Below are 57,671 nucleotides of genomic sequence, written 5' to 3'. Positions count from 1 at the left end.
AATGCGCTAAGCATTTGCAGAAGTTTGGCTTGAATTGGGCTAGTTGTTGGACTAGTTGAAGCTGCAGGCAGCCCGCTTTGAATCGGCATTTCTGTTTTATTGTCCGAGACTACTTCCTTGGATTTCTCCGCTTTCTCCACTTTTGTCGAAGCTTTTGCAGCTGCAGGCTTGGCTCGTTCTGCTCGGTTGTTTTGAAAGACGGACCAAGTTTCTACCAGATCATGACCTGTTTTATAGAGAAGCTTCCCTTTAGTGCTTTCTGAAATATCTTTATCTTTGAACATTCGAGCAATCTTTTTGACATCACTGACAGGCATTTCATCTCTGGCAATAATCAAAGCTAGCGGATCACGGTGTTCGATCGGTAAATCTTTGATAGGCAGCAGCTGATCCTCGGTCAGCTTGTCTTTGCGAATTTCTGTACCGCTTACGATCAGCTTCTTAACTGAATTTCCAAACTTTAACAAATCACATTTGTTTTTGATGTATGTTTCTGGCTTGCCCAGTTTGCTAGAAAGGTATTTAATAGAGGAACTGAATTTGGAATCATTCATAAGTTTGTGGAAGGCCTCGGCTTCTTCAATGGGTGAAAAGCCTTCCCTTGTCAGATTCTCCGCAATCTGTTCCAAATAAATCTCCAACTCATCTGTTACTGTTGATACAATACAGGACATGGTGGGGCGTCCCAGCATTTTGCTAGCTTTGTATCTCCGATTCCCGTAAATAATTTTGTACCGGTTGTCAGCCGTTGTCCTCACTTTAATTGGAGAGAGTAAGCCAATCTCCTCGATGCTTTTCATTAATTCTTGGAGCGCCTCTTCATCGAATTGATATCTGGGCTGATCCGTATCCTCGTCAATTAAATGCATGGGAATTTCATGTATATCCATATTCATTTCTCCATTCGTTCAGGTTGTCTTTGCATTATTATATAACAAGGAACAAAATCGTGGAAATGCCAATCATAGTGCAAGATCGGAGGTCAATCATGTTTACATGTAAAATAAGTGATGAACTCGAATTAAAGATACTAGAAGTTAGGCATGCAGATGCCTTATTCCATTTGGTCAATCAGAATCGTGCTTATTTAGCGAAATGGCTTCCATGGGTTGATAAAACAACTAAAGTAGAAGACACAAGGGCTTTTATAGAATCAGAACTTAGCCGCTTTGCAAAAAACAATGGCATTAATTGCGGTATTTTTTATCAGAATGAGATCGTAGGTTGTATTAGCCTTCACGAAATTGATTGGGGCAATCAGATAACATCGATTGGATATTGGCTTGCAGAGGGGTATCAGGGGAAAGGGATCATGACGGATTCTTGTAGATGTATGGTGAGCTACTCCTTGAAAGAGTTGAAATTAAACCGGATCGAAATAAGAGCTCGTACGGATAACTTCAAGAGCCGCGCAGTTCCAGTGAGGCTGAAATTCAAACATGAAGGAACAATTAGACAGGCCGGGTTCAGTTATAACACCTTTCATGATCATGAGGTTTATGGGATTTTGGCAGAGGAATGGGAGTTAATAAAGTGAGAACTTTAGCAAAACGCACCAAACTGCATTACGGCTGAATTGTCGTCTTGGTGACCTTCTTTACCTTGATTGTATCGGCGGGTATACGCTCGGTGCCTAGCATTTTCATGCTTCCCTTTGAAAAAGAGTTCGGGTGAGGGCCGCGCGGATGTATCCTCCGTTGTCTCAATTCATATTTTCTTGTATGGGTTGATGGGACCTTTCTCAGCTGCATTAATGGAGCGTTGTAAAATCGGAAAACAAGAAGGGACCCAGCCAATCTAGGCTAGGTCCTTCTTGTTATTTCTCATTCATTTTTGCGAAGTAATACCAACTTCAATAAAAAGATTGCATCAGAAGGTTTAGAGATGAAATAATAGAGTCTGATGATGTCGAATTGTGACATAAAACTTTTATATGACTTAGGAGTAGAGTAGCATGAAAATGATTCAAAACACGATAATAGCTCTAATTTTCGTCATATTAGTTTCATCGTCAGAGTTTGTTCTTAATAAGTATAAGGACTCCTTACTCCATGAGCTTGAAATTACGGAACAGTCCCAATTATCCTCAAGAGCATTGGCTTTACAATCCGTTATTGACCGTAATTTTAATATGATGGTAAGCTTGGAAGCTTATGTGGATGCGAGTTACTTGCAAAACAAAGACGATAAAGAAGTCATGGCATACATGGCATCTCTTTATCATGGGGCTCAGGGATCAACGTTTAATTTAATTATTGCGCCTAAAGGAGTTATGAAGTTCGTATATCCGATTCAGGGCAACGAAAGTATATATAATTGGGATTTGCTGCAGGATCCTCGTGCCAATATTCAACAGCAAGTTTTAAGAGCTTTGCAGACTAAAAAAATGACAATGAATGGCCCATTTCAATTACTACAAGGCATTTATGGTTTAGTCGCTCGAAAGCCAATCTATCAAGATGGTGTTTTTTGGGGGTTCGTATCTGTTGGTGTAAATCTGGACCATCTGCTTGTCGAAGCAGGAATTAAGAATGTAGATACAGGGGATTTACAGATTTCCATCCGCAATCCTGGAGAGACAGCGTTCTTTGGTGACGATTCTGTTTTTCAAGAAAATCCAATGATAGCCACCATTGAACATACGGATACGAAATGGGAGCTTGCTGCGCTGCCGCAAGCAAGTGCTGTTCAGAGTATTAAGCATCAAATCATATTAATACGCAGCTCTTTTATACTTGTTCTGCTAATTGGTCTCATCTTTATCCTGTATAGCGTTAGACAGCGGGATAAGTTATATCGAGCGGTAAATGAGCGCACACAAGAGTTACAGTTTGCAAATGAGGATTTGACTTCTGCGAATGAAGAACTTCTGGCAGGACAGCAAGAATTATACGATTCAACCAAACGCTTGCGGGAATCCGAACAAATGCTATCGTACATGGCTTATCATGATGTTCTGACAGGCATACATAATCGAGCCCATTTTCAGATGATCTTAAAAGAACAAATTGTACACAACGAAATTAATCATACATCCCTTGCTATGCTTTTCTTTGATCTGGATAACTTCAAGATGGTTAATGATTCGCATGGTCATCATATGGGCGATCTTATGCTGCAGGAAGTTGCTAATCGTATTGGACAATCTAATCTTTCCTATCATACGTTTGCCAGATTTGGTGGGGACGAGTTTGCCATCCTGCTAGAAGATTGTCCAAGTGAGAAGGAGATTCAGCTCTTCTGTGAACAATTAATAGATATCTTAAAGCCGCCTTGTTTGTTATCGAATCGCTCTTTTTTCATTAGCGCCAGTATTGGTATCGTGCAGTATCCGTATGGGGGTGTAACTTGGGAAGCATTGCTCAAAAATGCGGATATTGCCATGTACATAGCCAAAAAAGAGAGCGGCAGCTCATACAGCTTCTTTAATCAGCAGATGGCAATGAATTCCCTAACAAAGCTGGAGATGGGAAATCATCTGCGCCAGTCACTTGAGCGGAATGAACTCGAAATCGTGTATCAACCGCAGGTAGATTGTTTATTGGGTAAAATTATTGGTGTGGAAGCACTCCTACGTTGGAATCATACGACCAAAGGTTATATTTCTCCAGCTGACTTCATTCCTCTAGCAGAAGAAATTGGTACAATTGCTAGTATTGGTGAGTGGGTTTTGAGAGGTGCTTGCAAGCAGATGAAGGCTTGGCACAGCATGACGAATGAACCTTTAGTGATTTCGGTCAATCTATCGGTCAAACAGCTGAATGATGAACGTTTTGTTGATAAAGTGATACAAATTTTAGATCAGACAGGCCTGGAAGCCAAGTATTTGGAGATGGAAATAACCGAGAATTTCGCGATGCAGGATGAACAGCTAGATGCACTTAGCAAGCTTCGAGGGCTGGGCATTGCGATATCCGTTGACGATTTCGGTACACATTACTCCTCTCTAAGTTATTTGAAAAGGTTCCCAGTCACCAAAATCAAATTGGACCAATCGTTTGTCCGCGGCGTACAGACGGATGATAAGGATCGAGCAATGATTAAAGCAATTATTTCTGTAGCCAATTCGTTTCAACTGCAAATTATTGCGGAAGGTGTTGAAACAGAAGAACAGGCGGGCTTCTTAGTCGCTAATGGCTGCAGTCAAATTCAAGGCTATTACTTCTTCCGGCCAATGACTGCCGAGCAAGCTCTGCCTGTGTTACAGCAATGTTTACAGCATAAGCTTGCTTTTCTTGAATCAAACCCATCTGGCCATATTGAATAGAGAACAGAAAAAATCTCCCCCGCTGAAAGCAGCGAAGGAGATTTTTTCTGTTTTAAAGTTGAACGATTTGTTTTTGTTTATTTTTGAAATAGACCCAATGGTTGAAGCCAATCTCTTTTAACGTCTTGCTAACTTCTTCCCAATCATCAGCAACTCGGCTTGGCAGATGAGCATCTGAGCCGAAGGTCACTTCAACACCATAATGCAGCGCTTGCTCCAATATTTCATTGGAAGGGTACCAGCCGCCTACGTCCTTCGTCTTTCCTGAAGTATTGATTTCAATCGCTACACCAGCTTCTCCAATGATTTTCAACGTTTCATTAACCAAAGGTGTAGCGATATCAGAGAAGGCAGGATAGAAGCCTTTCATTGCATCGATATGCCCGAGAATTTGGAACATGCCGGAACGTGCTGATTCCGCAATAAGGTTATAATACTCTTCTTTATGCTGGATCTTCTGCTCTTCATTTAGTTTTTTCCACCTGTTGCGGTTGAAGATACTGACACCGCCTGATAGATGAACAGAGCCAATAATATAATCGAACGGGTATTTTGCATACTCTTGACGGTAGATCTCGACATGATCTGGGAAGTAATCGGATTCAACACCTAGAAGCACATCAATTTTACCTTCATATTCTTTTTTTAGTTGCAGAACTTCCTCGATATAACGGGGGAATTCACTCTTAGCCATAGCGATTAAAGGTTGAGCCTGATCATCTGGGCTCCCAAAATAAGGGGAATGGTCAGAAATCCCGATGACTTGCAATCCGCCGGCAATAGCGGCTTCGATATAGTCGCGAATTTTATCTTTAGCGTGTCCACATCGGTCATGATGGGTATGTAGGTCGAATTTCATCGTAAATAACCTCCTTAGAGTTTTGCTTTAGCAAAACTGGCATCGCAAGCAGTCATATTTTATTCTGAGCCGAGAAACTGGGTTTCCGGCATTCCTTTTAGATCACGAAGGAACTGCTGCATCGCAGAATTCAAGTAGCGTCCTGACTTATATACTACACCTACAGGGTGCGTAATATCCAATTCGTTCACTTTGACCATTTTCAAAGTTCCATGTCGCAGTTCATCTGCGACAGAAAGCTTGGAGATGATAGCGACCCCGAGATTTAGCTCCACCATGCGCTTCACTTCTTCGCTGCTGGAGAGCTCCATCACAATATGTGGGGAGACATCATAAGCTTTGAAGATTTGATCAACGAATCGTCGGCCGGCTGTTTCCGGAGAAAGCATAATGAATGGAATGTTGCGCAGCTTCTCAATAGATAAATGGGCAAATCGGCTAAGTGGATGCTGTGTGGAAACAATCAGCTCGAAAGTATCATAATAAAGCACCGAAGTTTCTAAGGCTTGATTTTTTTCGAACAAATACGTAATGCCAATATCAATTTGGCTATTCTCCACCGAAGTCATAATTTGGGAAGAGGTCATCGAGTGAATGGTCGTCTTGATCAGTGGGAACTGGTCTTGGAAATAGGACAGCACCCTCGGTAAAATCTGCATGGCAATTGACGTTGTCGTGCCAATATGGATATGACCTTGAGGTATATGATGTAAGTCAGACAACCGCTGCTTGAGATCACTGGCGATCCGCAGCATTTTTTCTGCATGCTCCAAGAACAGCTTGCCACTATCGGTTAATGTAACGGGCTGATTGCGATCAATGAGAATTGTGCCGAATTCGTCTTCAAGGCTCTTTATTTGCGCGGAAACGGCAGGTTGGGTCAAGTTAAGAATTTCGCCAGCTTTTCGAAAGCTCATTGTTTTGGATATGGTGAGCAATGTTTCTAACTGGTTCATATTCATGAGCATACCTCCTGCTTTTTATAGTAAAGATACAAATAAAATTTATCGGAATTGTAAAGGACATAAAAACCTTTTGTAACCCTATTATATGATAGGAAGACCGGAATCGGCAACATTTCAGGATAAAGTTGGACAACCAAGCACATTCTAGCGAGGAAGTTCGGACGAACACAACCAATTTCCGTTGCTAAATACTCAAATTTGATTATAATACTTTATATATATGAAATAAAGGATGAAGGAGATTCACTTTATGTCGTTAACCCGTAAGTCAAATACAACGTGGACCGTTGTGGCGTTGATGATGGGACTCTTACTGGCTTCGCTGGATCAGACCATTGTTTCAACAGCGATGCCAACGATCGTGTCCAAACTAGGCGGTTTCAGCCAATTCGTCTGGGTTTTTTCTGCGTATTTAATTGCGAATGTGGCTGCCATGCCTATTTTCGGTAAACTATCCGATATGTATGGCCGAAAACTATTTTTTATTATCGGTATCATTGTATTTATGATTGGCTCAGCCTTATGTGGAACGGCGGGATCGATGACTGAGCTCATCATCTACCGCGCCATTCAAGGTATCGGGGGCGGTGCCCTTATGCCGATAACTTTCGCGATTATTTTTGATATTTTCCCGCCAGAGAAACGGGGTAAAATGCAAGGGTTGTTCGGGGCTGTATTCGGACTATCCAGCGTACTGGGGCCGATCATTGGTGCGTACTTCACCGATCATGTGACTTGGGAATGGATTTTCTTTATAAATCTCCCCCTCGGCATTGTGTCCTTACTATTAATCATTTTCTCTTATCACGAATCCGTCGAACACAGCAAGGCGAAGATCGATTGGGGCGGTACTATTTTTCTAACAGCGTCGATTATCTCCCTCATGTTCGCGTTGGAACTTGGAGGTAAAGAATATGCTTGGGATTCCTTACAAATCATTGGGTTGTTTGCAGGTTTTGCTGTTCTCTTAGGTACATTTATTATGATTGAAAAATATGCAGCAGAACCGATTATCCCGCTTGATTTGTTCAAAAATCGCCTATTCACCGCTAGCATGGGTGTCAGCTTCGCTTATGGTGCAGTTTTGATCTCAGCCGGCACATACATACCTTTATTCATTCAAGGTGTATTTGAAGGCTCTGCTACAAGTGCAGGTTCTACTTTAACCCCAATGATGCTGGGTGTCGTTGTCAGCAGTGCACTCGGCGGGCGCTTCATCGGTAAGTTCTCTTATCGCAATGTCATGCTTGTTTCCATCGTGTTACTGCTGCTGGCAACTTCGCTTTTAGGCGGACTCTCCATCGATTCCAAGCGCTGGCTAATTACAACCTATATGATTCTCCTTGGTCTTGGGCTCGGAGCTTGCTTCCCGATTACATCGATGTCTGCGCTCCATAAAATAGACTTTCGCCTCAGAGGCACAGTGACTTCACTGGTTGGTTTCTTCCGTTCCGTAGGTTCAGCCATCGGGGTGGCGGTGTTTGGCAGCATTCAAGTCAACTCGCTAAGAGATAACATCACAACATCCCTTCAGGATCCAGCTATGGCTGAGAAGTTCCAAGATGCGCGAATTCTGCTTCAGCCGGAGGTTCGAGCAAACATTCCAGCCGAAGTTCTACACAAGCTCCTTACAGCGTTGGCTGACTCCATTGCCGTTGTTTTCCAAACGACCATCGTTCTGGCTGTAATCGGTCTTGTGTTCATCTTATTCATGGGTAATGCTAAACTTGAAGTGGGAAGTGCTCCGGTCAAAGAAAGCGCTCCTATAGGACACTAACTAGGAGGTTAACATCATGTCGATGAAGCTCGTCATTCTCGGGCTGCTGATGGAAGCTAACCGGCATACCTATGAAATTCGGCAGACGATGAAAGAAAGAGGCATGAACAATTACATGAAGCTGCAAGACGGCTCGCTGTATTATGCGATGGATCAACTCCATAAGGATGAACTCGTAGAAGCACATGAGGTTGTACGGGACACGAATCGTCCGGAGAAAACGATCTATCAAATTACCGCAGCCGGGAAATTAAAATTTCAAGAACTATTAGTGGAACAATTGCATGAAGAAATCAAGCACTACCATCCGCTTTATGTCGCTCTGCCTTTCTCCGTGCATGGGGATCAGGCGAAGATTGCCGACATTCTTGAAAATAAGATTTTGGCCCAAAAAATCATTATGAACAAGATGAAAAGCTTGTATGAAGAACACATTTCCATTGTTCCAAGAGTTGTCTTACAGATGTTAATAGGAACCTATAAACGGGCATTTAGCGAGTTAAAATGGCTGGAGCAGCTGCAGAAGGATGCGAGAGAGGGCCGCTTGCAAGAGAAGAATTCCCCGCTGGAAGTTGACTGGGACCGTATTGAATAGAAGAAAGCCGCAACTGCTCTTGTTGAGTACAGTTGCGGCTTTTTATTTGCAAGTGGCGATCTTCTATTTCACAAGTAGCTATTTCACTCGATTATCCCACTCCTAGTTGGATGTGAATGTTCACATTATATGCTGCCACTTCCGTTTAACTGCTCGATGAAGTGCTGCAAATCATCGCAGATCAAGTCCGGCGTCAAGCCCGCCGACGCCAGCTGCACTTGCACGTTATCCGCCGTGGCGACACCGGTCAACACAAGCGCCGTGCGGCATCCCGCCAACCTGCCTCCGCGGATGTCGGTATGCACGTTATCGCCGATGACCCAGACATCGGCGGCAGGCAGCCCGAGCCGCTCGATGGCGTAAGCCATGATGATCGGCGAAGGCTTGCCGATCACCACGGGCTCCACGCCCGAGGCGGCGGTGATCGAAGCTGCCAGGGAGCCAGCTCCTGGCATAAGCCCACCATCCGACGGCAGCATGCGGTCGGGATTGGTTAACACATAGGTCGCGCCATGCTTCAGATGGCGGACCGCTTCGGTCAGCTTCTCGTAGGAGAAGCTGCGGTCAATGCCTTGGACGACGTAATCCGGCGTCGTCTCAGTACTTACGGCGAAGCCGGACGCCTCCAAGGCGATCCGTAGTCCGGCTTCGCCGACCATATGCACGCGGTGACCTCCGCGCTGCTCGGTCAGGTACTGAGCGGCCGCCTGTGAGGAAGTATAGACGGCCGCCGCTGGAACCTTTATGCCGAGCTCTTGCAGATGCTCGGCAACCTGTTCAGGCGTGCGAGACGAATTGTTCGTCACGAGTAGATAGGGCAATTGGTGCTGGTGCAGCCAATCAATGAATGCCGCCGCATGGGGAATCGGTTCATGCCCCCGGTACAGTGTACCGTCTAAATCAATGAGAAAACCTTTCATCTTGCTAATACTCCCTTTCATGTGTTTATTGCGTGGAAGGAAGTGTGATCTCTACCGTCGTTCCTTCTTCTAATTTACTACGAATTTCCATAAAGCCGCCGTGTGCTTCGATAATTCGATAACAGACCATAAGACCTAGTCCTGTTCCTTTTTCCTTCGTACTATAAAATGGTTCTCCAAGCTTGGGCAGCCGCTCGGGTGATATACCGCACCCCTGATCGATGAAACGTATGATTATGCTGCTTCGGTTATTGTCCAGTAGAGCTTGAATACGCATTGTACCACCTTGCGGCATAGCTTCCAACGCATTTTTCATAATATTGATGAAAACCTGCTTAAGCTGATGCTCATCACAGGAGACAGGCGGCAGATCTGACGTAAGTTCTGCTTCAATCTGAATATTTCCAAGCAGTGCTTGAGGTTGAAGAAGTTCAATTGTGCTTGTGACAATGGAATCTAAGGTCTGAGTTACGAAATGTGTCGCCTGCGGCTTGGATACAAGCAAGAACTCATTCACAATAAATTCAATACGCTTCAGTTCATTTTGCATGATTTCTATGTAATATTTCTCTTTGGCATCATTCGTCTTGAGCAACTGCAAGAATCCCTTCAATGCCGTTAACGGATTCCGGATTTCATGCGCAACGCCAGCAGCCAACTGCCCAACAGCAGACAGCTTGTCTGATTTAATTAGCAGCTCCTGCGTCTTTTTCAACTCGGTAATATCTCTGAAAGTAATAACCGTACCTAGGAGTTCACCTTTGCCCTCCAGCATAGGACTAGACATGTACATGACGGGGAAGGTGGTTTCATCTTTTCTCCAGAACATATCCTCTTTCATGTCAGAAATTTCGTGATTCAGAATCGTATTCAAAATAGGGCTTTCCTCAGGTGAATAAAGCGTACCATCGCTCTTAACGGGTCGAATAAGATTATGAATTTGCCGGCCCAGCATTTCATCTACTTTCCACCCGGTTATCGCCTCAGCGGCCTTATTCCAGAAAATGGTGCGACCACTCCTATCAATCCCGTAAATACCTTCTGAAACGGAATTGAGAATGAGTTGATTTTGTTTATAGAGCTTATCGATGACCTTCTTCTGTTCCTTGACTTCAGTCAAATCTTTAAGAATGGCGAAAACTCCTACAATACTGCCATCTACCATCGTCGGGACGAACGTTACATTGGATTGGATAGGGTAACCTTTCTGATGAACAAAGGCAGCCTCGAAATTTTGCGGCATCCCGGCTGAAGCCACTTGGAAATGATGCAATGCCTTGAGAAGATCCGGGGGATTGATCATAGGAATGAAGGAAGTTAACATCGAGGTCTCGCGAGCTAGTCCTAGAAGACTTTCCAATCCATGATTAGCGGACAATACCTCGCCGTCCAAGCTAAACGAGATAATAGAATCAGGATGATTATCGTAAAGTGATTTATATCGTTTCGCGGTTTCGTTAATGGTCAATACTCTTTTATTAACTAGTTTAATGCCAAATAAAGCTAATCCGAAAATCGAGCCAAATAGGATGACATCGATAAATAGGCCTATCAAACGGTTATCTTGCATATAAGCAAGAGGATGTATAAAGTAGAAATTTACCCCGATCAAAAATAGGGCAATAATATGATAAACTAGCGCAAATTGATATAAACTCCAATTTCGAGCAGTAATATGCTGTTTTATCATACAGACTTCCAACGCTCCTTTAAGGAATTTTCTCCCATAAGCTTATCAGGATTCGACACGAATATATATAATCTTCCATATTCATGTTGCATTTTCCTTTTTGCATGAACAAAGCATCGTTGTTCGACAATATAAGTATGAAGGTAGGATGAGATTGTGTATCTGAGTAGAAGGAACTATTTTATCGAAAAAGACAGTATACTTGTCCTAATTTTTTAGGTATAATGTTGAAAAAGGTCGTTTTTCTGCGGAACTTATTCACAAATGAGATCGGAGCGGAGCTATGAAGGCTGAGTACATTAATCCCTTTTTGGAGTCGGCTAGAATTGTCATCGAGCAAGTTGCTAACATTCGCCCAACAACGGGGCAGCTCGGCGTCAAAGACGTCAAATTTGTGGAAAAGTATATCTGGATCCAAATCGGGATGACCGGGCAGATGGAAGGCGATATTGTTTTCGGCTTAGCTGAGGATGTTGCTTTGAAAATGGTTTCTGCCATGATGGGTGGATTTGTTATTACAGAAATGGACGAAATGGGTAAGAGCGCCATCTCTGAGCTTGGTAATATGATTAGTGGGAATGCAAGCACAATGCTTTTCAATCAAGGGGTAAGGGTGGATATTACACCGCCGAAAATTGTTCAATCTGCAACAGCTGCTGGATTTGTGCCGAAGAGAGCATTGACCATACCTTTGATCATGGATAACATTGGCGAGCTGGACATTCAAGTATTAATCACGTAAGAGACCTATTATAGATACATATGTTAAAATGAACTGGAGTGCTGCTTAAGCGGTATCTCCATTTTTTTGTAAACTGCGCAATAAGGAGAAGGTAAGCTTGAACATTGCGAACAAAATCGTCTTAATTACAGGAGCTTCGAGCGGCATTGGGGCCGTTATGGCACAGCAATTTGCAGCCAAAGGAGCCATTCCTATATTAACTGCACGCAGTACAAAAAAACTTGAAGAAATTGCTTCGGGCTTGCAAGGTCAGCATGCCTTTTACGAGATGGATGTAACGAATACAAAGCAGGTTCATGATGTTGTAGGACAAATTATAGCCAAATTTGGTCGTATCGATATTTTGATTAATAACGCGGGTTATGGGATATTTGAGTCGTTTGCGGAAGCGCCGCTTGCTCATTTTGAAGAAATGATGAATGTAAATTACATGGGCATAGTCCGATGTACCCAAGCTGTATTGCCTCATATGCTGAAGGCCGGGAGCGGTCATATTGTGAACGTGGCTTCTATGGCGGGTAAGATTGGTTCGGCCAAATCCACGGGTTATTCCGCGACTAAGCACGCAGTGTTAGGTTTCACGAACAGCTTGCGGCAGGAGCTTATAAGATCTGGGATTTCTATAACAGCGATTAACCCGGGCCCTATCTCAACACCTTTCTTTGATAAAGCAGATCCGAGCGGTAACTATGTTAAAAATGTGGCTTGGTTTATGCTTAAACCGGAGAAAGTCGTTAAAGAACTCATGCATGCGATAGAAAGAAATATTCCTGAGAAAGATCTTCCTTTTGTGGCTGGAATGGGGATCAAAATATTTCATCTATTCCCGCGAATGTTCGATCGCTTGGCATCTGGTATTTTAAATAAAAAATAAGCGGCTCCCAGTTATAGATTGGGATTCCGCTTTTTTTCTTTCATGGATGGATGATTAAGTCTGTTCCGGATTTTTCGCTTGTAAGGCCTGGTTCAAATCTCGAATTTCTTCGAAAATGCGACGCACTTCGGCTTTGCCTTCTGGATGCGTTTGATTCCAGTGGGAGGTTAGAGCCGGCAGCGACTTATGAACATGATTAAAAAATGCCCAAATCTTAATTTTCTCAAGCATTTCAGGGGAAGTATCGCCCGTGATGAGTTCAGCAGTTTTGAACACTAAGGAATTAAATTCGTTCTCAAAATCTGTATTCATAGTTTCATCCCTTCGGATGGAAAATAGGTGGAGTACATTTAGTTTATATGATGATAAGACAGCTGTCAAAATAGGGGGAACCCATGTCCATAGAACTAGACGATATCCGAGATGGTCAACTAGTAAGAAAAGAGCAAATTCGCTGTTTCGTGAAGCATATATCTCTTTATATCCTTACTTATATTAGTCAAGGCCTAAAAGTGAAAGGTCTTTTAGCTGTTCCTGATGGAACAAGTCCACGACCTGCTGTCATTTACTGCCGCGGAGGCATTAAACGTGTTGGGATGGTTCGCAAACGAAGAATTATATCGATGGCTAAACGCGGTTACGTCGTCTTTGCTCCTTATTATCGGGGGAATGAAGGTGGGGAAGGACGTGAGGATTTTGGCGGGGAAGACCGGTTCGATTTGTTTCATGCTATTCCAGTGGTGCAATCTTTAGAGGAAGTATTGCCAGGTCCCATACCATTGATTGGATTTTCCAGAGGTGCTGTTATGGCCATGCGTGCAGCCCGAGAGTGCAGCGGGGTTGGTCCTGTTGTCGTTTGGGGAGGTGTAAGTGACATGTTGGATACCTATGAGCAGCGTGTGGATTTGCGGCGGATGCTCAAACGGGTTGTCGGACATCCGAAGAAACAAGTCGAGGCTTACATCGATCGGTCGCCAGCATGTTGGGTAAATGAAATCAACACGCCTATCTATATTATTCATGGTACGAATGATTCGCAAGTGGACATAGGACATGCAAGAAAATTGGCTAACTCTCTGGATCAAGCTGGAAAAGATTATACGATGGCTTTATATACAGGACTTGAACATCGGTTTCCTCGGAAAGAAGATGAAAAGGCTCTGGATGACATATTTACATGGCTCAATGAGAAGCTTGAACGAAGTAAGCAGGAAGTTTTTTCCACCTAAATTAATTATTATTATTGTTTACTCCCGTTTTATGACCTAAAATAAGGTAGGAACACAATACGTTGGTTCTACCTGGTAGGCTAGGGGGCGTTTAATTCGAAGTCTCTGAGACTGATATTCAGCAGTGATTTTTATACATTAGATAAGAGCGAGCAGGAGCAGATATACCAGGAGTTCTATCTCCTCGTTTATCCCATGATTTACTTCATATTAAGGGATCATGCGGCTGTCGAAGACATTATTCAGGAGTCATTTCTTAGGGCTGTTCGCAAAGCGCCTTTATTGACTGAAATTGATAAATATGAAAGCTGGGTTAAGAAGTTAACTCGGAATGTGACACTCAATCATCTTCGTAAGCACAAGCGTAACCGGGATGAGCTGGAAGCTGAACTCATGCTCTGTATCAAAGAAGCGGCACCAACATCTGAATACCCGGTTCCACTGGATCAAGAAGTAGAGCTGAAGCTAATGCGCGAGGCTATAATCACCTACATCAATCAGCTTAGCCCTTCCTACAGACAAATTATTGCGATGAAATGGATCCATAATTTATCTTACAAAGATATGGCTAATGAGCTTGGTGTAACGGAGGGAGTCGTTCGACAACGCTTGTTCCGGGCACGTGATGTGATTAAGCAGAGACTGCTTGAAGAGTGGGGATCTGGCGGATAAGAGTCCTTATGGACTCTTATTTCTGCTTTCAGTGGTTGGCGATTTGTATCGTTTTACGGCGTGGCATATAATAAGGACATTAGATTGGATGAGAAAAGGGGTTTTCGTAAATTGAGTACAAGCTTTGAACAACTGCAGATCGCGCAGTCCTATTTAGATAAATTGCAAGAATTAGGGATTGGTGAGCCAACACCGATTCAAGCCGAAGGTATTCCTGTGTTAAATCAAGGGAAAGATGCCATCATTCAGTCTCAAACGGGTACGGGCAAAACATTAGCCTATTTGCTTCCAGCATTGGAGCGAATCGATTCTACGCAAAAACAATTGCAGGTGCTTGTAGTCGTTCCTACCAGAGAACTTGGTATGCAAATCATGCAGGAAATTGAGAAGTTCACGGACGGAGGACCGATTCGTTCTCAATCTCTTATCGGTGGAGCGGCCATTGTTAGACAAGTAGAAAAGCTTCGCCTACACCCTCATATTGTTGTTGGTACGCCGGGTCGTTTGCTTGAACTTATGAAAATAAAGAAGCTTACTTTACATCATGTGAAAATGGGAATTGTTGATGAAGTGGACCAAGTGTTCGAGCTAGGTTCCATGCAGGATGTTGAAGCCGTCCTTAAAGGAATGCTTAAGTCCAGTCAGATGGTGTTTGTTTCCGCGACGATTCCGCAAAGCACTGAGCAAGCTGCGGGGAGATGGCTCAAAGATCCTGTGATTATCAAAATCAATCCGAATCAGCGTACAGCCGAAACATTGGAACACATGTATGTGGTGTGTCAGGAACGTGAAAAGATTGATACGTTGAGAAGACTTGTACGTCTGATTAAGCCTACATCCGCTATCGTGTTTATCAACGTCACGGACGATATTGCCCAAGTGGTGGCCAAACTCCAATACGTTGGTCTATCTGTTGAAGCCTTGTACGGAGAAGCCAGCAAACAAGACCGGGCCAGAGTAATGGGGAATTTCCGGGATGGGAAATTTCAATTGCTGCTCGCAACGGACGTTGCCGCAAGAGGACTTGATATTGAAGGCGTAACCCACGTCTTCCACTTGGATCCTGCGACCAACGCGGAGTATTATCTCCACCGCGTAGGCAGGACCGGTCGGATGGGCCGCGAGGGTACGACCATCTCTATCGTGACGCCGAAGGAGCAGTTCATTCTCGACAAATTCGAGAAGCAGCTCGGCATCACGATCGCGCCGAAGGCGATGTTCGAAGGCCGGCTCGTCGACCCGGCCCAGGACCGCAGTGCGGCGACGATGCGCAGCCGCCGCGAAGCTGCCCGCCCGAGCGGCGCAGCACCTACGCGCAGCTCCGCCGGCGCGCAGGATGCTGCCGCGCCAGCGGGCGCGGTGCGCACTAGCGCCGCGGCGACTGACGCGCGCGGCCAGAGCAGCGCTGCCCCGGCGAAGCCGGCGGCGCAGGCGAACACGGCCGCTGGTGGCAAGACCGTGAGTAAAGCCCAGCGCGAGCGAGATCGCAAGAGCAAGGGCGCTCCTCGCTGGCTCAAAGAAAAGCAGCAGAACAAAGAGTAGCCCTATCTACGAGGGCAACAACAAATTGTTATCTGCGGGGTGTGAGACGTGCTGAGAAAACTTTTTATTTTCGCCATAGCTGTGGGCTTCATCCTTACGGCGCTACTTGCGATCGCCGTTCGGCATGTTAAACCAACCGAAGATTTAAACCTGGATTATAATGAAATCACGATCAGCAGTAAGATCACAGACATCGTCAAGAACCGGAAGCTTGAGGTACAGCTAACCGAACAAGACCTTAATGAAGTGGTAAAGAAGCAGTTAGCTGCACATCAGGTTCTCCCTAATGATTTTCGAATTGAAGGGGCGAAGCTTACACTACAAGGTTCGAACCTTGTGGCTGACGTAAATGTTAGGTGGCGGGAGAAGATACCCATCGGTGCCCAAATGATGTTCACCCTTGCTTGGAACCCGCCGAATTTAGTCGTACAACATAGAAATACGAGTATTAAAGGCATGCAAGTACCAAGTGAATGGGTTCAACTTTCGCCTTTTAAACTCCCTATTGAAGATCACTTGCCAAAACTGATTGGTGTAAAGAATGTACTGTTCGAGGAAAAAGCTATCATCATCCAATTAAAGCCGTTGCGATAACATAGAAAAAGCTGAATCCACTAAGGGTTTCAGCTTTTTTTTAACTTTATACAGACTTTGTGGTTTGAACGTTCCATCTCCGAGAGTATAAAATGATGCCTAACACGACACACATACCAATCAGTACAAACCAAATCGACACGCCAACATGAAAACGGTCCATCCCCCAACCGACACCTAAGGGCAGAATAGAACCTCCTAATCCCCCTGCTGCGATTAGCGTACTCGTTGTTTGCTCTGTACGCCCCGGAAGCAGTTGATTCGCATAAATGAGAGCTACAGCGAACATACCGGACATGAATAATCCAAGTAATAGTACAACTGCGAAGCTGCTCCATAGGTTCGTGCTAAACACCCATATCAGAACTGTAAGCAGACTACCTGCAAAGGAGATAGCTAAGTAACGGAAATAAGTCATTTTCTCGGCTACCACACCGGCGAAAATACGGCCTATCACCATCGCTAGCCAAAAGGCAGTTACAGCGAGAGAGGAAACGGAGCTGGAAGCATGTAATTGATCGGTAAAGATGGAAGGCAAGAAATTAACGATGGTATTTTCCATTCCTACATATAAGAAGAAAACGATCATGAGTAGAAGAAGAAACGTCAAGGAGCTCTTCGTCAGTGCAGGGAGTTTCTCTGTTCGCTGCATGCGATCCGCTTTATGAGCTAATAACGTATCATGCTCGCCTAAGGAAAGCTTTGACCAGACGATACCCGTAGCTAATGCACTTAAACCTAAAAGCAGGAATCCATATTTCCATAAGCCGCCGGCAATAAGGATACTTGATATAATTGGCATAAATAACGCCCCAAGTCCGAAGAAAACCTCGAGCTTGTTGAAAGCAATCGCTTGATTATCCTTTGCTGCCATTAATACAAAGGTGCTAATGCAGGATTCGACGAGTCCGAAAGCGACACCGGCTATGAAAGAGAGACAAACCGTAATCGGCCATGGAGGCAGTAGGACAATGGCGATCATGGCGAAAAAGAGAAGACCAAAAGCCGCTGTAATGGTACTTCTGCGACTGATGCGACGAATAAGACTAGGCATGCAGAGTACACCTAGAAGGAAACCACCGAATTCTAGGAAGACTAGCATTCCGCCGTCACTGTAACTACGATCGTAATGAGCAAGTAATTCAGGCAAAACAGCGCCAAATATAACGTGGGTACAGCCTGTTAATAGGTAGGACAAGCACCCCATAATAAGTAGTCTTTTCATAAGGCAGTGCTTCCTTTTTGTTCTAATGCATATTTCTCGTTATAAGCAAATACATGACCAATGGCTTCTGCAACAGAATCAACATGGTACGATGCCTTTTGTTTGACTTCTGGATGAGCACCTTTCATAGCAAAACTATGAGGAGTGATGCCGAACATCGATACATCGTTGAAAGAATCCCCGAAGCAGGCGATCTCTTCTGGCTGCAATCCCAATTTTTCAATAAGGACAAGCAGAGAGCTGCCCTTTGAAACAGCGAGAGGCATAATGTCAAGACAATCTTTGTCAGAAATGAACATTTCAAGCTGATCCCCAAGCTTATCCTCCATAAGAGCCTTAAGCTCCAAGAGAGTTTCTATTTTTCCAAACATCGAGAACTTACAAACAGCAAAGTCCCCTTTCAAAGACTGCTCCACATCTTCTTTGACAATAAAAGGTTGGAATGTTCGGGATTGCACCTCATCGGAAGCAGGAGTCAAATTCGTGATATAATTTGCTTCGCCCGAGCAAACGAGCTTGACGAGATCAAAATCCTTAAGAAGCTGGTAAACTTGATAAGCCAAATCAGGTTGAAAAAGCTGGGATTTCATGAACGTACCGTCCTCTAAGTGGATGAATGCACCATTTTGCGATATGGAATAGGCGCGATGACCAATTTCCGCCAATACCTGCTGCATTTCAATGTTCATTCTTCCTGATGCCAAACAAAGTCTAATACCAGCTTCTTTGACTTTCAATAGTGCAGCTAATTCTCTAGAACTGACTTTCTTATTGTGATCGAGTAATGTGCCGTCCAAATCACTTACGATAAGTTTAATCATGTTGGTCTTCTCCTCCTGCTAATACGATTTCCACATCACATGCAAGTAATTTCTCTTTCATTTCAGTGCTTAATGCCTGATCCGTTACAAGGATGTCAATACTCTCGAATCCCACTACGCGATGAAATAATCGCTTTCCGAATTTGGAATGATCCGCTAATACGATAACTTGGTCCGCATGCTGCATCATGGCTCTCACCAGATAACAATCCTCTTCGTTGGGAGCAGACAGCCCTTCTTCTGTAATTCCGCAAGTACCGATGAGCAGTTTATCGACATGATAGTCATTTAACATCTCGATCGCTTTCGCTCCGTATACACTATGGTGCTTGTTATCCAGTACACCGCCAAGAATATGGATGATCGTTTCATCTTTACGAGTGAGAATAGCAGCAATTTCAATTGAGCTTGTCACGACGACATTCTGCTTGGAGCTTAGTGCAGTGGCAGCATGTAGGACTGTGGTTGAGGCATCCATCATGATATAATCACCGTCTTGAATGAGTGCCGCAGCTGTCTTGCCAATCGTTAGCTTCGAGGAAGACTCGGCTTGCAATCGTTGATCATAATCTCCAACTTCTTTGGAAAGGGTAGGGAGTATGGCACCGCCGCGCGTTCGAACAATAGTCCCTTGCTCTTCGAGCTTAACCATGTCACGTCTAGCTGTGTCCCGCGAAACATCGTAGAGCTCACAAATAAGATCGACAGTAATTCGTTTATTTGATTTTAAGTATTCGACGATTGAAATAAGTCTTTCTTCCTGAAACAAGGGGGATTAACTCCTTTCGCTTAAGTGATTATAAGTAATAATAAGTATATGGCTTATTATAATGCTGAACATGCATGATTTCAACTATTTTGTTGCGAGAAATCTAACGATTTTTTGCAAAAAAAGACCGTGTACTCGTTCGAGGAACGAATGCACGGTTTTCTGATCATTTATCTGATTATTTACTCGCAGGATTTTTTCTGGTTTTAATATAGCTAGGATATATAATTTCTCCGGAGTCGAGCTTTCTAATTTCTTCTTCGTTCCAACCGGTAATTTTATTCGTACCTACTACACCCGTAACCTTGATTTGATAGTGGTGAGCTAAGTACTGCTGGAGTTTGGCCATTTCATCAGGTTTTATTTCCCTCAGCTTTTGCTTACCATGCAGTTGACCTAAAATAACTCCGATAGACTCTGCAGCTAGACTAGTATTCGGTTGAATCCTTGTGCTTCCGTAGGCGATAGCCGATGAACCTACATTTTTTCCGGCCGCGATGACATTCTCATAATTTTTCAGCAAAAAGCTGCGCAGTGGCATACCGTATTTATCCGGACGCCCCATTTCAATACCCCACTTGTTAGCGCTTGTGCCCTGCAAATCAAGCGGATATCCACCAATGCTGACATTATCCCAAAACATCGTGCCTGAAAGGAGATCAGATGGTTTTAAAACATAGTCCATTTCATAGTGATTATATTCTCGGACATAGGGATACGTAGGAAATTCGCCTAATTCAGCATGTTCCCAACCCGGTAACGTTTTACGGAAGTGATTGAGAATCAGAGCAGTTTCTTTATTACCCAAATTAACAGCCTCTTGGATGGACTCTGGTTTTGAAGGATCAACGGTATAAACAAGAAGGGCGTTAATGAGTACTTCCCCATCCCGTTGATGTACCGCATTTAAACCTCTTAGAAAGACTCGATCATTGGAAGGATGATAGGCTTTAGTCATTCCGCTTAGCCCAATAGCGAAGCTATCACTTACGTAACCGCCACCGAATTGTTTCGATTTTTCTTCCTGCTTTAATAGATTAAATGCGGTGTTAAACTTTTTCCAGTCGACATTTTTGAACTTCATCATCATGCCAGCACTCATATACTCGATCTCTTTTTGACCATAGAACTTCTCAAGACCTGGCAATCGCTTGACGTCCAATCGACTGATTAACGCGGCATAATCGCTGTTGTCCACCCAATAGGTGGCTGTGATTTTCTTCTTTTCCTTCTTTTCTGTACTGTAAACGATAGAAGCGATTTTGTGCATTTGATCAGAAGTATTCGTTTGTTCAATCTCATTAATGACAATGCCAGATTCCAAAGGAATATCTCTAATTAGTTTATTCATATATGTAGAGAACTCAGGAAGCTTACGAATTTTGGCATTTCTGAAACCGTCGAATAATTCTTTGGCACGGCCTTGTACAAGTAAATGTCCTTGATCGTCGCGGGTTTCATCGAGAAAGAGCATTTGACTTTGGAGAATCTGACCTCCAAAAGCTTTATGAGGATCCAATACTTTAACCTTCAAGCCTTCATCTGCTGCAGCTCTGGCAAGGTAAAGACCTTCAAGCTCACTGCCGATTACAACGACATCGATGTGTTCAGTAGGATACGTATTAACGCTCTCATTATTTGTTGCGACAACAGGTGCTGTGGGGGCAACGCTTACGATTGGAGTGTCTGGATGCGTGATGGCTGGCTCAGAAACAGCTTCTGGCTCGATATTCCCTTGTTTAAGCCAAACCTTGCTATACGAAATTGCGGACAAAACAATAAGCAGAACGGCTAAAGCGATAATAAGTTGAACTCGAGGATTCCGTAGACGCATGTGTAAACTCCTTTTGCGATAGTCTGATATGGCTTAAGTTTAGCAGTTTGATAGTGGATTTAATAGACTCAGAAATTAAGATGATATAAAAGATTTTGATGTACACCCCCAAAAAGATAATCGGATGGGCGAATTCTTGTAGCATAACACAGGAACCCTTCGCGAAGGCTCCATCATATGAATAAGGGAGAGAGAATTTGACAATGAAGAAGAACTTAATGAAAAAAGCAGTAGCAACAGGTCTTGTACTTACAATGGTAATGGGGGGCGGAGCTGCAGCGTTCGCTAAAGGCAATGATCATGACCGTGATGATAAGAAAGATTTTAAATATGAAAACAAAAGCAACAACCATAATAAAGTTAATACGAACATCAACATTAATCTGAACTTCAACGATATGGAAGGCGCGAAATGGGCATTGCGTTACATAGCAAGTTTATCTTCCAAACGCGTATTTGAAGGATTTGAAGATGGATCATTTAAGCCTGACATTGCGGTTCCGCGCATTCAAGCAATTGTAGCAGCCGTTCGTAATATGGGATTACGTGAACAAGCAGAATCTGCTGCTGAAATGCAAACGAAGCTGAACTTTAAAGATGCGAATCAAATTCCTGCATGGGCTGTAGGTTATGTAGCTGTAGCTCTTGAAAATGATTTGTTCTCTGAAAGTGAAGATTCCGTTAAACCGAATCAACCTGCAGATCGTCTGTGGGCGACTACACTCTTGGTCAAATCTTTGAAATTGGAAGCTGAAGCAAAAGCGAAAATGAATACAACACTTCAATTTAAAGATGCAAACAAAATCCCGGCCGGTTCTGTAGGTTATGTAGCTGTAGCGATCGAAAAAGGTCTGATTGACGGGTTTGAGGATAACACATTTAAACCAACTCAAAACGTAACACGCGCTCAATTGGCTGCTTTATTGGATCGTGCAGGCAACCAACTGCCTGACGAAGATCAAAGCATCAGCACTGGAACTGTGAACGCCGTAGTTGCTAATAACGTTCTTACGCTTACTAAAAATGGCGTATCAACTCCGTACACCCTTCACCCAAATGTATTCATACTACGTGGTGGTGTACAAGTAAGCCCTGCTCAACTGCAAGTAGGCGATGAAATTAAAGTTGATGGTTTTAATAATATTGTTAATTATATTGAAGTAACGAAAATGGCTCAACAAAATAACGTCACAAGCGGGACGATTAGTGCTGCAGTTTACAACAACAATAATGTGTTGACTTTGACGAATTCAGCAGGAACAACAACTCCATACACAATTAGCTCTAATGTAGTTATTTATCGTGGTGGTGTACAGGTACCTGCTGCCTTGCTTCAAGTTGGCGATGTAGTCAATATCACAACTTCCGGTAACCAAGTTACTATACAAGTGACGAAGTTGGCTCAAGATAATCAAGCAATTGATGTAATTGGCCTATTTAACTATTCGACACCAGACGCACAAGGTAAGATCGCAACAGTTTCATTAACGCAAAATAACACAGCAACAATCTACAACGTATCTCCGAATGTAGTAATAACTGGCGACCGTACTCAACTAGTGCAAAATCATCCGGTTCAGTTAAAAGGATATAATCAAGTTATTACTTCAATTGAAGTCAAATAATTTTCCCCTACAGAAAAAATGAAAAAGGCATGAATCATGCGAAAAGCTCCTTGCTGCCAGACAGCGGGAGCTTTTGCTTTTATATGCTGCATATTTTTCCTTTCCTGGAGGCAAACTGACTCCTATCTTGAAAGGAGAGAGTTGACAGATGGACGAAACACTCATTCAAACGTTTAAACGATATTATGCAGATTATCGGGCTGCTGCTGATGTTGACCAAAGCTTTGCCGATGCGTATCAAGCAATTGCTTATCATGTGATTGAGCTTACAGGACGATTGGCCCAAGAGGGGAAACTGACAGACATTCAAAATTTGGTTGGAGAATTTAAAGAGATACAACTTTCTATTAGTCAAAGCAACGATTCGCTTAAAGAGCATTTTGAGCAAGAGCTTGTTGAAACGATGTTGGATCGTGTAAGAACTTGAAGTTGGTAAAAATAGGCGGTTGCATGATTGATCTCAGCATGATATATTCATTTTCCGGCCAAAATGGAGCTGAATTTTTTATCGAAAAAAGTAAAAAAAGCTTGCATTTGGTTAGGCGACTATGCTATATTATAAATCCGGCCGAGAGAGTAGGGCGGAAGAACGAAAGAAATTGATCTTTGAAAACTGAACAACGAGTGAGTAAGCACGAACGAGAAATCGTTCAAAAAAGAGATTGTAAAATCTCGCTAGCAAGTCAATGAGCATTTCAGCTTTTCTATTATGGAGAGTTTGATCCTGGCTCAGGACGAACGCTGGCGGCGTGCCTAATACATGCAAGTCGAGCGGACTTATCCTTCGGGATAAGTTAGCGGCGGACGGGTGAGTAACACGTAGGTAACCTGCCTATAAGATCGGGATAACTATCGGAAACGATAGCTAAGACCGGATAACTGGTTTTCTCGCATGAGAGAATTATGAAACACGGAGCAATCTGTGGCTTATAGATGGGCCTGCGGCGCATTAGCTAGTTGGTAGGGTAACGGCCTACCAAGGCGACGATGCGTAGCCGACCTGAGAGGGTGAACGGCCACACTGGGACTGAGACACGGCCCAGACTCCTACGGGAGGCAGCAGTAGGGAATCTTCCGCAATGGACGCAAGTCTGACGGAGCAACGCCGCGTGAGTGATGAAGGTTTTCGGATCGTAAAGCTCTGTTGCCCTAGACGAACAGCAAGGAGAGTAACTGCTCTTTGTGTGACGGTATAGGAGAAGAAAGCCCCGGCTAACTACGTGCCAGCAGCCGCGGTAATACGTAGGGGGCAAGCGTTGTCCGGAATTATTGGGCGTAAAGCGCGCGCAGGCGGTCAATTAAGTTGGGTGTTTAAGCCCGGGGCTCAACCCCGGTTCGCATCCAAAACTGGTTGACTTGAGTGTAGGAGAGGAAAGTGGAATTCCACGTGTAGCGGTGAAATGCGTAGAGATGTGGAGGAACACCAGTGGCGAAGGCGACTTTCTGGCCTATAACTGACGCTGAGGCGCGAAAGCGTGGGGAGCAAACAGGATTAGATACCCTGGTAGTCCACGCCGTAAACGATGCATACTAGGTGTTGGGGATTCGATTCCTCGGTGCCGAAGTTAACACAGTAAGTATGCCGCCTGGGGAGTACGCTCGCAAGAGTGAAACTCAAAGGAATTGACGGGGACCCGCACAAGCAGTGGAGTATGTGGTTTAATTCGAAGCAACGCGAAGAACCTTACCAGGTCTTGACATCCCGATGTAACACCTAGAGATAGGTGCCCTCTTCGGAGCATTGGAGACAGGTGGTGCATGGTTGTCGTCAGCTCGTGTCGTGAGATGTTGGGTTAAGTCCCGCAACGAGCGCAACCCTTGATCTTAGTTGCCAGCACTTTGGGTGGGCACTCTAAGATGACTGCCGGTGACAAACCGGAGGAAGGTGGGGATGACGTCAAATCATCATGCCCCTTATGACCTGGGCTACACACGTACTACAATGGTCGGTACAACGGGAAGCGAAGCCGCGAGGTGGAGCCAATCCTTATAAGCCGATCTCAGTTCGGATTGCAGGCTGCAACTCGCCTGCATGAAGTCGGAATTGCTAGTAATCGCGGATCAGCATGCCGCGGTGAATACGTTCCCGGGTCTTGTACACACCGCCCGTCACACCACGAGAGTTTACAACACCCGAAGTCGGTGGGGTAACCCGCAAGGGAGCCAGCCGCCGAAGGTGGGGTAGATGATTGGGGTGAAGTCGTAACAAGGTAGCCGTATCGGAAGGTGCGGCTGGATCACCTCCTTTCTATGGAGACTCGGATCTGATAGATCCAGTCAAGTATCTAATATAGGGATCTTTGATCGTAGATCAAAGTCTCTCAGTATAGGATACAAATCGCTTACTCACTCGTGTTCAGTTTTGAAAGAGCAATCTTTCAAAAGCATTACAGTTGTTCCTTGAAAACTAGATAACGAAACAAAACGTAAAGTAAGAACTTAGGTTGCTTGATTCTAACGAATCTTGCAAAAATCTTTAAAGTTTTTTCAGCTTAGGAGAGACTTTAGCTAACGCTAAAGGTCCCTATAAATGGTTAAGCTAGAAAGAGCACACGGAGGATGCCTAGGCACTAGGAGCCGAAGAAGGACGTGGCGAACGACGAAATGCCTCGGGGAGCCGTAAGCAGGCTTTGATCCGGGGATGTCCGAATGGGGGAACCCAGCTGTGGTAATGCGCAGTTACTCTATTGTGAATACATAGCAATAGTAGAGGCATACCCAGGGAACTGAAACATCTAAGTACCTGGAGGAAAAGAAAACAAAAGTGATTCCGTCAGTAGCGGCGAGCGAAAGCGGAATAGCCCAAACCAAGGAGCTTGCTCCTTGGGGTTGTAGGACCTCGTTGTGGGGTTAGTTCGGTAGGCGAAGTGATCTGGAAAGGTCCGGCATAGAGGGTAAAAGCCCCGTAGCCAAAATCGAACGAAACCCCTAGAGGTATCCTGAGTACGGCGGGTCACGTGAAACCCCGTCGGAATCCGGCAGGACCATCTGCCAAGGCTAAATACTCCCTAGTGACCGATAGTGAAGCAGTACCGTGAGGGAAAGGTGAAAAGCACCGCGGAAGCGGAGTGAAAAAGAACCTGAAACCGTGTGCTTACAAGAAGTCAGAGCCCTCTATATGGGTGATGGCGTGCCTTTTGTAGAATGAACCGGCGAGTTACGTTCCCGTGCGAGGTTAAGCTGAAGAGGCGGAGCCGCAGCGAAAGCGAGTCTGAATAGGGCGCTTTAGTACGTGGACGTAGACCCGAAACCGTGTGATCTACCCCTGTCCAGGGTGAAGGTGAGGTAACACTCACTGGAGGCCCGAACCCACGCATGTTGAAAAATGCGGGGATGAGGTGGGGGTAGCGGAGAAATTCCAATCGAACTCGGAGATAGCTGGTTCTCCCCGAAATAGCTTTAGGGCTAGCCTCGGATGTTGAGTTGTGGAGGTAAAGCACTGATTGGGTGCGGGGCCCGCCAAGGGTTACTAAGTCCAGTCAAACTCTGAATGCCACAAACTTAAATCCGGGAGTCAGACAGTGAGTGCTAAGATCCATTGTCAAAAGGGAAACAGCCCAGACCATCAGCTAAGGTCCCCAAGTGTGTGTTAAGTGGGAAAGGATGTGGAGTTGCACAGACAACCAGGATGTTGGCTTAGAAGCAGCCACCATTGAAAGAGTGCGTAATAGCTCACTGGTCGAGTGACTCTGCGCCGAAAATGTAACGGGGCTAAACACGCCACCGAAGCTATGGCTTGCACTTTAGTGCATGGGTAGGGGAGCGTTGTATGTACGTAGAATTCTGACCGTAAGGACAGGTGGAGCGCATACAAGTGAGAATGCCGGTATAAGTAACGAAAAGATCAGTGAGAATCTGATCCGCCGAAAACCTAAGGGTTCCTGAGGAAGGCTCGTCCGCTCAGGGTAAGTCGGGACCTAAGGCGAGGCCGAAAGGCGTAGTCGATGGACAACAGGTGGAAATTCCTGTACCACCGTAGCCGTTATGAGCAATGGAGTGACGCAGAAGGATAGTGACGCGAGCTGATGGATGCTCGTCCAAGCAGTGAGGCTGATGTGTAGGCAAATCCGCACATCGTTAAGGCTGGGCTGTGATGGGGAGGGAAATTTAAGTACCGAAGGTCATGAGTTCACACTGCCAAGAAAAGCTTCTAGCCAGGCGAAGGTGCCCGTACCGCAAACCGACACAGGTGGGTGAGAAGAGAATTCTAAGGCGCGCGGAAGAACTCTCGTTAAGGAACTCGGCAAAATGACCCCGTAACTTCGGGAGAAGGGGTGCCTCGGTAGGGTGAATAGCCCGAGGGGGCCGCAGTGAAAAGGCCCAAGCGACTGTTTAGCAAAAACACAGGTCTGTGCGAAGCCGCAAGGCGAAGTATACGGGCTGACGCCTGCCCGGTGCTGGAAGGTTAAGAGGAGTGGTTAGGGCGCAAGCCCGAAGCTATGAATTGAAGCCCCAGTAAACGGCGGCCGTAACTATAACGGTCCTAAGGTAGCGAAATTCCTTGTCAGGTAAATTCTGACCCGCACGAATGGCGTAACGACTTGGGCGCTGTCTCAACGAGAGATCCGGTGAAATTTTAATACCTGTGAAGATGCAGGTTACCCGCGACAAGACGGAAAGACCCCATGGAGCTTTACTGCAGCTTGATATTGGACTTTGGTACGATCTGTACAGGATAGGTGGGAGCCTTTGAAGCCTGAGCGCCAGCTTGGGTGGAGGCATCGTTGGGATACCACCCTGATCGTATCGGAGTTCTAACCTGGTACCGTGATCCGGTATGGGGACAGTGTCAGGTGGGCAGTTTGACTGGGGCGGTCGCCTCCTAAAATGTAACGGAGGCGTTTAAAGGTTCCCTCAGAATGGTTGGAAATCATTCGCAGAGTGCAAAGGCATAAGGGAGCTTGACTGCGAGACCTACAAGTCGAGCAGGGACGAAAGTCGGACTTAGTGATCCGGTGGTACCGAATGGAAGGGCCATCGCTCAACGGATAAAAGCTACCCTGGGGATAACAGGCTTATCTCCCCCAAGAGTCCACATCGACGGGGAGGTTTGGCACCTCGATGTCGGCTCATCGCATCCTGGGGCTGAAGTAGGTCCCAAGGGTTGGGCTGTTCGCCCATTAAAGCGGTACGCGAGCTGGGTTCAGAACGTCGTGAGACAGTTCGGTCCCTATCTGTCGCGGGCGTAGGAAATTTGAGAGGAGCTGTCCTTAGTACGAGAGGACCGGGATGGACGTACCGCTGGTGTACCAGTTGTCTCGCCAGAGGCATCGCTGGGTAGCTATGTACGGAGGGGATAAGCGCTGAAAGCATCTAAGCGCGAAGCCCCCCTCAAGATGAGATTTCCCAGTATGTAAGACCCCTTGTAGACGACGAGGTTGATAGGTTCGAGGTGGAAGTGCAGCAATGCATGCAGCTGACGAATACTAATCGGTCGAGGGCTTAACCAAAAAGCTGACTAAGCAGCTAGCACCTACGTCTAACGTAGCCATGCACATGATTACTTTACGCAAGTTTCGTATCTAGTCTTCAGGGAATAAATCCCTACTGTGGCGATCGTGGCGAAGGGGTTAACGCACTGGTTTGTGGATCCAGCATTCGTGGGTTCAAGTCCCATCGGTCGCCCTTTTCCCTTCAATAATGGGGATTAGCCAAGCGGTAAGGCAACGGACTTTGACTCCGTCATGCCTAGGTTCAAATCCTAGATCCCCAGTTTTCTAATTTTCATAAGCGGTCGTGGTGGAACGGCAGACACACCATCTTGAGGGGGTGGCGCTCACAAGGCGTGAGGGTTCAAATCCCTCCGACCGCATCCCAATTTTAAGCAAGAAACCCTTACTAGTTAAGGGTTTTTTTGTGTTATTATGCTAGGTTCTCCAATTATCAATATAGCTAAATGAAGGTCCATTTTATTGCCAACATTTCGGTTCCACCGATAAATTCTCTTAGAGTGGCCTAAATATGTAGTCTGTTTTACTATTTTGGCTTTTTGCATACACCAAATTCTCTTTCTTCGATTATTAATAGAATAGTATTACTTTTCTACTGAGGAAGAAAGGAGGAATGATAGTATGCTTCAGTACCAAGCCCTTAATGAATACAGAGCATTGAATTACGCCCGAAAGTTAAGAAACATGTTTATGACAAATGCACAGCTGGTTTGCCAAGAGATTGGCGATGGAAATTTAAATCTCGTCTTTCGTATTACAGACAAAAGTTCAGGAAAAAGCATCATAATGAAGCAGGCGCTTCCGTATGCGCGGGTGGTTGGGGAATCTTGGCCATTGACCCTCGACCGGGCACGACTTGAAAGTCAGGCATTGATTGTTCAACATTCTATTTGCCCAGGTAGTGTGCCTAATGTCTATCATTATGATAGTACGATGGCATTAACTGTGATGGAAGATTTGTCGAACTATCTGAATATGCGTAAAGGATTGGTTACCCGTGAACGCTATCCTCATTTTGCATGTCATATGGGCACTTTTCTAGGACGGACTTTGTATTTGACGTCCGATTTTGCATTACCATCTCAAGTGAAAAAAGAAAAAGTGGTTCAGTTCTCAAATCCGGAAATGTGTAAGATATCCGAAAATCTCATTTTTACAGATCCTTATTACGCTTCAGAAACTAATCAATTTAATCCATTGATAGCAGATAAGGTGGTTGAAATATGGGAGAATAACCAACTGAAACTTGAGGTCGCAAAATTAAAGGAAGGTTTCCTTACTCATGCCCAGGCACTCATCCATGGGGACCTTCATACCGGCAGCATCATGGTAACGAAAGAGGATACTAAGGTGATTGATCCGGAATTTGCTTTTTATGGACCTATTGGATTTGATATCGGCGCTGTGATAGGAAATCTATTACTTAGCTTTGCCTCCCACGAAGGACACACTCCGGACTCGCAGGAACGAATGGATTATCAAGCGTATCTTCTTACGATGATTGAACAAATATGGTCATATTTTGAAAAAGAATTTAGGGATTTATGGGAAAAGGAATCTAAAGAAAGAATGGCGGTAATTCCGGGATACGTAGATCATTACTTACTCCAAATACTTGAGGATGCTGCGGGCTATGCGGGTTGTAAAATGATTCGTAGAATCATAGGTCTATCACATGTATGGGACATGGAAAGTATAAATGATCCTAGTTTGCGGGCAAAAGCTGAAAAGTTAGCGCTCTCAATCGGACAAGAATTGGTACTAGAAAGACGGCAAGTGCAAAGAATCAGCGACATTACATCCCGCGTTAGACAGATAGCAGGGTGGGGGGAGTTATAAAAGAGGATTATTAGTTGGGAGGTCATGTATATGACGATTAAAAAAAGAAACCATCTCTTTACTTCTGAATCGGTGACTGAAGGCCATCCTGATAAACTTTGTGACCAAATTTCTGATGGTATACTAGATGCAATATACGAGATAGACCCGTATGCACGCGTTGGTTGTGAATGTTGTGTGGGTCGGGGGTTTGTTCTTGTAACCGGCGAGATTACAGCGAATGCGGTTATTGATTATCAAAAAGTTGTTCGAAAAACACTTAGTAACATTGGATATACACGAGCTGAATTCGGTTTCGATGCCAATTCATGTGCAGTCTTAATCGCCATCAATGAACAATCTCCTGATATTGCAATGGGGGTCAACCAAGCCTTAGAAATCCGCGATGGCATATTGAATGAAGGAGATATGGAAGAAACGGGTGCCGGTGATCAAGGGTTGATTTTCGGATATGCTTGTAGTGAAACCAAGGAATTGATGCCAATGCCAATAGCTCTATCCCATAAACTGGCGTATCAATTGGCTCAAGTACGCAAGAATGGTACAGTACCTTATCTACGTCCTGACGGGAAGGTACAGGTCAGCGTAGAATATGAAGGCGATCGCCCCATCCGTATCGATACGATCGTAATCTCAGCTCAACATGATCCTGAAGTGTCCCTAGAGCAAATTAAAAAAGATATGTATGAATTTGTGATTTTGCCTGTCATTCCAACTGATTTGATAGATGAGAAAACAAAATATTTTATTAATCCAACGGGTCGATTTGTGATCGGTGGTCCAGAGGGAGATGCAGGATTAACGGGTCGTAAAATTATTGCCGATACTTATGGCGGCTATGCTCGTCATGGCGGAGGTGCATTTTCGGGTAAAGATCCCACCAAGGTTGACCGTTCAGCTGCTTATGCCGCGCGTTATGTAGCAAAAAACATTGTTGCGGCAGGTTTAGCTCAAAAGTGTGAAATTCAGATTGCTTATGCTATTGGAGTAGCACATCCTGTTAGTATAGCTATCGAAACATTTGGTACGGGAATCATTGAAGATGACAAGCTTATTCAGTTAGTTCGCAATCACTTTGATCTTCGTCCGGCAGGTATTATTAAGATGTTAAATCTACGTCGACCAATCTATCAGAGCACGGCAGCGTATGGACATTTTGGACGCACGGATGTTGAGTTTCCTTGGGAACAGACAGATAAAGCGGAATTGTTGCAAAAAGACGCGCAAAAGGGGCAATAGGGGCATTAGGGAATGATCAACAACCATTACGCATCTGACTTCGACACAAAAAGCCTCTTCATCCGAAAGAGGCTTTTTATATTAATCTAGGACATCTATTTCATTAGAACCTCGAATCAATGTTTTTGTATACATTTTCTTGGGTTTTATTATATCCACTAAATAATCGACTGCTATTTTAGGGTCTACTCTCGTTCCGCAGGTGTAACCATCTATTGCCGCAAAACCTTCCTCCGGATATGTGTGAATGGAAAGATGACTTTCAGATAGAAGAACAAGGATTGAACAGCCACTTGGATCGAATTTTTTATGGATTACTGACAACACGGTAGCACCACTCTTCTCAGCTGCATTCACCATAATTAGCCGTAAAAAATCAACATTATCTAGAAAACTGGAATCTACCCCCCAAACGTCAACAACCGTATGCCTGCCATATGTTGAGTATTGCAAATCTATCACCCCTTCAAATTTTCAACTTCATAATTATTCTATGATTAAAAATGAAGAGTGATCTAGTAGAGTGTCTAATTCAGTTGAAAAACCACGAAAAGGCTGTTCGAAAATGCCGAATTAAGAGGATTGTTTTCCTATTGTGATAGAACGAAAAGAGAAGAACAAAAAGAGCACTCTCTAACTTGAGGTTAGGAAGTGCTCTTTTTTGTTCACATTATTTGCTTGCAGAGACGGTTTCTATTTCTTTAACGCTTTGATATATAAGGTTGAATAGTTCCTCGAGGCTGCCTTCTTCAATACAGGAGAAAGCAACGCGGAGGTCAGTAGATCCGAGGGCGATCGTCCCTACACCATGCTGATTCAGCAAGTGTACACGTAAGGCTTCGGCATCAACAGTTTTGAGCTTCAAGCACATGAAGTAACCGGAATTGAAGGGGTAGTAGCCCCATGCATCATCGAACTTTCCACTGTCCAGTATGGACTTGGTGCGGTTAGCGCGGCCTTTCATGATCTCGTATTTCTCTTGTTTCTGTTGTGCAAACTCTGGAGAGTTAAGCGCATGAAGCACGAATGTTTGAGACGGATGAGGACCGCTGGAAATGGTCGCACGGATGATCCCCATTGTTTTCTGCTCCAAGGCGCTGAGAAGTGCTTCGCTTTGGCCTGCATACGTAATGAAGCCTACACGGAAGCCCCAGACGTATTCTTCTTTGGTGGCTCCGTCGATTTTGACAGCGAGCACACGCGGGTGGATGTCAGCCAATTGACCGAATAAGGACTCGTGCAGAGAACCCTCGAAGAAAAGACCGAAGTATGCGTCGTCCGTAAGTACGATGACGTTGATGCCTGCTTCAGCAGCATCTTTGATGGCAGCAGTAATTTCTTTCCCCTCTTCAGCCCCAGGTGTATAGCCTGTCGGGTTGTTCGGGAAATTCAAGACAACGATCGCTTTGCCTTTGGACTTTTGAGCAAAAAGAGCTTCACGAAGTCCAGCTGCATTAAATTTCTGCTGCTCGTTATATAACGGGTAATTCACGATTTGGGCGCCGCGGCGGATTTCGAAAGTGAGCTCGTAATTTTCCCAGTTTTTATCCGGTATAATTACTGCGTCGCCTACATCTGCGAAAAGGTCAGCGGCAATGCTAAGACCGTGGGTTAAGGCATTTGTAACAATCGGATTACCGATCAGTTTATTGCCAATCTCGGGATTTTCCTCGAGCATTTTTTTGCGCCACGCTGTACGAAGTTCAGGTTTACCTGCAGGTGGTGCGTATTCATATATATCTTTTGGTGCGTAGGTGGAGAGTGTGTCTTGAATGACCTTCAGATGCATAGGTTGACCATTTTCGATAGCAATACCGATAGTAGCATTGTATTTCTTGGCTTTGGCCTTTGCTTCAGCAGATTGGCTGAGAATGCCTTCTTTCGGGAAGTAAATCGATCTACCTAATGCAGAAAGCATGTCATGCACGTGAGAATTTTCACGTTCCAGGGTCTCGTTTAACTGTCGTGCCAGAGGATTCATAAGAGTGGGTCATTCCTTCCAATGAGCTATTCATTTTTTGCAGTTATTATACCACTTTAACAAGTGTACGTCACTGCGCGAAATAAATATTTTCGGATTATTTTCGAGATGGAATTACACACCAACTTTATTTAAAAAACCTTCTAATCGCTGTTTAACTTCGGGCCATTCGGTATCGAGGATGCTAAACATAACCGTGTCACGTATATAACCATCGTGAAGTATACGATGTTGACGGAGAATACCTTCTTTTTGGGCGCCTAATCGAGCAATAGCCGTTTGAGAGCGTTCGTTCCGTAGGTCCGTTTTTAGTTGGACACGGAGAAGGTTTAATGTTTCGAAACAGTGGTTCAGCAGTAAATATTTACATTCGGTATTAACGCGCGTGCGCCATACTTGGGAATTGTACCAGGTATGACCGATCTCTAGATTCCGATGTTGGGCTGAGATATCGAAGAGACGTGTGCTGCCTACGAAAGCATCGGTATGCTTGTCGTAGACGCTGTAAGGGATACCCAGTCCTGCCTTTTGTTCTTCAAGTGCTTGGTGAACAAACTTCTCCACATCTGCGGAACTAAGAAGCGGCGTCATATATGCCCATATGTTAGGGTCGGCTGCTGCTTCTAGTAGGCCGGTTATATGGGATTTTTGCATAGGTAGTAGGGCGACTCGATCTCCTTCTAAAATAAGAGGTTGTAGATTCATTTGGCATGTTCTCCTTGTCGTAAGGTCATATTTATGAGATTTTAGATAGCATAATAGAAAAGTGGATTAATAGAAAGATCCAATTTTGTTATATTTAGATGTACCAATTTTATGGTGATATCGTATTTCTTGCTGTGAGGGAACGTCGATGCGCTAATTGCTTTGTTTCCTCGAGTGGAGGCGATTACGCGGAACGTCGTTCCCTTTTGAGAGCGAAACAAGCATTTTGCAAGAAATAGCGCACCTAGGTTCCCCCTAAATCAATTCTGAGGGTAACTAACAAACGTAGGTTGCCTCATTTTTTGCAGAAGATTGTCCTAGATAATCATCGATTACTTCATTTGCAGGAAAACGAATTCTCACTATAATGATCGGAGGAGTAAGCATGGAGTTTCATTTACCCTACCATTCCTATCGAACGAGATATGCGAGTAAGTATGCCGCATTGTATCATGCTCTTCATGATGAAATACTTGCGAATAGACTGAAGTTACATACGAAGCTCCTGTCGAGCCGTGAACTGGCAGCTTTGTTTGGATTGTCTCGTGGAACCGTTAATCAGGTGTATGAGATGTTGATTGCTGAGGGCTACTTGCAGGCTGATATAGGAAGAGGGACTTTTGTTGTATATGCTAGCGGGCAGGAGAAGAAGGAGCACGTTAGCAGGAAGGAGATTCGACTGTCGGCTTGGGGGATGCGGGTTCGTGATGGGGATTGGGTAGGGCAGGGGCAAGTGCAGGGGCAGGGGCAAGTGCAAGAGCAAGAGCAAGGGCAAGTGCAAGTGCAGGGGCAATTGCAGGGACAGGGGCAAGTGCAAGTGCAGGGACAAGTGCAGAGACAAGGACAGGGGCGAAAGATTTCGTTTGCGGTGGGTCGACCGCAAATGAATGAGTTTCCGCGGGAGCTGTGGAACCGCGGGATGTACGAGCAGGTGCGGCGGATGACGGAGTCGCCGGAGGAGGAGGCTTACATCGCCGAGGGGCATTATGCGCTTCGCGAAGCGATCGCACAGCACCTGAGACGGATGCGGGGAATCGATGCGCCGCCTGAGCGCATCGTAATCGTCAACGGGTCGATGCAAGCGATAGCGCTGCTGACCCAGGTGCTCGTGAATGAAGGCGATCCAGTCATACTGGAGCGCCCGGGGTATCAAGGCGTCAGCCGCGCTGTGCTGGCGGCTGGCGGAGTCCCCGTCCACGCGGCGGTGGACGGGCAAGGGCTTGTGCCGCAGCCGTGGAACGCACGGCTGCTGTTCGTGACACCCAGCCGCCAGTTCCCTACGGGGGCGGTGCTGGGCTTAGAGCGCCGCCAGCAGCTTCTGCGCTGGGCGGCAGAGCAGGGCGCTGTCATCGTCGAAGACGATTATGACAGCGAGTTCAGGCACCGCGGGCGGCCGATTGAGCCGCTCAAGGTGCTAGACCAAGATGAGGGCCGAGTGGTTTACATCGGCACCTTCTCCAAAACGATGCTGCAGGAGCTGCGCATCGGGTACGTCGTGCTGCCGGAGGCGCTGCAGGGCGCTTTTGTAGCCGCGAAGCGGCTTTACGAGCCGCACCCTTCGGGGCTGCTCGAACAGCGATCGCTCGCCGCTTTCATGGTGAGCGGCGGCTATGAGCGTCACCTGCGCCGTATGCGGCGGGTGTACGCGAGCAAGTTCTTGCTCCTGCAAGAGCTGCTGCAGGAGGAGCTCTCCACCCTCTTCGAGTGGGTGGAGAGTGATAGCGGGCTGCATTTGTTCGGCTGGTGGCGGGGCGACCCCCGCAGCTATGCCTCCTATGCAGCCGTATGCCGTGAAGCTGGCGTCTCGTGGAGCGACGCAGCGACTTACGGCCTCCCCCCAGAGCGAGCTGGGGCAATCTTCGGTTTTGCACATCTAACCGAGGAGGAGATTCGCTGCGGTGTAGCTCTTTTAAGGCATGTTAATGATTGCCGCACACGATGAATATGATTTTTGGCAGGATTGACATTGTATGTTATGATCTAACATGATGGTCAATTAATTATCTTCTTAGGAGTGATCCTTATTATGGCGGGGTTAAATGGTGGAGGCACAAGCGTTATTGTGCGTTTGGAAATACATAAAGAATTGGTCACTTTTGGGAAAATTGCTACAGCTATAGGTGAAGCAGGCGGCGATATTGTCGCGATTGACGTAACACGAGCTAGTAAAACAACAACGACGCGCGATATTACGGTAAAAGTAAGCGACCCTGAACATACGGAATCCATTACTAAAGTATTGAAGGAGATTCCTGGCGTTCGGTTAATTAACGTTTCAGACCAAACGTTTCTCATGCATTTGGGTGGCAAGATCGAAGTTACTCCGAAAATGCCTATTAAAAATCGGGACGACCTATCCCGTGTATATACACCGGGGGTTGCTCGGGTTTGTATGGCAATTCATGAAGACCCAGCGAAAGCACACTCATTGACGATAAAACGGAATACGGTTGCTGTTGTGTCGGATGGCACAGCGGTCCTCGGTTTAGGAAATATTGGTCCGGAAGCGGCGATGCCGGTGATGGAAGGGAAGGCCATGCTGTTCAAGCAGATGGCAGGTGTAGATGCGTTCCCAATTTGTTTGGACACGCAAGATACCGAAGAAATTATTCGTACGGTAAAAGCGATTGCACCAGCATTCGGTGGTATTAATTTAGAAGATATTTCATCGCCGCGTTGTTTTGAAATTGAGGAAAGATTAATCAATGAACTAGATATTCCTGTGTTCCACGACGATCAGCATGGAACGGCAGTAGTTATTCTTGCAGGGCTTCTCAATGCTGTTAAGCTCGTGGGCAAGAATTTGGAAGATTGTAAAGTAGTTATCACGGGCATTGGAGCTGCGGGGATTGCCTGTACGAAGATGCTTTTAGCTGCCGGTGTTACAAATGTTATCGGTGTAGATCGACAAGGCGCAATCGTACGCGGAGAGAGCTATTCGAATTCAGCTTGGGAATGGTATGCAGCCAATACGAATCCATTTTTACAAAAAGGACTACTGTCTGATGTTATATCAGGTGCTGATATTTTCATTGGGTTATCCGGGCCGGGTGTACTTAAGGCTGATGATGTGAAGAGAATGGGTACTGATCCGATCGTGTTCGCGATGGCAAACCCAACTCCGGAAATTACGCCAGAAGAAGCTGAGCCTTATGTTCGTGTGATGGCAACCGGCCGGTCAGATTACCCGAATCAAATTAATAATGTTCTTTGCTTCCCGGGGATTTTCCGCGGTGTGCTGGACTGCCGCGCTTCGCGCATCACGCAAGAAATGAAGTTGGCTGCAGCCAAAGCTATTGCATCTGTAGTAAATGAAGATGAATTGAACGAATATTACATTATTCCAAGTGTGTTCAACACGGCTGTTGTTGAGAAGGTAAGAGAAGCGGTCATGGAAGCAGCTTATGAATCCGGTGTGGCCCGTCGCCGCAACCAGCGTGAGACACATGATGCACACCACGAATAAGTCGTTATAATTAGCAGTTCGGTGCACCTCGATGAGGTGATCCGAACTGTTTTTTCGTTCCTGCCAAGTTTTGGGGTAATCTGGAAGCTAGCTGAGTGATGCTCAAAACCACATATGATGCAGTTAGTGCATCAAAATTATTAATTAACGTCCTTTTTTTTGAATTACCTGCAAAATGTGCAGCTAATTTCGCTTTAACGTGTTCAAAAGGGCGTTTTCGGGTGAATTTGATGTAGGAAAAGCAGTTAATCGCTGATGAAAAAGCAGCTCATTAAAAATTAACTGCAGATTTCGCAGCAAATGTGTTTGAACAGTTCCTAAAGCCTGGCGGAGGAAGGAGGGGGATAAGGCTGAAGGAAGTGTTGGTATGTCACGACAGTAATGGGTTTGCAGGTTGCAAGGTAATGGCTTAGCAGTCAACAAGGTAGGGGGTTGTAGCAGCAAGATAATCAATATCATCAAGGGAATGCACGAAGCCACCCCAGTTTCTATATACGAAAAAAACCTTGTTTCAGCAGCTGATGCATTCAGCTAGCCTAACAAGGTCTTATTGCTAGTTAGTTTCTTCTGTCCATTGTTTTAACTTGCGATCCGAAGGGAGAAGGAATGTCAGGATGCCAAGGAGCGGTAGAAATGCACACATTTCCATAACACGCGCCGTGCCTATGGTGTCGCAGAGATTGCCAAGGACGACACTCCCGATGCCGCCCATTCCAAAAGCTAAGCCTGTAATTAAGCCAGATACGGTCCCGACTTTCCCAGGGAATAGCATTTGGGCATACACTACGGTAACAGAAAAGCTGGATAATAGAATGATTCCTATAATCACAAGTAAAATGTAAGCCCAAGTTATCGACACATGCGGCAACAGCAAAGCAAACGGGGCTGAACCAAGCATGGAAAAGAAAATGACATTACGCTTACCGAAGCGGTCTGCCAGCGGACCGCCAAAAAATGTTCCAACCGCTCCTGCCGCTAGGAACAAGAAGATAAAGTCCTGTGCGCGGTCGATTGACATGCCGTATGTATCTTGCAAGAAGAAGGCAAAGTAGCCGCTCATTGCTGCTCCATACCAAGAACGGACGAACACAAGAAAAATTAGTAGGCAAATCGCAAACATGACTTGCTTGCGCCGCTGTGGGTTAACGGTACGTTGTACGATGGTCTTCGCTTTAACCGGTGTGGCAAGCAGCACGGATTTATACCAGCGAGCAATATATAATTGCACAGCGATAGCTACTGCAGCTACGCCAGTGAACCATATGGAACCGAATAATCCAAGTGGAATGAAAATCCATTTGGTCATCATGGGGGCCAAAGATTGACCGGCGTTACCGCCAACTTGGAAAATGGACTGAGCTAGACCTTTGCGACTCCCCGCGGCCATGTGAGAGACACGAGATCCCTCTGGGTGGAAGGCGGCTGATCCAAGACCTACAAAGCAAACAGACAATAACACGACCCAATACGAATGTGCGAATGCGAGCAGCAGCATACCCGTAAGGGTGGAGGCCATGCCAATCGGCAGCATGTAGGGTGAAGGCTTGCGATCTGTGTATAAGCCGACAACCGGCTGCATAATGGAAGCCGTGAAGTTAATGGCGAACTGTACCCAACCAATCTGTGTATAGCTAAGTCCCATCTCGCTTTTTAGTATGGGAAAGATAGCTGGAATGACAGATTGAATCGAATCGTTGAGTAAATGGACAAGCCCAATTGCGAATAAAATACGATATACGGTAGGTTTGACGTCTCCGGTACTATTTAAGCTCTTGGAGCTTTGTTCGGGAGATGATGCTGTAATGGACGCCATGGTTCTCTCCTCTCCAGTGACAGATCCCCTTTATTTTTCTAGGAAACGGCCGAGGTCTTCTCCCATTTTCACTTTAGAACCGAGCTGCAGATCTGGGCGAGGCTCAAACATATCATCTTCAAAAAGGAGAACAACTGTTGAACCAAACTCGAAGTAAGCTAGTTCTTGACCTCGCTCAAGCGTTTTGGGAAGAGGCTTCACATATTGAATAGAACTTACGTTAAGGGCTCCAACTTTCACTACAGCAACTTCACCGGCATTGTGCTGGATAAAGGTAATTAACCGTTCGTTACGACTGAGTACTCTCTTCATATGACGAAGGCCAAACTCATTCACAGGATATACTTTCCCAAGCACATGCTCGCTCTCAAGCACATCACCTGAAATCGGCGAATGAATGCGGTGGTAGTCTGTAGGACTAAGATATAGAACAAAATAAAAGCCATTCTTATAGTTGACCGTACGAGGGGAACGATTAAGCAGCTCTTCTATCGTGTAGTCTTGACCTTTGACATTCACAATCAAGCCATCCTTGATGTCACCAATACCTGTAATGCTGGCATCAACAGGACTTACAACACGAGTTAGATCTTCGTGAATAGGGCGTAACCCTGGCTTTAATCTGCGTGTGAAGAAATCATTCAAAGATTTATAATCCTGTAAATGCTTCTCAGCATCTTCGATGCGTATTCCGTAGGTTTGGGCAAAGCGAGGAATGAAGATCCGGCTTGCTTTGGATCTGGCAAAAGCACCTGTCACTTGGGACACCCATTTGCGTGAAGACAGCTCCGTTAGCAATCGAAAAAATGGTTTAGACATAGATTAAAAAACTCCTGTTCATTCGTGTTTAGGGGAAGCAGTGATCACGGATCAAAGATCCCTTCATGCGGAGAGACTTTGATTAAGATCAAAGATCCCTATATATGGTTCTTCGCTAATCTTGCCACAGAAAGGTAAAAGAATCAATTGTCGAATGAGGAAGGAATGCAAGGTATGCGCAAGAAAAAAACAGCCTAATGGCTGTTTGAGGTGGAATATGCTAGCTTTGCTTATAATCCCCGCAGGTATAGCAAGTAGCGAGGTTAACGGAGATGGGAACAGAGGAGCCGGCGAACTTGATACATTGGACAGGGGTTCGAGATGAATGATCAGAAATACTCGTACAGGACTTGCAGCTTGCGATTAGCTCAAAGGAAGCATCTAAGGGCAGCGAATACTGTAAGACGCTATTCTTCTTCATTAATAGACCTCTTTTCCTTGTGATGGATGCGACCCCGGATCCTAGCAGGAGAAGCCTTTATGTAAACGCTTTATTTTCCATATAATCATATCACAAAATGGATCCATATGCCTTTGGTATTTCCGGAAAGGAAACCGTCAATGCTGTTGATGAGGTGAAATCACACAATGTCCATAATAATCGTGGTACTTAGTATTCTAATTCCAATTAGTATGCTAATAAGTGCTTGGCTGTTCACAATGTGCCGAATTATATATCATATGCTGGCAGTGGGGTGTGCCTATGTGTTTGGTATTATCAGCGTGCTCGCTATATATGAGATTTTAAGAGATGAGACGGTATTTATGACGAATATTCACGGCATTTTTCAGAATGTGTTATTCCTGTTAAGCGGAGCTTTCTTGGGGTGTTATGGAATCTATACGTTACTGAGATGGACGCTGAAGGAGCTTAGGAGCGAATAATCGGTCTTGCAACAATTTTAGGTAGAACATCGTTAAGAAGTTTAGGTCCAAAAGGGAAGGTAGATGAAGATGAAACGAGATATACCTTTGTTGATCAGAGGCGCGGTGCTCGCAGCTGCGTTTTCACTGCTCTTAACTGGCTGTTCGTCGTCCCGCCCGGGAGACAATCCATCTTCCTCAGCACCCGCCGCGACACCGCCGAGAGTGGAAGCTACACCGACACCGACATCAACGCCAACGCCAGTCGCAACAAGCGGTGTTGTGGCGATGACGCTGGAAGAAAAGTTAGGACAAATGATTATAGCGGGAATCGATGAGTACAGTATGAATGTACATGCACGCGAGCTGATAGAAACTTATCACGTTGGCGGGATTATATTATACAAGCCTAATGTGAAAAATACGACTCAGCTGGTAGGGCTAGTTAATGAATTGAAACAGACGAATACCGTGAATAAGCTTCCGCTTTGGTTGGGTGTAGATGAAGAAGGCGGCAGAGTGACACGGTTGCCGGATGAGATTATGAAAACACCGACCAGCAAAGACATCGGTAAAACGGGTCGTCCTGTGCTCGCTTATAATATCGGCCAACTACTTGGGAAAGAACTAAATGCCTATGGCTTAAATATGGATTTCGCACCCGATCTGGATGTCAATAGTAACCCTAACAATCCGGTCATTGGTGATCGTTCATTCGGATCTAATGCTTCTATTGTGAGCAGCTTTGGTGTTCAAATGATGAAAGGACTACAGAATCAGCAGGTTGTCCCTGTTGTAAAGCATTTTCCAGGGCATGGTGATACTTCGGTAGATTCGCATGTGGGACTGCCGATCGTCCAAAATGACCTCGCCCGCTTGCGTAAGCTTGAGCTGGTTCCGTTCGCAGAAGCTTTCAAGCATCAGGCTGATGCGGTCATGGTCGCTCATATTCTGCTGCCTAAAGTGGATGCTCAGAATCCTGCTTCGATGTCGAGAAAGATTATGACAGATCTTTTGCGTAAGGAAATGGGGTTTGAGGGACTCATCATGACAGATGATATGACGATGGGGGCCATCATCAAGAATTATGATCTGGGTGAGGCAGCCGTGAAGTCTGTTCTTGCGGGGACGAATATCGTTATGGTCGGACATGAGTATGAGAAGGTCGTCACGGTCATAGACGCACTGCGAAAAGCCGTTCAATCGGGGCGAATACCGATGGAAACAATCAATCAAAGTGTTCATCAAGTTACGAAGGTGAAGCAGAAATATCAACTGCATGATCGTCCGATTAAAGTTCCAGATACGAAAAAACTGAACGCTGAGGTTCAGAGCGTACTAGGGACAATAGCAAACAAATAACACCGTTCCTGCGGATACATTCGCAGCACGGTGTTTTTTTTGCGCGATTAAAGTGGGGGGACGCCGCCATCTAACAAGAATTTTGCGTAGGCGATAGGATTAAAATAAGTAGCTTTCCATACCTCCTGCATGTTGGCTTCAAGGAAGCTGTAGCGTTGATCTTTCCCATTACATTCAATAAATAATGGAAATCCGTCGCATGTGATCCCTACATCGAGCCCGATATCAGCTAGGTAGGGCAGTTCTGTACTGAGATGCCGAGCGACACGCAGGGAGAAGTCGGAAATTTGGTGTAATACTTCCTCTTGATTAAGGTGAGGGTATTCGGTAGATAGAATATCGGGTAAAGTTCGCACTTCTCCACCCTGCGCTACATTGGTGAGAAAGAGTTCGCGTGATGCGACTTTCGCAACTATACCGGTTATTCCCCATTCGCCAGATGCCCCGCGCTGAGCAGAGATGCGAAGATCGAATGGTCGGCCATCAAATGTAGCCAGAGGCAGGCGCTGCTGAATCATGTAGGTGTGGCTTTGGATTTTGCGTCGTAAGGTCAAAGGAAGGTAATGACGGAAGCTTACTGTCCGCCAGATTCGGTTACTGATCTTCATACTTGCCGGGTAAATGAGCTTCCAGCTCCTAACATGGCGATCCATTTTCATCACACCACGACCGATGCTAGAATTGGTTGGTTTAATAATGAGAGAATCGTAGGCTGACATCATGATTTTCATATTTTTCAAGGTAGCCGGATAAGTCCCTGGCAGATGGGGGCGAATGCTAGCATTTTTCAGCAAAAGATCGTGAATTCTCAGTTTGCTATAGCGGTTCCATCTATTAAATAAGATTACGCCTCGTTTTGTCCATTCCTCCAGTTTCTGATAAGAAGCATGGTCCAAATAAATCGCTCGATTGTGGATAACCTTGGGAAGATCCAACCATTTTAGCTCAAAGCAAGGACCTTCTTGTACATAAGCGTGTACCTTCATTTTATCGATTTGGACATCCTGGAGGCGGAAATAACAAGGAGTTACACCGTATTGCTTGCCAGCTTCATCATAATATTGAGTAGCTTCATACTGTGTGTTCCCTAGGGGAATGCCTGCGTGTAAGGAATCGTTGACTAAAATACCCACATAGGGATTCGCCATCTACTTCACTCCTTCTCCTTCAGAGGGCTTGGGTGTTGTGCAATTGTGACTCCTTCTCAGTTTATGGAAAAGCAGGGTTGCTTGTTTGTACGGATGCTGATACTTTCCAAGTAGAAATGGAACGAATGCCCAAGCTTTGCCTTTTAATCCGCATATGTATAGAGAGTAGTTAGTGGATTTGACCATTTATCTAGGTTAGCGCACATTTTTTCGGGCTAGCGTACCTATCGGGTGGAGACTGAATATGTTACAAGTGACTAATTCTTGGAGAATGGAGAGGAGTCTATGAGTAAGCGTAAGAGCAGCAGAGTAAGACCTTATGTGCAAAAAGTGAACTCCAGCAGGGTGAACGAACTGGATTGGATAGATGAAATTGAACCAGCATCAGCTCCAGTCAAGCAAGAGAAAGCCGAGAAAGCCGAGAAAGTCGAGAAAGCTGAGAAAACGGAGCCCGTTCAGAAAACGGAAACGAGTGATCCGCATCCGCCAGCCAAAGGGAATGTGAAATCTCCAGTAGAAACGACCAAAATTAGCAAGCAATCCAATCTAATGAAGGTTTCCACTACTTCCACCGCTCCCCCACCACCGCTGCTATTGCTCTCTGAAAGGAAAACGGGGAAATTTGTAAACCCTGTCGTCTATACAGATGATATTGTCGAAGAAGCGATTACTTGGGAGAAAATTGCAAATCGCTCTGTCGATGAGAGCAAAATTAAACCACTCAGTATCGGCACGAAAGCTCTGAAGGATTTTGCAATCGAGCATTCGAAGCTTGCTCCGGGAAGTGTAACAAGAGATAAGATTGCTAATCAAGCGATCAACGATGAACATATTGCTCCACATAGTATCTTGGGTGATAAAATTCAGGATCAATCCATTCCGGGCAGTAAAATGATGGACAATAGTATCACAGCGGATAAACTGGCCGACCAAACCATTGATTCCTTAAAAATTGCTCACGGTTCCATTCTTCCCCAACATTTATCTGAACTGATCATTACGAGCGAACTCATTGATAATCAAGCTATAACGGGAGAGAAAATTCATAGTGGCGCCGTGCAAGCCAAGCATTTGTCCAATTATATTATTGATACCGCCAAGCTGACGGATGCTTCCGTCACAACGGATAAGTTAAGAGATCAGGCAGTGACCGAAGAGAAAATCGCCAATGCGAGCATTACCTCTGTTCATTTTCAACCACAAAGTATTTATGGAGAACACTTGGCTAATGGCAGTGTTCAGAGTCATAACATTGCTCCGCGACAAATTGAAGCAACGCATATTGCTGATCTTGCTATTGAGAACTGTCATTTGCAAAATGAGTCAATCACAACAGAGAAGCTGGCGTGGGAATCTGTTAATCACGATCAACTTGCGGATATGGCTGTATCGAGCGGGAAGATTGCTCCACTAGCGATTGAGACGAAACATTTGCAGGAATCCTCCATTTATGGTGAACATATTACCGATGAAGCAATCACCAGCCGTCATATCACAGCAAGCTCGATTCATGCGGAGCATATTGCGAATGGCGCAATTTATTCGACGCTCATACTAGACGGTGCGATTACATCCGATAAATTGGCTAACCATATCATTGAAGGACGGCACATTAACCCGAAAGCCATTGATAGTGATCATTTAACGGACAATGCGATTTCTAGTGCTAAGCTTCAAGATGAATCGGTTACATCTGCTAAATTGGGAGAAAGCATTATAGAAGAACGGCATATTCGGCAGCATGCTGTTCAGAATTGGCATCTTGCCGATAACATCATCTCCAGTGCTAAACTCCAAGATGAATCAATTACATCGGCTAAATTGGGGGAAAGCATTGTTGAGGGAAGGCATATTGATCAGCAAGCCATTCAGAGTGAGCATCTGGGGAATAACATTATCTCCAGTTCCAAATTGGAATCGGGATCTGTCACAACGGAGAAGCTGGCTAATGAGAGTGTAGATTCGTCTAAACTGAAGGATAAGAGTGTCACTTCACAGAAAATTGCGCTGAGCACGATTCATGGGGTTCATTTGCAGGAAGAAATCATTGGTAGTGAGCATTTAGTGAGCGGAGCCGTATCAGGAACCCACATACAATTGAATTCGATTGGCGCGGAGCATCTAAAAGATGGCGTTATTTCCGGTGATAAGCTTGGGCAGGGTGTCATACGTTCCGAACATGTAACAGAGCGGGCAATCGGTCAGGAACAAATCAATGAATTAGCTATTCATCGTAAACATATCGCTGACGAAGCGATTACGACACGACATGTACAGGAACAGACGATTACAACAAGTAAAATCGCTGAAGAAGCTGTAACGAGTAGTAAAATCGCATCTATGTCCATTGAAATTCGGCACCTTCAGGAAAATATTATCGACGGTTTCCATATTAAGACCGGAGCGATTACTTCTGAGCATTTGGCTCAGGGATCTATCACACTTGGCATATTCGCAGATCGAAGTCTGGAAGGCAGCAAGCTTATTGAAAAGTCAATAACGACGGAGACGCTGGCTCAAGACGCTGTCACGGAAGAGAAGTTGGCAAGCGGATCCGTAGGAACTCAGCATTTACAGGCTGGATCGGTTTCTGCTTGGATTATTCAAAACCAGGCGGTTACGAGTGATAAATTAGGTGAGAGTGCCGTAACAGAGTCTAAGCTAGCTGATAACAGTGTGACCGGACGTAAAATTTCCAGTAAAGCGGTCAGCAGTGAACACATCGCCGATGGTGCGGTAACTGCAGCAAAGCTTGCTAATGAAAGCATCCATGGAAGTAAACTGGTTACCGGTGCTTTAAATGCGCGGCATCTAGCTGATGGATCCATTATTGGTTCCAAATTGGCTGCACGAACAATAAATAATGAGCACCTTGCCGATGGGGCTGTGAACGGTGTGAAGTTGGCTAAGGAAAGCGTGGATGGAACCAAATTAATGCCAGGTGTTATAACACATGAACATTTGGCTGCGAGCAGCGTTATTGGAGCGAAGCTGGCGTTGGGAGCGGTCAGCGGCGAACATCTAGCATCCAGCTCTGTTGATAGTGAAAAGCTTGCCGCTAATTCGGTGGACGGCAGCAAGTTGACACTTGGTGCTGTGAGTAATTACCATCTTGCTGATAGTTCGGTATATGGAGCAAAGTTGGCAACGGGAAGTGTGGATGGAAGCAAGCTGACTGCAGGTGCAGTGAGCAATGAGCATCTTTCCGACCATGTTGTGGATGTTACCAAGTTGGCTCCAGGCAGTGTCGATAGCAGTAAAGTGTTGGCTGGTGCGATCAACCGTGAACATCTCGCTGACCATATGGTGGATGGTTCGAAGTTGGCATTCGGAGTAGTAGGTCGGGAACACTTGGTGACAGGAGCTGTAGATGGAACGAAACTGATGGACGGCAGCGTGGATAGCAGCAAGCTAAGCCTAGGTGCTGTAGGAAGCGAACACCTCATTGACGGTGCAGTGAACGGAGCAAAACTAGCGAAGAGCAGTGTGGACAGCAGCAAGCTGGTGTCTGGTGCTGTGAATAGTGATCATATCGCGCCAGGGGCAGTAAACGGTACGAAGCTTTCAATTAGCAGTGTGGATGGCAGCAAAATTGCTGAAGGTGCAATTAGCAGCGAGCATCTGGCAGCAGGAATTGTGACCAGCGTAAAGTTGGCATCAGGCAGTATAGATGGGAGCAAGCTAGTTGCTGGAGCTATAAGCAGTTATCATCTTGCTGACGGTGCAGTGGATAATATGAAGCTGGCATGGGGGAGTGTCGATGGCAGTAAGCTGACCCCGAACTCGATAGGCAATGGGCACCTCGTCGACGGCGCAGTTGACGGAAGCAAGCTGGCTGCAAGTAGTGTAGACGGAAGCAAGCTGGCCGCAGGCGCAGTCAGTGGCGATCATCTTGCAGATGGCGCCTTGTACGGCGCGAAGCTAGCCGCAGGCAGCATTGATGGAAGTAAGCTTGCGTCCGGCATCATTAGTAACTATCACTTGACCATTGGCAGTGTGGATGGAAGAAAGCTGATGGAAGGATCGGTGAACAGCACTCATATTATGGAGGGTGCTGTTGATGGATCGAAATTAGCCGCAGGCAGTGTGGACGGTAATAAACTGGCCGTTTGCTCGGTGAGCGAAGAGCATCTTGTCGATGGAGCAGTATCAGGCTCGAAGCTTGCTGCAGGTAGTGTAGATGGTAGCAAGCTAGCCGTGGGCACTGTGACCGGTGAACATCTGGCAGAAGGCATAGTGGATAGCAGCAAGCTGCTGAGTGGAGCCATAACCGAACGCCACGTGGCAGATGGTACCATCACGACGTCAAAGCTGGCAAAAGGCAGTATAGACGGCACCAAGTTAGCAAACGGATCTATAGTTAGCAATCACTTGGAAGACGGCTCGATTACAACATCTAAGCTGGCAGCAGGAAGTGTGGACGGTAGTAAGCTGCTGGATGGTTCCATCATTGCTAAGCATATCGCCGATAGCACCATCACGACGTCAAAACTAGCGGAAGCTAGTGTAGACAGCAGTAAGCTGGCGACTGGATCTGTGACAGGTGATCACATAGCAGATGGCAGCGTAGAAAGCAGCAAGTTGGGGTATGGGGCGGTGACTAGCTCCCATATTGCAGATGGCTCGATTACAAGCGAGAAACTTGCTGAAAGTAGTGTGGATGGAAGCAAACTAGCTAGTAGATCGGTGACTGTTCAACACATCGCAGACGGCTCGATTACAAGCGAAAAACTGGCAGCAGACATTATCGAATCTAGGCATATTGCTCCAGGTGCGATTCAAGCAGAGAACCTGTCTTTCAAAACGATGCACGTACCAGCAGCAAAGCCTGCATCCCTGCAGCAGTTCGGTCTCATTCCATTTCAATTCAAAGGACAGGATGAACTCGTGGAAGTGTTAGTCACTTTTGATGAACCTTTTGCTGATGAACATTATGTCATTACGGCGATATCCAATCACCCTGCTTGTTACATTGTTGCGAAACAAAAATTAAAAGATACAGCGGTAGTTTCCGTCGTTCGAGCCAAATTTTCACCTGACTTGCAAGGCATTGTGAACTGGATTGCTATTGGCTCCAAAGCATAATCCTGCCACCCTATGGTGGCTTTTTTTTATTCTATAGCTGTTATTTCACGAATTTTGGGTATTGGTACAGACCACGAAAGGTAAATTTACATATATCTATGAGTAGGTGTTTCTACTAAGCATCAATTCAGATGAAAGGAACATGACCTCATGAAAGGTGTCATTTTGGCAGGAGGTACGGGAACGCGTTTATGGCCATTAACAAAATTGGTCAATAAGCATCTGTTGCCCGTTGGCAAGCATCCTATGATACATTATTCCATTCGGAAAATGAAGGAAGCCGGTATTCATGACATCCTACTCGTCATTGGGAAGCAGTCCGCGGGTATGTACGTGAATTTCTTAGGTGGCGGAGAGGATTGGGGTGTCAATCTTACTTATAAAATACAAGAGAAAGCAGGAGGGATAGCGGAAGCTCTATTTCTCGCTAACGGTTTCATACAACCGAAGGATAAATTTGTAGTCATACTAGGAGACAATTTGTTTGAGGATCCTTTGACGGATTATGTTCAGGCATATGAAGCTCAAGAACGTGGGGCCATGCTGCTTCTGAAGGAAGTCGAAGACTCCCGGAGATATGGTGTTCCCCATATCAAGGGAAGTCGTATCGTCTCCATCGAGGAAAAGCCGAAGCATCCACAATCTAATTTTTGTGTTACAGGCATTTATATGTATGACTTTGGCGTATTTCAAATTATTCAAACGATAAAGCCATCAGTCAGGGGTGAGCTGGAGATTACAGATGTAAACAATTGTTATGCGGAAGAAGGCACACTCACATACAACATCTTAGAAGGTTGGTGGACGGATGCCGGAACCATTCAATCTTTGCATGACGCCGGCTCAAAGCTAATGGAAGGAGAATAGCAGGATGAGACTACTCATAACCGGAGGTATGGGCTTCATTGGTAGTAATTTCATCTTATACATGATGAACAAATACCCTGAATACCAGGTATACAATTTGGATTTGCTCACTTATGCCGCACACAAGGACAATGTCTCTGAAGTGGAGCATCTGCCGAATTATCATTTTATTCAAGGGGACATCTGTAATGAATCGCTATTGTCCGTTATATTTGGCGAAGGTATTGATGCGGTCGTGCACTTTGCTGCAGAGTCCCATGTAGATCGGAGTATTGAAGATCCACTCCGTTTTGTAAGAACGAATATCCAGGGAACTCACACCTTGCTAGAAGCGGCTATACAGCATGATGTAAAGCGGTTTGTCCAAATTTCTACGGATGAAGTTTATGGGTCTCTCGGACAAATGGGGTACTTTACAGAAACTACATCATTAGCACCAAATAGCCCTTATTCGGCTAGTAAAGCAGGAGCAGATATGCTGGTACGTGCTTATTATCATACCTATAATTTCCCCGCTATGATTACCCGTTGCTCCAATAACTACGGTCCGAATCAATTCCCAGAGAAGCTTATTCCTCTTTCGATTTTAAAAGTCTTGAACGATCAAAGGGTTCCTCTTTATGGTGACGGCCTTAACGTTCGAGATTGGCTTTACGTCGAAGACCATTGTAATGCGATTGACCTGGTGCTTCATGGCGGAACACCCGGCGAAGTGTATAATGTGGGCGGTAATAATGAATATACGAACATCGATATCATTCGTCGTATCTTGGATGAATTAGGGAAAACGGAGAATCTCATCCATTACGTTAAGGATCGGCTCGGTCATGATAGGAGGTATGCAATTGACGCTGCAAAGATTAGGAATGAGCTTGGTTGGAAACCATCAACTCCATTCGAACAAGGCATCAAAAAGACCATACAATGGTATGTTAATCATGAACAGTGGTTAAGGGAAATAGCTGAAGGCTCTCATCGCGGTTATGGATTGGACCCTATTAGGGGTGATCATTGTTGAAAATACTAATTACGGGCGCTGTCGGCCAACTGGGTTCGACCTTGGTGTCATTCTTAACTGCTGCGCATGAAGTAGTGCCTCTTTCAAGAGCTGAGCTTGACATCACTATCCCTAATAAAGTAAAGGAAACGATCCTTATACATCGGCCGGATGTAATCATCCATACAGCTGCTTATACAGATGTGGATTTGTCAGAGAAGCATGCTGATACAGCATTTCAGATTAATGCATTCGGAACGCGGAATATAGCTGAAGCTGCAGAATTAGTGGGTGCCAAACTGGTACACATTAGCAGCGATTATGTATTTGATGGCATGAAAAAGGAACCCTACATCGAATCGGATTGTCCTTCACCCATAAATATATATGGCTCTACCAAACTGCTCGGCGAAAAATTTGTAGAGTTGTACTGTAGCAAACATTTCATCGTTCGAACGGCATGGTTGTACGGTATGGGTCAGCGAAGTTTCGTCAACACCATTTGTAAGCTGGCTCGAAGTCAAAATGAAATATCTGTCGTAACGGATTGCTACGGCTCTCCTACTTATGTTGTGGATCTCGCAGCATTTATTACGGAGCTGCTAAGTAAGGAAAGCTATGGGATTTATCACGTAGTTAACGAGGGAGTTTGTTCGCGCTTTGAGCTTGCTCAAGCTATTGTACAGGAAATGGGCTTTGACCATGTGCAAGTGCTGCCCATTCTTTCCCATCAATTTGAGCAATCTGCTCTTAGACCTGCTAATTCTGCTTTGGATTGTGCAGCGATTCGCATGAATGGGCTCACTCCATTAAGGGATTGGCGTTCTGCGTTACAAGCTTTTAAAAGGAATGGTGCATAGAGCACCAAGAATTGGTAACGGAAGCAGGTGTGGATCATGAGCGTCAAAACCGTTCGCAAGAGCGGTAAGCCCGTTGTTACATGGCATAAAGGATTCGAGGCTGGCAGCAGAGATGGAAGTGTAGCGGGCTGGAACGAGGGATACCGAATAGGCAGATCAAACGGTATTTATACTCAATTGGGTGAGAGGCTCTTTCCAATTCGTCCCTATAAAGTACTCTATGTCACTGCAGGCATTGGCGACCCTTATCCAGCACTTGATCAAGCTATCATAGAAGGATTGAGAAGTGTTGTATCTGAGGTAGTGTCTGTGAGTCCGGCTGAATCTGTTGTAGCTGCAGCGACACTATATATGCCAGACATTGTTCTAGTGTTAAACGGTGTTATATTACCGCTTGAACAGGTAGATGAGCTTAGACAACGTGGGTTCCGCACGGCAGTTTGGTTTACAGACGATCCATACTATACAGATTGGACGATTGGTATTGCTCCTCATTATGATTACGTGTTTACACTGGAATTAAACTGTGTGAGCTTGTATCAGTCGATTGGTTGTACAAACGTCTATTACTTTCCTTTTGCAGTAAATACGAAAGCCTTCTATCCGTGTGCAACTCAGCTTAGCTTTCAAACGGATATTTGTTTTATTGGTACGGCTTTTTGGAACCGTGTCTGGTATGTCGATCAAATTGCCCATTATTTAAAGGGTAAAAGAACGCTCCTTTCTGGTTGGTGGTGGGACCGATTACAGCAATACCAACTGCTTTCTTCTTCCATCCGACTTGGAAACTGGATGACCCCTGAGGATACATCTCGTTATTACAATGGTGCCAAAATTGTTATTAATCTTCATAGACCGGTGGATGATGAGACAAATAATAACAGTATGCTTCTACAGGCTTGTTCCGTAAATCCTCGTACCTTTGAAATTAATGGCTGCTCCACCCTACAGCTAGTGGACCTACGATCTGAGGTATCACAAATGTATGTTCCTAATCAGGAGATTGTTACCTATTCCTCACCAGAGGAACTGGTCTATCAACTCGACTACTATTTGACTCATGAAGAAGAACGAAGAGAGATTGCGTTTAAGGCATATAACCGAACATTGCGACAGCATACTTATGCGCATCGCCTGGATCAAATGATGTCTATTCTATTTGAATAGGTGGAATAGAAGGTATAGCTAGGAAATAGACACTTGTAACCGTTTCTTTCAATTCATATAAGAATACAATAACGAAGGGGTTCGTCAACGTATGTAAAGCAGGAGGTGTACGATGCAGCTTCAAATGAAAAAGCCGAAGCTTTCTAAAAAAAACCTTGGTAAAGCTCGGCGAAGCGCTCGGCGAAGAGCGAGATCGGTTCACAAATCCGTCGAATCCAATCACCAGACAAATTATAACGTTGGCTACAACATTGGTTACAATGAAGGTTACAATAGCGGGTATGATACGGCCTTTGATAAAGGAGTGTTTCAAGGCGGTGATGCTATTGTAGATCAATTGCTGCCCGTAAATGTCATTCTGCCTAGCATTTCAGTTGATTCTATTATTGCAGCGGGACTTGAACATTTTCACCAGCAAATGGTTCCTGTTCTTCCGACTGTGGATATTTATGAGCTGATCCGTAATGCCTTGGAGTTTCGCAAACCCCTTTCTATTATTCGTCTAGGTGACGGTGAACTGCTCACCATGGCACAAGGGATACAAAGTTCAGATCAACTTCATAAAGATGGTACTTTTTTAAATTACGCAGGAGTTGATTTGCCAGATTATGCTGCTAAAGATATGCTGCTTCAATCTGTGATGCAGTCATCCATTGTGGGAATTCCGAGATCGAGATTTCGAACGTTCCTTCCATTAGCTATATCTATTTTTGAAAATTACGGTATCCCTTACCGTAGTATGGCTTTGACACTTTCTACAATTAATTATTCCTTATATGTAGAAGGTTTTCTTATGGATTTGTTGACCGGACAGCGTGTTCTGCTTGTAGGGGAATACAACGGAGGGATTGAAAGAGAAGCTCATGGCAAAAGGCATCCACATTGTTGATGCGATCTTCCCAGTCCAAGGAATTCATGATGTGCATCGAGTTATGAATGAAATTTATGCTCGAGATTTTGATTTGGCACTAGTTTCTGCAGGCATTCCAGCAGTTGTTATTGTACAGCGTATCGCAACAGAGCTTGGAAAAGTTGCCATCGATTTCGGGCATCTGTCAGATAAAATCAGTAATGGCGAAGCACCTTTGTAAGTAAGGAAAGAAGGGGAAGAAGAGCCATGAAAGCAAGTTATATTAAAAAAAACAAGATTCAGTCAAAGCTGAAGCCTGTTCATTCTTCCTTTCGCCAAGGATTTAAAGATGGGTGCCGGGTGGGCTTCGATAAAGGATACGAAGATGGTTTCAACAGTGGAAACCGCGAAGGGACAGAAGGTAAACGTCCACTGTTTGAAGGGACCAGTATCATTATTCCAACATATAACCAAAAAGCGTTCCTTATTGAATGTATAGAAAGTATTCGTGCTTATACGCCAGAGCCCTACGAGCTGATTATTATTGATAATGGGTCGACCGACGGGACATTGGACTATTTAATATCGGATACAACCGGAATTCGATTTCGTTTCTTCGATCATAATCTAGGCTTTGCAGGTGCTGTCAATCAAGGGCTTTTGATGGCAAGAGGTACTTCATTAGTACTTTTGAATAATGACACAGTGGTAACGCCCTATTGGTTGAATAACTTATTGGCCTGTGTTGGGCAAGATGCAACCATAGGTTTAGCAGGCCCTGTAAGTAATTATATTAGTGGAGAGCAACTTATTCCTACAAACTATAGTACTGTCGAGGAGATGCAACAATTCGCTCTTAGTTACAATCGCTCTGACTCATCTCGCTGGAAATCAATATCCCGAATCACTGCTTTTTGCTTGATCATGCGTCGAGATGTATTTGAACGAATCGGATATTTTGATGAAGGATTCGAAATCGGTAATTGTGAAGATGACGATTACGGATTACGGGCGGAGCTTCTTGGACTACAACTTGTTGTAGCTGGAGATACGTTCGTCCATCATTATGGCAGCATGACAATGAAGAGCCTAAAAGAACAGTTTGCACCTGTCTATGAGAAAAACCAGATTTATTATTTTGATAAATGGGGAGATCCATCCCGCGCTCTCATGGAAGCAAGGCAAAATGACGAGGACGCAGCAGCTGGGATGTGTCGGTTCTATGCAAACTGTGTAATTGTAAAAGGGGAAGATCCTACAGCATATTGGGTTGAATACGGTGTGCGGTATCCGATTAACAGCCCCATTCAGGTACCCATTACACAGGTATCACAGCTCGATTTGAAATGCTGGCATATGGGTCCGCCTCTTTCTGCTGCTGATGTGTTATTGAAACTCGCCAGTCTAAATGATCCAACTATTACTGAGATAAACTTAAGGGATAATATTATCGTGACAACTCCCGATGGTGGTCATTATCAGCTTCAAGAGGGTAAACTGCGATCGATTCTTTCTCCTGCTGCTCATCGAACATGGCATTTGGATCAACGATGGACTGTCCCCATTAGTTATGAAATTGCCAGTATGTATGTAACAGGAAATCCGATCATTCCTTGTCCTACTATTCGGACGCTTTTTAGGAGGTGAATTGAATGATCCGTAAGAGGAGCTTGTTAGCGACTAGAAGAAAACGGACCCTTAAAGTTAAGAAACGAAATATAAAAACAAACATCAAAGCAAGAAGATCAGTCGTTAAGAAAATGAAAAAAAGAAAGGTATACAGACCACTGTATAACAAAGGGTATAACAAAGGTTTCGACCAAGCATATAACGAAGGCTTCAATGTTGGATATGCACAAGGCGTAGAGCAAGCAGGGCAAATCAACATTTCGGAATAGCTGCAATAGGAGGTCAAGTAGAGGGGGTTATCATGAACACCAAAAATCGAGCCCAATCGTATTCTTATCTTGGTGGACGAAGAAAAGGGAAAAGGGAAGGCTATGAACAAGGCTATCAGAATGGCGTTCAACTTGGTCTGCAACATACCCTTTGGCCTATTGCTCTTATAATAGCACAAGTAAAATCTTTTCCATCACTAGAGATCATATTACTACAGCCTTTTAGATTGATGAAGAAATTGGGAATATATAATTATCGGCTGGTTACAGAGGATTTTGTAACCAGAGAAGACATAGCTTCTGCTCAAATTGTTATTTTTATTCGAAATGTAGAACCCCTTGCCTACAAATGGCTAGAAGCCGCACACGAAATGGGGAAACAGACTGTTTATGTCATTGACGATAATTTTCTGCATATTCCCTCTGCAGGCACATTGACCAATTATTACCAGGACCCGGATCGGCGAGAGACCTTTATTCGTTTTTTAACCTTTTCAAAAGTAGTGCAAGTCATTTCCCCCTATTTTGCGGATTATATTCGACTTCATTTCAATCCGAATGTGGTGTGCTTTCCAGCTAGTGTAGATTTTGAGTTGCTAGATGCAGCCGGGCCTAAACCTGTGCGAAATGACGGTAACATTGTATTTGGCTATGAGGGGACAGCCAAGGACGAAGATTTCAAGCCAGTCGTACCCGCTATTATTAAAATCTTGCAAGAGTATGGGCCTCGAATAAGAGTGGAATTCCTGGGATTTATCCCTCCAGGATTACAAGGGCTTCCAGGCGTCTCATTTCTTTCCACTGACTACGAGTATCGTCAATTTATGCAGACTCTGTACCGAACATCCTGGGATTTTGGTTTGGCTCCTTTAACAGATTCCTTATTTAATTTATGCAAAACAAATAACAAATTTCGTGAGTATTCAGGCTGTTTAATTCCTGGGATATATACGCATGCACCAGCTTACTCCGATTGTATAGTCCAAGAAGAGACCGGTTACCTAGTGCCGCAGACAACAGAGGGTTGGTACTTAGGTATGAAACGAATGATCGAAGATGCGGTAATGCGCAATAAAATTAAAGAGCAGGCAGGAGCTTACAGCAGACAGCACTTTTCTCTGGAACAATCTGTTGTAAATTGGCGGAATCATATATTGCATGTGTAGAGCATACCGAAAGGAGAAATGATTCTTGAACAGCAAGCACATCCCTGTGTTACAACCAAGTATTGGGCAAGAAGAAATCGATGCTGTAGTGGAAGTGATGCGATCCGGATGGCTCGGACTCGGTCCCAAAACAGAACAATTTGAACAAGAATTTGCAAAATATGCGGGAAGTCGCTTCATGGTTGCTCTCAATTCTGGAACCGCAGCGCTGCATCTTGCTCTTGAGGTACTGAATATTGGTCCTGGCGATGAGGTCATTGTTCCGCCGATTACGTTTATATCTACAGTTCATGCAGTTAGCTATGTAGGAGCGACACCTGTATTTGCTGATGTGGAGACAGATACAATGAACATATCCGTTCAAGATATTGAACGAAAAATTACGAATAAAACAAAGGCCATTATCGTTGTCCATCTTGCCGGTCATCCTTGTGATATGGATGCGATTCAAGCATTGGCAGACTCCAAAGGCATTAAAGTTATTGAAGATGCAGCGCATGCTTGTGGCGCTGAATACAAGGGGAACAAGATCGGTTCTTCAGACAATCTAACCTGCTTCAGCTATCATGCTGTCAAAAATTTGACCTGTGGTGAAGGTGGCGGCATTACAACCAATCAGGAATGGATTACGCGCAAATTGAAAGAGAAGCGTTGGGTTGGTATTTCCAAGGATACATGGATGCGTTCTTCCTCTGAAAGGGTGTATGCTTGGCAATATTTCGTGGATCAAGTTGGATATAAGTACCATATGAGCGATATGCAAGCTGCAATTGGTATTGTACAGCTAAAAAGACTGGATCAATTAAATGGCCGTCGTCGAGAAGTAGTCGAACATTATCAGGAGCATTTCAAGGATTTGTCGTGGGTGGAATTGCCAAAGGAAAAGGATTATGCCCGCAGTTCTTGGCATTTGTTCCAAGTAAAGCTTCAAACAGAGGATGCTAGAGATCGACTTATTGGCCATATGAAGGATCTCAACATAGCACCCGGTGTGCATTACTATCCTTGTCACCTGCACCCATGCTATATCCACCTAAAAGCAGAGGTTCCTGTATCGAATGAAATATGGAAAAGAATCATTACACTTCCAATTCA

General features: G+C 44.9%; 45 protein-coding genes, 3 tRNA genes and 2 rRNA genes (2 of these 50 cut by a window edge). 34 read left to right on the top strand and 16 right to left on the bottom strand.

Going from position 1 to position 57,671, the window contains the following annotated elements; genetic code table 11:
- On the bottom strand, positions 1-890 hold the 5' portion of the coding sequence (locus tag QFZ80_RS26360; protein WP_307553098.1) for a ParB/RepB/Spo0J family partition protein. It extends 151 nt beyond the left edge of the window; the window shows 890 of its 1,041 coding nt (coding positions 1-890); its start codon is at positions 888-890; its stop codon lies beyond the left edge, outside the window.
- Between the two features lie 98 nt (positions 891-988).
- On the opposite strand from QFZ80_RS26360, the gene QFZ80_RS26355 reads away from it, so the two are divergent.
- Together QFZ80_RS26355 and QFZ80_RS26350 are read left to right on the top strand one after the other, a co-directional pair.
- Positions 989-1,537 (top strand): GNAT family N-acetyltransferase, encoded by a 549-nt coding sequence (locus tag QFZ80_RS26355; protein ID WP_307553099.1) that lies wholly within the window; start codon positions 989-991, stop codon positions 1,535-1,537.
- 417 nt (positions 1,538-1,954) lie between these two features.
- Complete coding sequence (locus QFZ80_RS26350) at positions 1,955-4,267, top strand: bifunctional diguanylate cyclase/phosphodiesterase (protein ID WP_307561853.1); 2,313 nt, start codon at positions 1,955-1,957, stop codon at positions 4,265-4,267.
- A 52-nt stretch (positions 4,268-4,319) separates the two neighbouring features.
- Here the strand turns inward: QFZ80_RS26350 and QFZ80_RS26345 are convergent, their stop codons facing one another.
- Both QFZ80_RS26345 and QFZ80_RS26340 read right to left on the bottom strand, forming a co-directional pair.
- Positions 4,320-5,126, bottom strand: coding sequence for a histidinol-phosphatase (locus tag QFZ80_RS26345; RefSeq protein ID WP_307553102.1), 807 nt, complete (start codon positions 5,124-5,126; stop codon positions 4,320-4,322).
- A 59-nt stretch (positions 5,127-5,185) separates the two neighbouring features.
- Entirely contained in the window at positions 5,186-6,088 is a 903-nt protein-coding gene (locus tag QFZ80_RS26340) for a LysR family transcriptional regulator (RefSeq protein ID WP_307553103.1), read from the bottom strand.
- Positions 6,089-6,341: 253 nt separating this feature from the next.
- Here QFZ80_RS26340 and QFZ80_RS26335 point away from each other — a divergent pair, with 253 nt between their 5' ends.
- Positions 6,342-7,868: an MDR family MFS transporter gene (locus QFZ80_RS26335; RefSeq protein ID WP_307553104.1), complete on the top strand. Its 1,527-nt coding sequence runs from the start codon at positions 6,342-6,344 to the stop codon at positions 7,866-7,868.
- A 16-nt stretch (positions 7,869-7,884) separates the two neighbouring features.
- Positions 7,885-8,463, top strand: a complete 579-nt coding sequence (locus tag QFZ80_RS26330) for a PadR family transcriptional regulator (RefSeq protein WP_307553105.1) — start codon at positions 7,885-7,887, stop codon at positions 8,461-8,463.
- Between the two features lie 125 nt (positions 8,464-8,588).
- Here the strand turns inward: QFZ80_RS26330 and QFZ80_RS26325 are convergent, their stop codons facing one another.
- The gene (locus tag QFZ80_RS26325; protein WP_307561851.1) at positions 8,589-9,383 is read right to left on the bottom strand and encodes a TIGR01457 family HAD-type hydrolase; all 795 of its coding nucleotides are present in this window, start codon (positions 9,381-9,383) and stop codon (positions 8,589-8,591) included.
- A gap of 25 nt (positions 9,384-9,408) precedes the next feature.
- Positions 9,409-11,073 (bottom strand): PAS domain-containing sensor histidine kinase, encoded by a 1,665-nt coding sequence (locus tag QFZ80_RS26320; protein ID WP_307553107.1) that lies wholly within the window; start codon positions 11,071-11,073, stop codon positions 9,409-9,411.
- Between the two features lie 283 nt (positions 11,074-11,356).
- Between QFZ80_RS26320 and QFZ80_RS26315 the strand changes: the two genes are divergently transcribed.
- Complete coding sequence (locus tag QFZ80_RS26315; protein ID WP_057307491.1) at positions 11,357-11,815, top strand: chemotaxis protein CheX; 459 nt, start codon at positions 11,357-11,359, stop codon at positions 11,813-11,815.
- Positions 11,816-11,912: 97 nt separating this feature from the next.
- Positions 11,913-12,689: an SDR family NAD(P)-dependent oxidoreductase gene (locus QFZ80_RS26310; RefSeq protein WP_307561849.1), complete on the top strand. Its 777-nt coding sequence runs from the start codon at positions 11,913-11,915 to the stop codon at positions 12,687-12,689.
- 54 nt (positions 12,690-12,743) lie between these two features.
- Here the strand turns inward: QFZ80_RS26310 and QFZ80_RS26305 are convergent, their stop codons facing one another.
- Positions 12,744-13,001 (bottom strand): DUF2573 family protein, encoded by a 258-nt coding sequence (locus QFZ80_RS26305; RefSeq protein ID WP_307553109.1) that lies wholly within the window; start codon positions 12,999-13,001, stop codon positions 12,744-12,746.
- 83 nt (positions 13,002-13,084) lie between these two features.
- On the opposite strand from QFZ80_RS26305, the gene QFZ80_RS26300 reads away from it, so the two are divergent.
- The 4 genes from QFZ80_RS26300 to QFZ80_RS26285 all read left to right on the top strand — a co-directional run bounded on the left by QFZ80_RS26300 (position 13,085) and on the right by QFZ80_RS26285 (position 16,726).
- Positions 13,085-13,918: an alpha/beta hydrolase family protein gene (locus tag QFZ80_RS26300; protein WP_307561847.1), complete on the top strand. Its 834-nt coding sequence runs from the start codon at positions 13,085-13,087 to the stop codon at positions 13,916-13,918.
- A 105-nt stretch (positions 13,919-14,023) separates the two neighbouring features.
- A complete protein-coding gene (locus QFZ80_RS26295; RefSeq protein ID WP_307564246.1) occupies positions 14,024-14,590 on the top strand; it encodes an RNA polymerase sigma factor in 567 nt (188 codons plus the stop codon).
- Between the two features lie 111 nt (positions 14,591-14,701).
- Entirely contained in the window at positions 14,702-16,132 is a 1,431-nt protein-coding gene (locus QFZ80_RS26290) for a DEAD/DEAH box helicase (RefSeq protein ID WP_307561845.1), read from the top strand.
- 48 nt (positions 16,133-16,180) lie between these two features.
- Positions 16,181-16,726, top strand: a complete 546-nt coding sequence (locus QFZ80_RS26285; RefSeq protein WP_307553112.1) for a hypothetical protein — start codon at positions 16,181-16,183, stop codon at positions 16,724-16,726.
- Between the two features lie 46 nt (positions 16,727-16,772).
- Here QFZ80_RS26285 and QFZ80_RS26280 read toward each other — a convergent pair whose 3' ends face one another.
- The 4 genes from QFZ80_RS26280 to QFZ80_RS26265 all read right to left on the bottom strand — a co-directional run bounded on the left by QFZ80_RS26280 (position 16,773) and on the right by QFZ80_RS26265 (position 21,375).
- Positions 16,773-17,951 carry an MFS transporter gene (locus QFZ80_RS26280; RefSeq protein ID WP_307553113.1) on the bottom strand — a complete coding sequence of 393 codons (1,179 nt, stop codon included), beginning with the start codon at positions 17,949-17,951 and terminating at the stop codon, positions 16,773-16,775.
- The gene (locus QFZ80_RS26275; protein ID WP_307561843.1) at positions 17,948-18,772 is read right to left on the bottom strand and encodes an HAD family hydrolase; all 825 of its coding nucleotides are present in this window, start codon (positions 18,770-18,772) and stop codon (positions 17,948-17,950) included. Before QFZ80_RS26275 ends, QFZ80_RS26280 begins: the two co-directional genes overlap by 4 nt.
- A complete protein-coding gene (locus QFZ80_RS26270; protein WP_307553115.1) occupies positions 18,765-19,541 on the bottom strand; it encodes a DeoR/GlpR family DNA-binding transcription regulator in 777 nt (258 codons plus the stop codon). The genes QFZ80_RS26275 and QFZ80_RS26270 overlap by 8 nt, the downstream gene beginning before the upstream one ends.
- A 178-nt stretch (positions 19,542-19,719) precedes the next feature.
- Positions 19,720-21,375, bottom strand: coding sequence for an FAD-dependent oxidoreductase (locus QFZ80_RS26265; protein WP_307553116.1), 1,656 nt, complete (start codon positions 21,373-21,375; stop codon positions 19,720-19,722).
- Positions 21,376-21,578: 203 nt separating this feature from the next.
- On the opposite strand from QFZ80_RS26265, the gene QFZ80_RS26260 reads away from it, so the two are divergent.
- The 9 genes from QFZ80_RS26260 (at position 21,579) to metK (ending at position 31,528) form a co-directional block, all read left to right on the top strand.
- Positions 21,579-23,000 carry an S-layer homology domain-containing protein gene (locus tag QFZ80_RS26260; RefSeq protein ID WP_307553117.1) on the top strand — a complete coding sequence of 474 codons (1,422 nt, stop codon included), beginning with the start codon at positions 21,579-21,581 and terminating at the stop codon, positions 22,998-23,000.
- A gap of 148 nt (positions 23,001-23,148) precedes the next feature.
- Entirely contained in the window at positions 23,149-23,427 is a 279-nt protein-coding gene (locus tag QFZ80_RS26255; protein WP_307561841.1) for a hypothetical protein, read from the top strand.
- A 279-nt stretch (positions 23,428-23,706) separates the two neighbouring features.
- A 16S ribosomal RNA gene (locus tag QFZ80_RS26250) occupies positions 23,707-25,248 on the top strand.
- A 284-nt stretch (positions 25,249-25,532) separates the two neighbouring features.
- A 23S ribosomal RNA gene (locus tag QFZ80_RS26245) occupies positions 25,533-28,450 on the top strand.
- The 16S and 23S rRNA genes sit together here with 3 tRNA genes alongside, the layout of an rRNA operon.
- A gap of 102 nt (positions 28,451-28,552) precedes the next feature.
- Positions 28,553-28,625, top strand: a tRNA-His gene (locus QFZ80_RS26240).
- Positions 28,626-28,641: 16 nt separating this feature from the next.
- A tRNA-Gln gene (locus QFZ80_RS26235) sits at positions 28,642-28,713 on the top strand.
- Between the two features lie 17 nt (positions 28,714-28,730).
- Positions 28,731-28,812, top strand: a tRNA-Leu gene (locus QFZ80_RS26230).
- Positions 28,813-29,071: 259 nt separating this feature from the next.
- On the top strand, positions 29,072-30,289 hold the full coding sequence (gene mtnK, locus QFZ80_RS26225; RefSeq protein ID WP_307561838.1) for an S-methyl-5-thioribose kinase: 1,218 nt from the start codon (positions 29,072-29,074) through the stop codon (positions 30,287-30,289).
- Positions 30,290-30,319: 30 nt separating this feature from the next.
- Positions 30,320-31,528: a methionine adenosyltransferase gene (metK, locus tag QFZ80_RS26220; protein WP_373460164.1), complete on the top strand. Its 1,209-nt coding sequence runs from the start codon at positions 30,320-30,322 to the stop codon at positions 31,526-31,528.
- 81 nt (positions 31,529-31,609) lie between these two features.
- On the opposite strand, the gene speD is transcribed toward metK, so the two are convergent.
- The 3 genes from speD to QFZ80_RS26205 form a co-directional block, all read right to left on the bottom strand.
- Positions 31,610-31,981, bottom strand: coding sequence for an adenosylmethionine decarboxylase (gene speD / locus QFZ80_RS26215; protein ID WP_307561836.1), 372 nt, complete (start codon positions 31,979-31,981; stop codon positions 31,610-31,612).
- Between the two features lie 217 nt (positions 31,982-32,198).
- Positions 32,199-33,509: an aminotransferase class I/II-fold pyridoxal phosphate-dependent enzyme gene (locus QFZ80_RS26210; protein ID WP_307561834.1), complete on the bottom strand. Its 1,311-nt coding sequence runs from the start codon at positions 33,507-33,509 to the stop codon at positions 32,199-32,201.
- A 114-nt stretch (positions 33,510-33,623) separates the two neighbouring features.
- Complete coding sequence (locus QFZ80_RS26205) at positions 33,624-34,214, bottom strand: GNAT family N-acetyltransferase (RefSeq protein ID WP_307553122.1); 591 nt, start codon at positions 34,212-34,214, stop codon at positions 33,624-33,626.
- A gap of 385 nt (positions 34,215-34,599) precedes the next feature.
- Here QFZ80_RS26205 and QFZ80_RS26200 point away from each other — a divergent pair, with 385 nt between their 5' ends.
- Both QFZ80_RS26200 and QFZ80_RS26195 read left to right on the top strand, forming a co-directional pair.
- Positions 34,600-36,156, top strand: a complete 1,557-nt coding sequence (locus QFZ80_RS26200) for an aminotransferase-like domain-containing protein (protein WP_307561832.1) — start codon at positions 34,600-34,602, stop codon at positions 36,154-36,156.
- A gap of 84 nt (positions 36,157-36,240) precedes the next feature.
- On the top strand, positions 36,241-37,680 hold the full coding sequence (locus QFZ80_RS26195; protein ID WP_307553124.1) for an NAD-dependent malic enzyme: 1,440 nt from the start codon (positions 36,241-36,243) through the stop codon (positions 37,678-37,680).
- A gap of 553 nt (positions 37,681-38,233) precedes the next feature.
- Here QFZ80_RS26195 and QFZ80_RS26190 read toward each other — a convergent pair.
- Positions 38,234-39,493, bottom strand: coding sequence for an MFS transporter (locus tag QFZ80_RS26190; protein WP_307553125.1), 1,260 nt, complete (start codon positions 39,491-39,493; stop codon positions 38,234-38,236).
- Between the two features lie 30 nt (positions 39,494-39,523).
- Positions 39,524-40,312, bottom strand: coding sequence for an archaetidylserine decarboxylase (gene asd / locus QFZ80_RS26185; RefSeq protein WP_307553126.1), 789 nt, complete (start codon positions 40,310-40,312; stop codon positions 39,524-39,526).
- A 588-nt stretch (positions 40,313-40,900) separates the two neighbouring features.
- Between asd and QFZ80_RS26180 the strand changes: the two genes are divergently transcribed.
- Entirely contained in the window at positions 40,901-41,197 is a 297-nt protein-coding gene (locus tag QFZ80_RS26180) for a transposase (RefSeq protein WP_307553127.1), read from the top strand.
- A 69-nt stretch (positions 41,198-41,266) separates the two neighbouring features.
- A complete protein-coding gene (nagZ, locus tag QFZ80_RS26175; protein ID WP_307553128.1) occupies positions 41,267-42,538 on the top strand; it encodes a beta-N-acetylhexosaminidase in 1,272 nt (423 codons plus the stop codon).
- Between the two features lie 47 nt (positions 42,539-42,585).
- On the opposite strand, the gene QFZ80_RS26170 is transcribed toward nagZ, so the two are convergent.
- Positions 42,586-43,686 carry a YheC/YheD family endospore coat-associated protein gene (locus QFZ80_RS26170; RefSeq protein WP_307553129.1) on the bottom strand — a complete coding sequence of 367 codons (1,101 nt, stop codon included), beginning with the start codon at positions 43,684-43,686 and terminating at the stop codon, positions 42,586-42,588.
- A 285-nt stretch (positions 43,687-43,971) separates the two neighbouring features.
- Between QFZ80_RS26170 and QFZ80_RS26165 the strand changes: the two genes are divergently transcribed.
- The 11 genes from QFZ80_RS26165 to QFZ80_RS26115 form a co-directional block, all read left to right on the top strand.
- Positions 43,972-48,771, top strand: coding sequence for a WIAG-tail domain (locus QFZ80_RS26165; protein WP_307553130.1), 4,800 nt, complete (start codon positions 43,972-43,974; stop codon positions 48,769-48,771).
- A 150-nt stretch (positions 48,772-48,921) separates the two neighbouring features.
- Complete coding sequence (locus QFZ80_RS26160; RefSeq protein WP_307553131.1) at positions 48,922-49,638, top strand: sugar phosphate nucleotidyltransferase; 717 nt, start codon at positions 48,922-48,924, stop codon at positions 49,636-49,638.
- A 4-nt stretch (positions 49,639-49,642) separates the two neighbouring features.
- Positions 49,643-50,656 (top strand): dTDP-glucose 4,6-dehydratase, encoded by a 1,014-nt coding sequence (rfbB, locus tag QFZ80_RS26155; protein WP_307553132.1) that lies wholly within the window; start codon positions 49,643-49,645, stop codon positions 50,654-50,656.
- A complete protein-coding gene (gene rfbD, locus QFZ80_RS26150; RefSeq protein ID WP_307553133.1) occupies positions 50,653-51,495 on the top strand; it encodes a dTDP-4-dehydrorhamnose reductase in 843 nt (280 codons plus the stop codon). Before rfbB ends, rfbD begins: the two co-directional genes overlap by 4 nt.
- 36 nt (positions 51,496-51,531) lie before the next feature.
- Positions 51,532-52,662: a CgeB family protein gene (locus QFZ80_RS26145; RefSeq protein WP_307561830.1), complete on the top strand. Its 1,131-nt coding sequence runs from the start codon at positions 51,532-51,534 to the stop codon at positions 52,660-52,662.
- A 112-nt stretch (positions 52,663-52,774) separates the two neighbouring features.
- On the top strand, positions 52,775-53,551 hold the full coding sequence (locus QFZ80_RS26140) for a GT-D fold domain-containing protein (protein WP_307561828.1): 777 nt from the start codon (positions 52,775-52,777) through the stop codon (positions 53,549-53,551).
- Complete coding sequence (locus tag QFZ80_RS26135) at positions 53,526-53,753, top strand: GT-D fold domain-containing glycosyltransferase (protein ID WP_307561826.1); 228 nt, start codon at positions 53,526-53,528, stop codon at positions 53,751-53,753. Before QFZ80_RS26140 ends, QFZ80_RS26135 begins: the two co-directional genes overlap by 26 nt.
- Positions 53,754-53,779: 26 nt before the next feature.
- Positions 53,780-55,159: a glycosyltransferase family 2 protein gene (locus tag QFZ80_RS26130; protein WP_307553136.1), complete on the top strand. Its 1,380-nt coding sequence runs from the start codon at positions 53,780-53,782 to the stop codon at positions 55,157-55,159.
- A 5-nt stretch (positions 55,160-55,164) separates the two neighbouring features.
- A complete protein-coding gene (locus QFZ80_RS26125; RefSeq protein WP_307553137.1) occupies positions 55,165-55,410 on the top strand; it encodes a hypothetical protein in 246 nt (81 codons plus the stop codon).
- Between the two features lie 32 nt (positions 55,411-55,442).
- The gene (locus tag QFZ80_RS26120) at positions 55,443-56,576 is read left to right on the top strand and encodes a glycosyltransferase family protein (RefSeq protein ID WP_307553138.1); all 1,134 of its coding nucleotides are present in this window, start codon (positions 55,443-55,445) and stop codon (positions 56,574-56,576) included.
- Positions 56,577-56,601: 25 nt separating this feature from the next.
- A protein-coding gene (locus QFZ80_RS26115; protein WP_307561824.1) for a DegT/DnrJ/EryC1/StrS family aminotransferase crosses the window boundary here: on the top strand, positions 56,602-57,671 show its 5' portion. It continues 64 nt past the right edge of the window; only the first 1,070 of its 1,134 coding nucleotides appear in the window; it begins with the start codon at positions 56,602-56,604; the stop codon falls past the right edge of the window.

It is taken from the genome of Paenibacillus sp. V4I7 (genome assembly GCF_030817275.1).
In the GTDB taxonomy this organism is placed as follows: Bacteria; Bacillota; Bacilli; order Paenibacillales; family NBRC-103111; genus Paenibacillus_E.
This window is presented reverse-complemented; position numbering and strand designations above follow the sequence as displayed.

What these genes read in the sequence shown, in the direction of transcription:
- QFZ80_RS26355 (WP_307553099.1), top strand. Translation starts at nt 989, where the DNA reads ATGTTTACATGTAAAATAAGTGATGAACTCGAATTAAAGATACTAGAA.
- QFZ80_RS26350 (WP_307561853.1), top strand. Translation starts at nt 1,955, where the DNA reads ATGAAAATGATTCAAAACACGATAATAGCTCTAATTTTCGTCATATTA.
- QFZ80_RS26345 (WP_307553102.1), bottom strand. Translation starts at nt 5,126, where the DNA reads ATGAAATTCGACCTACATACCCATCATGACCGATGTGGACACGCTAAA.
- QFZ80_RS26340 (WP_307553103.1), bottom strand. Translation starts at nt 6,088, where the DNA reads ATGAATATGAACCAGTTAGAAACATTGCTCACCATATCCAAAACAATG.
- QFZ80_RS26335 (WP_307553104.1), top strand. Translation starts at nt 6,342, where the DNA reads ATGTCGTTAACCCGTAAGTCAAATACAACGTGGACCGTTGTGGCGTTG.
- QFZ80_RS26330 (WP_307553105.1), top strand. Translation starts at nt 7,885, where the DNA reads ATGTCGATGAAGCTCGTCATTCTCGGGCTGCTGATGGAAGCTAACCGG.
- QFZ80_RS26325 (WP_307561851.1), bottom strand. Translation starts at nt 9,383, where the DNA reads ATGAAAGGTTTTCTCATTGATTTAGACGGTACACTGTACCGGGGGCAT.
- QFZ80_RS26320 (WP_307553107.1), bottom strand. Translation starts at nt 11,073, where the DNA reads ATGATAAAACAGCATATTACTGCTCGAAATTGGAGTTTATATCAATTT.
- QFZ80_RS26315 (WP_057307491.1), top strand. Translation starts at nt 11,357, where the DNA reads ATGAAGGCTGAGTACATTAATCCCTTTTTGGAGTCGGCTAGAATTGTC.
- QFZ80_RS26305 (WP_307553109.1), bottom strand. Translation starts at nt 13,001, where the DNA reads ATGAATACAGATTTTGAGAACGAATTTAATTCCTTAGTGTTCAAAACT.
- QFZ80_RS26300 (WP_307561847.1), top strand. Translation starts at nt 13,085, where the DNA reads ATGTCCATAGAACTAGACGATATCCGAGATGGTCAACTAGTAAGAAAA.
- QFZ80_RS26280 (WP_307553113.1), bottom strand. Translation starts at nt 17,951, where the DNA reads ATGAAAAGACTACTTATTATGGGGTGCTTGTCCTACCTATTAACAGGC.
- QFZ80_RS26275 (WP_307561843.1), bottom strand. Translation starts at nt 18,772, where the DNA reads ATGATTAAACTTATCGTAAGTGATTTGGACGGCACATTACTCGATCAC.
- QFZ80_RS26265 (WP_307553116.1), bottom strand. Translation starts at nt 21,375, where the DNA reads ATGCGTCTACGGAATCCTCGAGTTCAACTTATTATCGCTTTAGCCGTT.
- QFZ80_RS26260 (WP_307553117.1), top strand. Translation starts at nt 21,579, where the DNA reads ATGAAGAAGAACTTAATGAAAAAAGCAGTAGCAACAGGTCTTGTACTT.
- QFZ80_RS26255 (WP_307561841.1), top strand. Translation starts at nt 23,149, where the DNA reads ATGGACGAAACACTCATTCAAACGTTTAAACGATATTATGCAGATTAT.
- mtnK (WP_307561838.1), top strand. Translation starts at nt 29,072, where the DNA reads ATGCTTCAGTACCAAGCCCTTAATGAATACAGAGCATTGAATTACGCC.
- metK (WP_373460164.1), top strand. Translation starts at nt 30,320, where the DNA reads ATGACGATTAAAAAAAGAAACCATCTCTTTACTTCTGAATCGGTGACT.
- QFZ80_RS26210 (WP_307561834.1), bottom strand. Translation starts at nt 33,509, where the DNA reads ATGAATCCTCTGGCACGACAGTTAAACGAGACCCTGGAACGTGAAAAT.
- QFZ80_RS26205 (WP_307553122.1), bottom strand. Translation starts at nt 34,214, where the DNA reads ATGAATCTACAACCTCTTATTTTAGAAGGAGATCGAGTCGCCCTACTA.
- QFZ80_RS26200 (WP_307561832.1), top strand. Translation starts at nt 34,600, where the DNA reads ATGGAGTTTCATTTACCCTACCATTCCTATCGAACGAGATATGCGAGT.
- QFZ80_RS26195 (WP_307553124.1), top strand. Translation starts at nt 36,241, where the DNA reads ATGGCGGGGTTAAATGGTGGAGGCACAAGCGTTATTGTGCGTTTGGAA.
- QFZ80_RS26190 (WP_307553125.1), bottom strand. Translation starts at nt 39,493, where the DNA reads ATGGCGTCCATTACAGCATCATCTCCCGAACAAAGCTCCAAGAGCTTA.
- asd (WP_307553126.1), bottom strand. Translation starts at nt 40,312, where the DNA reads ATGTCTAAACCATTTTTTCGATTGCTAACGGAGCTGTCTTCACGCAAA.
- QFZ80_RS26180 (WP_307553127.1), top strand. Translation starts at nt 40,901, where the DNA reads ATGTCCATAATAATCGTGGTACTTAGTATTCTAATTCCAATTAGTATG.
- nagZ (WP_307553128.1), top strand. Translation starts at nt 41,267, where the DNA reads ATGAAACGAGATATACCTTTGTTGATCAGAGGCGCGGTGCTCGCAGCT.
- QFZ80_RS26170 (WP_307553129.1), bottom strand. Translation starts at nt 43,686, where the DNA reads ATGGCGAATCCCTATGTGGGTATTTTAGTCAACGATTCCTTACACGCA.
- QFZ80_RS26165 (WP_307553130.1), top strand. Translation starts at nt 43,972, where the DNA reads ATGAGTAAGCGTAAGAGCAGCAGAGTAAGACCTTATGTGCAAAAAGTG.
- QFZ80_RS26160 (WP_307553131.1), top strand. Translation starts at nt 48,922, where the DNA reads ATGAAAGGTGTCATTTTGGCAGGAGGTACGGGAACGCGTTTATGGCCA.
- rfbB (WP_307553132.1), top strand. Translation starts at nt 49,643, where the DNA reads ATGAGACTACTCATAACCGGAGGTATGGGCTTCATTGGTAGTAATTTC.
- QFZ80_RS26145 (WP_307561830.1), top strand. Translation starts at nt 51,532, where the DNA reads ATGAGCGTCAAAACCGTTCGCAAGAGCGGTAAGCCCGTTGTTACATGG.
- QFZ80_RS26140 (WP_307561828.1), top strand. Translation starts at nt 52,775, where the DNA reads ATGCAGCTTCAAATGAAAAAGCCGAAGCTTTCTAAAAAAAACCTTGGT.
- QFZ80_RS26135 (WP_307561826.1), top strand. Translation starts at nt 53,526, where the DNA reads ATGGCAAAAGGCATCCACATTGTTGATGCGATCTTCCCAGTCCAAGGA.
- QFZ80_RS26130 (WP_307553136.1), top strand. Translation starts at nt 53,780, where the DNA reads ATGAAAGCAAGTTATATTAAAAAAAACAAGATTCAGTCAAAGCTGAAG.
- QFZ80_RS26125 (WP_307553137.1), top strand. Translation starts at nt 55,165, where the DNA reads ATGATCCGTAAGAGGAGCTTGTTAGCGACTAGAAGAAAACGGACCCTT.
- QFZ80_RS26120 (WP_307553138.1), top strand. Translation starts at nt 55,443, where the DNA reads ATGAACACCAAAAATCGAGCCCAATCGTATTCTTATCTTGGTGGACGA.